43 protein-coding genes, 1 tRNA gene and 1 pseudogene (2 of these 45 running past the window's edge) are annotated in these 57,671 nt (G+C 69.0%); 33 read left to right on the forward strand and 12 right to left on the reverse strand.

Annotated elements, in window-relative coordinates:
* Positions 1-2,235 carry the 5' portion of a trifunctional transcriptional regulator/proline dehydrogenase/L-glutamate gamma-semialdehyde dehydrogenase gene (putA, locus tag GGQ96_RS06415; protein ID WP_184112754.1) on the reverse strand. The gene continues 1,386 nt to the left of window position 1, outside the view, so only the first 2,235 of its 3,621 coding nucleotides appear in the window; its start codon is at positions 2,233-2,235; the stop codon falls past the left edge of the window.
* Between the two features lie 99 nt (positions 2,236-2,334).
* On the opposite strand from putA, the gene GGQ96_RS06420 reads away from it, so the two are divergent.
* On the forward strand, positions 2,335-2,820 hold the full coding sequence (locus GGQ96_RS06420; protein WP_184112756.1) for an Lrp/AsnC family transcriptional regulator: 486 nt from the start codon (positions 2,335-2,337) through the stop codon (positions 2,818-2,820).
* A gap of 28 nt (positions 2,821-2,848) precedes the next feature.
* Here GGQ96_RS06420 and GGQ96_RS06425 read toward each other — a convergent pair whose 3' ends face one another.
* The 3 genes from GGQ96_RS06425 to GGQ96_RS06435 form a co-directional block, all read right to left on the reverse strand.
* Positions 2,849-5,152 (reverse strand): glycoside hydrolase family 3 C-terminal domain-containing protein, encoded by a 2,304-nt coding sequence (locus tag GGQ96_RS06425; RefSeq protein WP_184112758.1) that lies wholly within the window; start codon positions 5,150-5,152, stop codon positions 2,849-2,851.
* 153 nt (positions 5,153-5,305) lie between these two features.
* Positions 5,306-7,633 (reverse strand): glycoside hydrolase family 31 protein, encoded by a 2,328-nt coding sequence (locus GGQ96_RS06430; protein ID WP_184112760.1) that lies wholly within the window; start codon positions 7,631-7,633, stop codon positions 5,306-5,308.
* 104 nt (positions 7,634-7,737) lie between these two features.
* Complete coding sequence (locus GGQ96_RS06435; protein WP_184112762.1) at positions 7,738-8,565, reverse strand: formate/nitrite transporter family protein; 828 nt, start codon at positions 8,563-8,565, stop codon at positions 7,738-7,740.
* A 177-nt stretch (positions 8,566-8,742) separates the two neighbouring features.
* On the opposite strand from GGQ96_RS06435, the gene GGQ96_RS06440 reads away from it, so the two are divergent.
* Together GGQ96_RS06440 and GGQ96_RS06445 are read left to right on the forward strand one after the other, a co-directional pair.
* Positions 8,743-9,456 carry a bacteriorhodopsin gene (locus GGQ96_RS06440; RefSeq protein ID WP_184112771.1) on the forward strand — a complete coding sequence of 238 codons (714 nt, stop codon included), beginning with the start codon at positions 8,743-8,745 and terminating at the stop codon, positions 9,454-9,456.
* Positions 9,453-10,304 (forward strand): Brp/Blh family beta-carotene 15,15'-dioxygenase, encoded by an 852-nt coding sequence (locus GGQ96_RS06445; protein ID WP_184112773.1) that lies wholly within the window; start codon positions 9,453-9,455, stop codon positions 10,302-10,304. The genes GGQ96_RS06440 and GGQ96_RS06445 overlap by 4 nt, the downstream gene beginning before the upstream one ends.
* Here GGQ96_RS06445 and GGQ96_RS06450 read toward each other — a convergent pair.
* The 4 genes and pseudogenes from GGQ96_RS06450 to GGQ96_RS06465 form a co-directional block, all read right to left on the reverse strand.
* Positions 10,276-11,304: pseudogene (locus tag GGQ96_RS06450) on the reverse strand (glycoside hydrolase family 43 protein); the annotation flags it as partial. The gene GGQ96_RS06445 and the pseudogene GGQ96_RS06450 overlap by 29 nt on opposite strands.
* A 17-nt stretch (positions 11,305-11,321) precedes the next feature.
* Positions 11,322-12,344: an arabinan endo-1,5-alpha-L-arabinosidase gene (locus GGQ96_RS06455; protein WP_184112777.1), complete on the reverse strand. Its 1,023-nt coding sequence runs from the start codon at positions 12,342-12,344 to the stop codon at positions 11,322-11,324.
* A complete protein-coding gene (locus GGQ96_RS06460; protein WP_184112779.1) occupies positions 12,344-15,025 on the reverse strand; it encodes a TonB-dependent receptor in 2,682 nt (893 codons plus the stop codon). The genes GGQ96_RS06455 and GGQ96_RS06460 overlap by 1 nt, the downstream gene beginning before the upstream one ends.
* Before the next feature lie 166 nt (positions 15,026-15,191).
* Entirely contained in the window at positions 15,192-17,324 is a 2,133-nt protein-coding gene (locus tag GGQ96_RS06465; protein ID WP_246360210.1) for a TonB-dependent siderophore receptor, read from the reverse strand.
* Between the two features lie 256 nt (positions 17,325-17,580).
* On the opposite strand from GGQ96_RS06465, the gene GGQ96_RS06470 reads away from it, so the two are divergent.
* The gene (locus GGQ96_RS06470; RefSeq protein ID WP_184112781.1) at positions 17,581-19,191 is read left to right on the forward strand and encodes a hypothetical protein; all 1,611 of its coding nucleotides are present in this window, start codon (positions 17,581-17,583) and stop codon (positions 19,189-19,191) included.
* Positions 19,192-19,277: 86 nt separating this feature from the next.
* Positions 19,278-22,100, forward strand: a complete 2,823-nt coding sequence (locus GGQ96_RS06475) for a TonB-dependent receptor domain-containing protein (protein WP_184112783.1) — start codon at positions 19,278-19,280, stop codon at positions 22,098-22,100.
* Positions 22,101-22,158: 58 nt separating this feature from the next.
* Here GGQ96_RS06475 and GGQ96_RS06480 read toward each other — a convergent pair whose 3' ends face one another.
* Complete coding sequence (locus tag GGQ96_RS06480; protein WP_184112785.1) at positions 22,159-22,815, reverse strand: prolyl hydroxylase family protein; 657 nt, start codon at positions 22,813-22,815, stop codon at positions 22,159-22,161.
* A gap of 117 nt (positions 22,816-22,932) precedes the next feature.
* Here GGQ96_RS06480 and GGQ96_RS06485 point away from each other — a divergent pair, with 117 nt between their 5' ends.
* The 20 genes from GGQ96_RS06485 to GGQ96_RS06580 all read left to right on the forward strand — a co-directional run bounded on the left by GGQ96_RS06485 (position 22,933) and on the right by GGQ96_RS06580 (position 43,294).
* Positions 22,933-23,817 (forward strand): type II secretion system protein N, encoded by an 885-nt coding sequence (locus GGQ96_RS06485; protein WP_184112787.1) that lies wholly within the window; start codon positions 22,933-22,935, stop codon positions 23,815-23,817.
* Positions 23,814-26,072, forward strand: a complete 2,259-nt coding sequence (gspD, locus tag GGQ96_RS06490) for a type II secretion system secretin GspD (RefSeq protein WP_184112789.1) — start codon at positions 23,814-23,816, stop codon at positions 26,070-26,072. The genes GGQ96_RS06485 and gspD overlap by 4 nt, the downstream gene beginning before the upstream one ends.
* A gap of 116 nt (positions 26,073-26,188) precedes the next feature.
* A complete protein-coding gene (gene gspE, locus GGQ96_RS06495; RefSeq protein ID WP_184113207.1) occupies positions 26,189-27,706 on the forward strand; it encodes a type II secretion system ATPase GspE in 1,518 nt (505 codons plus the stop codon).
* 12 nt (positions 27,707-27,718) lie between these two features.
* Positions 27,719-28,942: a type II secretion system inner membrane protein GspF gene (gene gspF, locus GGQ96_RS06500; protein WP_184112791.1), complete on the forward strand. Its 1,224-nt coding sequence runs from the start codon at positions 27,719-27,721 to the stop codon at positions 28,940-28,942.
* Positions 28,943-28,950: 8 nt separating this feature from the next.
* A complete protein-coding gene (gene gspG, locus GGQ96_RS06505) occupies positions 28,951-29,391 on the forward strand; it encodes a type II secretion system major pseudopilin GspG (RefSeq protein WP_184112793.1) in 441 nt (146 codons plus the stop codon).
* 191 nt (positions 29,392-29,582) lie between these two features.
* On the forward strand, positions 29,583-30,038 hold the full coding sequence (locus GGQ96_RS06510; RefSeq protein ID WP_343058946.1) for a GspH/FimT family pseudopilin: 456 nt from the start codon (positions 29,583-29,585) through the stop codon (positions 30,036-30,038).
* The gene (gene gspI, locus GGQ96_RS06515) at positions 30,028-30,426 is read left to right on the forward strand and encodes a type II secretion system minor pseudopilin GspI (protein WP_184112796.1); all 399 of its coding nucleotides are present in this window, start codon (positions 30,028-30,030) and stop codon (positions 30,424-30,426) included. The genes GGQ96_RS06510 and gspI overlap by 11 nt, the downstream gene beginning before the upstream one ends.
* Positions 30,423-31,322 (forward strand): type II secretion system minor pseudopilin GspJ, encoded by a 900-nt coding sequence (gspJ, locus tag GGQ96_RS06520; RefSeq protein WP_184112798.1) that lies wholly within the window; start codon positions 30,423-30,425, stop codon positions 31,320-31,322. The genes gspI and gspJ overlap by 4 nt, the downstream gene beginning before the upstream one ends.
* Positions 31,315-32,292, forward strand: a complete 978-nt coding sequence (gene gspK / locus GGQ96_RS06525; RefSeq protein WP_343058947.1) for a type II secretion system minor pseudopilin GspK — start codon at positions 31,315-31,317, stop codon at positions 32,290-32,292. The genes gspJ and gspK overlap by 8 nt, the downstream gene beginning before the upstream one ends.
* Positions 32,289-33,362 (forward strand): type II secretion system protein GspL, encoded by a 1,074-nt coding sequence (gene gspL, locus GGQ96_RS06530; protein WP_343058948.1) that lies wholly within the window; start codon positions 32,289-32,291, stop codon positions 33,360-33,362. The genes gspK and gspL overlap by 4 nt, the downstream gene beginning before the upstream one ends.
* Positions 33,359-33,826, forward strand: coding sequence for a type II secretion system protein GspM (gspM, locus tag GGQ96_RS06535; protein WP_184112802.1), 468 nt, complete (start codon positions 33,359-33,361; stop codon positions 33,824-33,826). Before gspL ends, gspM begins: the two co-directional genes overlap by 4 nt.
* The gene (gene gspN, locus GGQ96_RS06540) at positions 33,823-34,548 is read left to right on the forward strand and encodes a type II secretion system protein N (RefSeq protein WP_184112810.1); all 726 of its coding nucleotides are present in this window, start codon (positions 33,823-33,825) and stop codon (positions 34,546-34,548) included. The genes gspM and gspN overlap by 4 nt, the downstream gene beginning before the upstream one ends.
* Positions 34,549-34,597: 49 nt before the next feature.
* A tRNA-His gene (locus GGQ96_RS06545) sits at positions 34,598-34,674 on the forward strand.
* A gap of 31 nt (positions 34,675-34,705) precedes the next feature.
* The gene (locus GGQ96_RS06550) at positions 34,706-35,758 is read left to right on the forward strand and encodes a Glu/Leu/Phe/Val family dehydrogenase (protein WP_184112812.1); all 1,053 of its coding nucleotides are present in this window, start codon (positions 34,706-34,708) and stop codon (positions 35,756-35,758) included.
* A gap of 87 nt (positions 35,759-35,845) precedes the next feature.
* Positions 35,846-36,319: a MarR family winged helix-turn-helix transcriptional regulator gene (locus GGQ96_RS06555; RefSeq protein WP_184112814.1), complete on the forward strand. Its 474-nt coding sequence runs from the start codon at positions 35,846-35,848 to the stop codon at positions 36,317-36,319.
* On the forward strand, positions 36,316-37,722 hold the full coding sequence (locus GGQ96_RS06560) for an efflux transporter outer membrane subunit (protein WP_184112816.1): 1,407 nt from the start codon (positions 36,316-36,318) through the stop codon (positions 37,720-37,722). Before GGQ96_RS06555 ends, GGQ96_RS06560 begins: the two co-directional genes overlap by 4 nt.
* Complete coding sequence (locus GGQ96_RS06565; protein WP_184112818.1) at positions 37,719-38,891, forward strand: HlyD/EmrA/EmrK family protein; 1,173 nt, start codon at positions 37,719-37,721, stop codon at positions 38,889-38,891. The genes GGQ96_RS06560 and GGQ96_RS06565 overlap by 4 nt, the downstream gene beginning before the upstream one ends.
* Positions 38,891-40,447, forward strand: a complete 1,557-nt coding sequence (locus GGQ96_RS06570) for a DHA2 family efflux MFS transporter permease subunit (RefSeq protein WP_184112820.1) — start codon at positions 38,891-38,893, stop codon at positions 40,445-40,447. The genes GGQ96_RS06565 and GGQ96_RS06570 overlap by 1 nt, the downstream gene beginning before the upstream one ends.
* Positions 40,448-40,810: 363 nt before the next feature.
* A complete protein-coding gene (locus tag GGQ96_RS06575; protein WP_184112822.1) occupies positions 40,811-41,371 on the forward strand; it encodes a radical SAM protein in 561 nt (186 codons plus the stop codon).
* 3 nt (positions 41,372-41,374) lie between these two features.
* The gene (locus tag GGQ96_RS06580; protein WP_184112824.1) at positions 41,375-43,294 is read left to right on the forward strand and encodes a TonB-dependent receptor domain-containing protein; all 1,920 of its coding nucleotides are present in this window, start codon (positions 41,375-41,377) and stop codon (positions 43,292-43,294) included.
* 12 nt (positions 43,295-43,306) lie between these two features.
* On the opposite strand, the gene GGQ96_RS06585 is transcribed toward GGQ96_RS06580, so the two are convergent.
* Positions 43,307-44,458 carry an MBL fold metallo-hydrolase gene (locus GGQ96_RS06585; protein WP_184113211.1) on the reverse strand — a complete coding sequence of 384 codons (1,152 nt, stop codon included), beginning with the start codon at positions 44,456-44,458 and terminating at the stop codon, positions 43,307-43,309.
* Between the two features lie 186 nt (positions 44,459-44,644).
* Here GGQ96_RS06585 and GGQ96_RS06590 point away from each other — a divergent pair, with 186 nt between their 5' ends.
* Complete coding sequence (locus tag GGQ96_RS06590) at positions 44,645-46,225, forward strand: amidase (RefSeq protein ID WP_184112825.1); 1,581 nt, start codon at positions 44,645-44,647, stop codon at positions 46,223-46,225.
* On the opposite strand, the gene GGQ96_RS06595 is transcribed toward GGQ96_RS06590, so the two are convergent.
* Entirely contained in the window at positions 46,215-46,679 is a 465-nt protein-coding gene (locus GGQ96_RS06595) for a DUF2721 domain-containing protein (protein ID WP_221239842.1), read from the reverse strand. The genes GGQ96_RS06590 and GGQ96_RS06595 overlap by 11 nt on opposite strands.
* 555 nt (positions 46,680-47,234) lie before the next feature.
* Between GGQ96_RS06595 and GGQ96_RS06600 the strand changes: the two genes are divergently transcribed.
* The 7 genes from GGQ96_RS06600 (at position 47,235) to GGQ96_RS06630 (ending at position 56,183) form a co-directional block, all read left to right on the forward strand.
* Entirely contained in the window at positions 47,235-50,039 is a 2,805-nt protein-coding gene (locus tag GGQ96_RS06600; protein WP_184112827.1) for a monovalent cation/H+ antiporter subunit A, read from the forward strand.
* Positions 50,036-50,383, forward strand: a complete 348-nt coding sequence (locus GGQ96_RS06605; RefSeq protein WP_184112829.1) for a Na+/H+ antiporter subunit C — start codon at positions 50,036-50,038, stop codon at positions 50,381-50,383. The genes GGQ96_RS06600 and GGQ96_RS06605 overlap by 4 nt, the downstream gene beginning before the upstream one ends.
* Entirely contained in the window at positions 50,380-51,900 is a 1,521-nt protein-coding gene (locus GGQ96_RS06610) for a monovalent cation/H+ antiporter subunit D (RefSeq protein WP_184112831.1), read from the forward strand. Before GGQ96_RS06605 ends, GGQ96_RS06610 begins: the two co-directional genes overlap by 4 nt.
* Positions 51,897-52,385, forward strand: a complete 489-nt coding sequence (locus GGQ96_RS06615) for a Na+/H+ antiporter subunit E (protein WP_184112833.1) — start codon at positions 51,897-51,899, stop codon at positions 52,383-52,385. Before GGQ96_RS06610 ends, GGQ96_RS06615 begins: the two co-directional genes overlap by 4 nt.
* A complete protein-coding gene (locus GGQ96_RS06620; RefSeq protein WP_184112835.1) occupies positions 52,382-52,651 on the forward strand; it encodes a K+/H+ antiporter subunit F in 270 nt (89 codons plus the stop codon). The genes GGQ96_RS06615 and GGQ96_RS06620 overlap by 4 nt, the downstream gene beginning before the upstream one ends.
* The gene (locus tag GGQ96_RS06625) at positions 52,648-53,061 is read left to right on the forward strand and encodes a Na+/H+ antiporter subunit G (protein WP_184112837.1); all 414 of its coding nucleotides are present in this window, start codon (positions 52,648-52,650) and stop codon (positions 53,059-53,061) included. Before GGQ96_RS06620 ends, GGQ96_RS06625 begins: the two co-directional genes overlap by 4 nt.
* Before the next feature lie 137 nt (positions 53,062-53,198).
* Entirely contained in the window at positions 53,199-56,183 is a 2,985-nt protein-coding gene (locus GGQ96_RS06630; RefSeq protein ID WP_246360213.1) for a TonB-dependent receptor plug domain-containing protein, read from the forward strand.
* A 102-nt stretch (positions 56,184-56,285) separates the two neighbouring features.
* Here the strand turns inward: GGQ96_RS06630 and GGQ96_RS06635 are convergent, their stop codons facing one another.
* Positions 56,286-57,671: the 3' portion of a TolC family protein gene (locus tag GGQ96_RS06635; RefSeq protein WP_246360214.1), read on the reverse strand. It continues 72 nt past the right edge of the window; the window shows 1,386 of its 1,458 coding nt (coding positions 73-1,458); its start codon lies off the right edge, out of view; its stop codon occupies positions 56,286-56,288.

Below are 57,671 nucleotides of genomic sequence, written 5' to 3' on the forward strand. Positions count from 1 at the left end.
CGCGCCGTCGCCGGGGACGAGGTGAAGCACATCGGCGGGAACGCCGGCGGCGTGGAGGATTGCGACCCCCTGCGCGGCGATCAGCGGCGTCTCCTCGGCCGGCTTGGCGAGCACGGCATTGCCCGCGACCAGCGCCGCCGCGACCTGGCCGATGAAGATCGCCACCGGGAAGTTCCAAGGGCTGATGCAGGTGACGACGCCCAGCGGCCGATGGCCTGCGCCCAGCGTCGCGCGAGCCTGGTCGGCATAATAGCGCAGGAAGTCGATCGCCTCGCGCACCTCGGCGATGGCGTTGGGCAGCGACTTGCCCGCCTCGCGGACGATCAGCGCCAACAGGCCCGGCATCCGCGCCTGCATCAGATCGGCGGCGCGGTCGAGAACCGCCGCGCGATCGGCGGGGGCCAGGGCGGCCCAGTTCGCCGCGGCGGCAGCGGCGTTGCGCGCCGCGCCCAGTGCGTCCGCGACGGACATCTCGTGGACCGTGCCCACGACATCGCGATGATCCGCCGGGTTGCGCACCGGCCGCGCCACGCCCTGGCTTCCCGCCTGCCACGACCCCGTCGCCTTCATCGCCGCGCCAAGCGAGGCCAGCGCGCCCTCGTCGCTCAGGTCGATACCAGCGGAGTTGACGCGGGTGCCATACAGGTCACGGGGCAAGGCGATGTTGGGATTCTTCTGCCCCGGCACCGCCATGGCGCGCACCGTCTCGACCGGGTCGGCGACCAGATCGGCGATCGAGACTTCAGGATCGGCGATGCGGTTGACGAAGGAGGAGTTGGCGCCATTTTCCAGCAGGCGGCGCACCAGATAGGCGAGCAATGTCTCGTGCGTGCCGACCGGCGCATAGATGCGGCACGGCCGGTCAAGCTTGTCCGCGCCGACCACCTCGTCGTACAGCGGCTCGCCCATGCCGTGCAGGCACTGGAACTCGTATTCGCCGATCGAGAAGTCGGAGCCGGCAAGTCGATAGATGGTCGCCAGCGTCTGCGCGTTGTGCGTGGCGAATTGCGGGAAGACCGCGTCGCGCGACCCCAGCAGCTTGCGGGCGCAGGCGATATAGGCGACGTCGGTGTGGATCTTGCGGGTATAGACCGGGAAGTCGGCGAGTCCGTCGACCTGCGCGCGCTTGATCTCCGCATCCCAATAGGCGCCCTTGACTAGCCGGACCATGATCCGCCGGTTGGAGCGGCGCGCCAGGTCGATGATCCAGTCGATCACGAAGGGGCAGCGCTTGCCATAGGCCTGGACGACGAAGCCGAGGCCGTTCCAGCCCGCCAGATCGGGATCGGTCGCCAGGCTTTCGAGCAGGTCGAGCGACAGTTCCAGCCGGTCGGCCTCCTCGGCATCGATGTTGAGGCCGATGTCATAGCGCTTGGCGAGCAGCGCCAGCGCCTTCACGCGCGGCAGCAGTTCGGCCATGACGCGCGCCGCCTGGGCGCGGACATAGCGCGGGTGGAGCGCCGACAGCTTGATGGAGATGCCAGGACCCGCATAGATGCCGCGCCCCGCCGACGCCTCGCCGATCGCGCGGACGGCGGTGTCGTAGTCCCGGTAATAGCGGTCGGCGTCGGCAGCGGTGGTCGCCGCCTCGCCAAGCATGTCGTAGCTGTAGCGGAAGCCGCGCGCCTCCAGCGGACGCGCGCGCTTCAGCGCCTCGCCGATCGTCTCGCCGGTGACGAACTGCTCGCCCATCATCCGCATCGCCATGTCCGAGCCGCGCCGGATCACCGGTTCGCCCGCGCGCGCGATCAGCCGGGTCAGCGCCGCGCCCAGCCCGCTATCGTTGACGCTGCCGGTCAGCTTGCCGGTCACGACCAGTCCCCAGGTCGCGGCGTTGACGAACAACGAGCGGCCATCGCCGACATGCGCGCGCCAGTCGCCGCCGGCGATCTTGTCGCGGATCAGCGCGTCACGAGTCGCGGTGTCGGGGATGCGGAGCAGCGCCTCGGCCAGGCACATCAGCGCCACGCCCTCCTGGCTGGACAGCGCATATTCCTGGACCAGCCCCTCGACCCCGGTGCCCTTGTGCTTGGCGCGCAACGCGGTGACCAAAGCGGTGGCGGTCGCCGCGGCGTCGCGGCGGATCGCATCGGGCAGCGTCGCGGCGTCGAGCAGGGGTGCGAGGCATTCGACCTCGCTGCGACGATAGGCGGCGGTGATCGCGCGTCGGCGCTCGTCCGGCTGGCGGATCGGGGGTGCGAAGTCGGTGAAGGCGGGGGCGGCGAACTGGGACATGGTCGGGCGATCCTCTCGCGCCCGCTATAATGATCATCGCGCTGGCGATCCGCCCATAGATGGGGCAAAATCGGGCCGAACGCACTTATCGGAGCGGGGATGACCGATCGAACGGATGCCAAAATCGCCCCCGCCGGTCCGATCGACATGTTCGATCGGCGGATTATCGAGGCGCTGCGGGCGGATGGCCGCCTGTCGGTCACCGAATTGGCGAAGCGGGTCGGCCTATCCAAGACGCCGTGCCAGGTGCGACTGCGCCGGCTGGTCGACCAAGGCTATATCCTGGGCTTTCGCGCGATCATCGATCCGGCGCGGCTGGGCCTCGACCATATCGCCTTCACCGAGGTGAAGCTGTCCGACACGCGCGAGGCGGCGCTGGAGGAGTTCCGCCGCGCGGTGCTGCGCATTCCCGAGGTCGAGGAATGTCATATGATCGCCAGCAGCTTCGACTATCTGCTGAAGGTGCGGACCGCCGACATCCGCCGCTATCGCGAGGTGCTGGGCGAGCGGATCTCGGCGTTGCCGCATGTCGCGAATACCTCCACCTTCGTGGCGATGGAGACGATCCGCGACGGCGGGATGTAGGGCGACGGCATCGGCCGCCGCCCTACATTCACTCTCCCGGATGGCGGAAGGTGGACTCGCCCAATTGCACCGTCACCGACTGGCCTGGGTCGCCCGCCGAATCCGCCAGTGTCACGGTGTAGCGGCCGGCCGCGACGTGCCAGCTGCGCGTGGCGGGGTCGAAGGTGGCGAGCAGCCGCGGGTCGATCGTCACCGCGGCGGTGTCGCGGGCGCCGGGAGCCAGGTCGAACTTGCGGAACGCGCCCAGCCGGCGCGGCGCTTCCCAACCCCGTCCGGCGACATAGACCTGCGCCACCGTCTTGCCCGCGACCGTGCCGCTGTTGGTGACGGTGAAGCGTGCCGCGATGCCGCGACCGCTGGGCTCGGCGGTGAGACCGCTGAGCGCAAAGCGCGAGTAGGACAGGCCATAGCCGAACGGGAAGAGCGGCTTGGCCCCGGTCTTCTCAAACCATTTATAGCCAACCGCCGCGCCGTCCTTGTCATAGTCGCTGACCGGATGCGAATCGCTGTCCAGCTTGGGATCGCCCTCCAGCACCGGCCGGGGCAGTTGCGCGACCGACGCGGGGAAGGTGACCGGCAGGCGCCCCGACGGATTGACCTCGCCGGTCAGCACGCGCGCGATCGCCTCGCCCCCCGACGTGCCGGGATACCAGGCCTCCAGCACCGCGCCGACCCTGGACAGCCACGGCATCACCACCGGCCCGCCCGTCTCCAGCACGACGACGGTGTTGCGGTTCGCCTTCGCCACCGCGTCGATCAACCTGTCCTGACCAGCCGGCAGGTTGAGGTCGGGCGCGTCGAGCGACTCGCCGGTCCATTGCTCGCCGAACACGATCACCATGTCCGCCTTGCGTGCGGCGGCCGCAGTGGCGGCGACGTCCTTGCCGTCGAGATAGGTGACCGTGGCACCGGTACGCGCCTGCAACGCCTTCATCGGCGAGGAGGGGTGGTAGAGCTTGGGACCGGGAAAGCCGCTGGCATGTTCGTCGGGCACGATCAGGCCGTTGGTCGGGCCACCATGCGGATAGACCTGGCTGGAGCCGCCGCCCGACAACACGCCGACATCGGCATGGCTGCCGACGATCAGGATCGAACGGACCGACTTGGCGATCGGCAGCAGGCCCGGCCGGTTCTTGAGCAGGACGATGCCTTCCTCCGCATCGGCGCGGGTGACGGCGGCGTGGCCGGCATAGTCGATCGTCGCGGATCGGTCGCCCTGCACCGGATGATCGAACAGGCCGTTGGCGAACATCGCGTACAGCACGCGGCGGGCCATGTCGTCGGCGCGGGCCTGGCTGACATGGCCATTGTTCACCGCCTCGCGCAGCGCGTCAGCGAAATAGGGTGAGCGGTCGAACGCCCAGCCGGACTGCTGGTCCAATCCGGCATTCGCCGCCTCGCTGGTCGAATGGGTCGCGCCCCAATCGCTCATCACATAGCCCTTGAAGCCCCAGTCCTGCTTCAGCACCTTGTTGAGCAGCCAGTCATTCTCGCAGGCATAGGCGCCGTTGACGCGGTTGTAGGAACACATCACCGATCCCGGCTGGCCGACCTCATTGGCGATTTCGAAGGCCAGCAGGTCCGATTGCCGCCCCGCCTGCTCGCCGATGCGGTGGTCCATGACCATCCGGTTCGTCTCTTGGTCGTTGAAGGCATAATGCTTCATCGTCGAGACGACATGCTGCGATTGGATGCCGCGGATCTCATGGCCGGTGATGATGCCGGCGAGCAGCGGGTCCTCGCCGCTATATTCGAAGTTGCGGCCGTTGCGCGGTTCGCGGATCAGGTTCATGCCGCCGGCCAATTGCACGTTGAAGCCCGACAGGAACGCCTCGTTGCCGATCATCGCGCCGCCCGCCTGCGCCAGCTCCGGGTTCCAGGTGGCGGCAGTCGCCAGACCCGAGGGCAGCGAAGTGCGCAGGCGCGGCGTCGGCCCGCGTTGGCTGGCGACCCCGACGCCGGCATCGGTCTGCCACTGGGCGGGGATCCCCAGGCGCGGGATGCCGGGCACGATGCCGGCGGAGCCGGGCAGGCCGTCCTTGGGGAACACCCAGTTCTTGGTCGCGGTGCGCAGCCAGTCGGCCTGGGTCGAGAAATAGCCGAACGTCAGTTGCAGCTTCTCCGCCAGCGTCATCTGCTTGAGCAGCAGGTCGGCGCGCTGTCCTGGCGACAGGGCGGCGTTCATCCAGGGCCGCTCCCTCGGGCCCTCGGTCGGGGCGGCGGCGGCCTGGGGCGCATTGTTGGTCGTCTGCGCGACGGCGATGCCGGCCGGCACGAGGGTGAGGATCGTGGCGGCGGACAGCAGCAGGCGCGAGAAGGTCGGACGGATCATCAAGGTCTCACAGTCGGATAGGGGCGGGCCGCAGGGCAGGGAGATGGTCAACCATCCTAGGCGATGCGTCGCGCGGGCATCAATCGGGAAAACCGGCGCTTGGCGAGCCGCCGCCGGACGTCGAACGGCGCCGGGCGGCGGCTCGCCTGGACCTTATTTCGCGCCCATCACCTGCACCAGCGACGCGGCATTCTGGCCGGTCGGCAGCTTGCCGTCGGCGGAGAGTCGACCGGCGCGGTCGTCCCAGCGCAGCGTCGCGCTGCTGCCGTTCTTGCCGCCCTTGTAGGCATTGCTCACGCCGTCATCGTCGTAGAGGGTGAAGTGCGCGTCGGCGCCCGGATAGACGCGGATGCTCTCCAGCGGCTGGCGCGTCGCGGTGCTGGATACGGCCGCACCCATCGGCACGATCGACCCGGCCCGCACGAACAGCGGGATGCGGTCGATCGGGGCGGCGACGGTCACGGTCTGGCCGCCACGATGCTTTTCGTTGGTCCAATAATCATACCAGTCCGCGCCGGCCGGCAGATAGACCGCGCGGCTGGTCTGGCCCTGTTCGGTGACCGGCGCGACCAGGAAGGCGGGGCCGAACATATATTCGTCGCCCATCGTCGCGACATTGGGGTCGTTGGGGAAGTCCATGAACAGCGCGCGCATGAACGGTGCGCCGCTGTCATAGGTATGCCGCCCCAGCGCATAGAGATAGGGCATCAGCGCATAGCGCAGCTTCAGGAAGCCGGCGAGCACCGGCTCGGCGGCCGTGCCATATTCCCACAAGGCCGTCCCCGGACGCTGGCCATGGATGCGCAGCGTCGGCGTGAACACGCTATAGGCGAACCAGCGGGTGAACAGCTCCGGATAGTCCGTATAATCCGGGGCCATGGCGGTCGCGCCGGCCGGATCGAGCAGCACCGGCTTCTCCGCCTTGGGGCCGCTCGGCCATTGCCAGCCGCCGATGTCGCTGCCCCAATAGGCCATGCCGGTCGCGGTGAAGCCCAGGCCGGCCGGCACCTGGCGGCGATAGGCCTCCCAGTTCGACTTGATGTCCGACGACCAGAACAGCGCGCCGTTGCGCTGCACGCCCAGATAGGCGGCGCGGGACAGGATCAGGTTGCGCAAGCCCGGCCGGTCGCGCGCCGATCCCTCCGCCACGCCATTGGTGTGCACCAGCGGGAAGAGGTTGTGATAGCGATCGCCCGAGCCGATCGCGTAGAAATTGCCGTCCGGCACTAGGTCGGGTTCGGTCTCGTCCAGCCAGAACCAATCGAAGCCCTGGCTTGCGATATTGTCGCGGATCCGCTCCCAGAACCAGGCGCGCGCCTCGGGATTGGTGCTGTCGATCAGCGCGCCGGCGCGGTCGCTGCGCACGGGCAGGCCATCGACCGTCTTGCCGTCCTTGTCCTTCAGCAGCCAGCCCTTGCTGTCGAGCAGGTTGAAATAGCGCGACTCCTTTTCGAACCGGGGCCAGACGCTGATGATCGAGCGCATCCCCATGGCCTTGAGCTGGTCGTTCATCCCCTTGGGGTCGGGGAAATAGGTCCGGTCGATGTCGAGCTGGCCCATCCGCGTCCAGTAGAACCAGTCGAGCACCATCACGTCGAGCGGCAGGTTGCGGCTGCGATAGCCCTGCGCGATGTCGAGCAGTTCCTTCTGGCTCTCGTAGCGCGCCTTGCTCTGGATCAGGCCGAATGCCGCCTTGGGCGGCAGCGGCGTGCGGCCGGTCAGGCGCGCATAGCCGGCATAGAGGTCGTCCGCCGTCGCGCCGGTGATGACGAAGAAGGAGACACGCTCGCCGACTTCGGACTGCCAATGCGTGGCGTTGCCCAGACCGGGCGACACGGTGGTCGCGGACGGATTGTCCCAGACGATGCCATAGCCCTTGTTGGTGACCATGAAGGGCACGCAAACCGTCTCGCCGGCCGGCGCATCGTAATTGTGGCGGCAATCGATGGTGCGGCCCTTCAGGTCGAGTTGCCCCTCCTGGTTCTGGCCCAGGCCGTAATAATGCTCGCCCGGCTGCACGGCGAAGCTGGCGCCGACGCGGAACGTCTTTTCGCCGTTCACGACATGCGGGGCCATTTCCCAGCCGGTCATCTCGGTGACGGTCGCCCCGCGCGCATCGGCGACGCGGATTGATACCGGGGGCAGGGCGGGCGCGAAATAGCGCTGCATCTGGGTCGGCGCCTTCGGCCATGCCTGCGCGTTCACGGTCAGCGTCATCGCGCCCGAGGCGAAGCTGTCGCCCGCCGCCTCGCTGCGATGGGTCCAGCCGGTGGCGTCGGGTTTCGCGTTCGGCCCTTCGCCCGGCGGCGCATCGACTTGCGTCCGATCGGTCGCGATCGTCACGCGGACGATGTTGGGCGCATAGGGCTCGATCGACACCAGGCTGCCGTGCCGGTCCAGCGTCGCCAGCGGTGCCGCCCAGGCCGGAGCCGCCATCACCAGCGCCAAAGCGGTCGCGGCTCCGGTCAGAATTGCTCGCATGTGCTTGTCATCCCCTCGATCTCTTCCACGGACCGATACCATAATGACGGCGGCAGGCGAGGGGGGAATAGTCGTATAAATAGGCCGGAGTCGATTGCGGGGGCTTATCGCGTCGGCACCTCCTCCTTGACCTGGGCATGGGCGAGCAGCGCGAACAGCCCGGTGCCGCCGATGATGTTGCCGAGCAGCGCCGGGCCGATAAAGCCAAACGCCACCCAGCCGACCGAGGCATCGCCATGCCAGAGCAGCAGGAACGCCTCGGTCGCGCCGGCGATAACATGCGCGAAGCCGCTGATCGAGATGGCATAGGTCACGGCGAAAACGATCCAGAAGCCGCTGCCTTCGGTCGCCGAGCGAATCCAGGCGATCGAGGCGATGAGGAGGCCGGCGGGGATCGCCTGCATCAGCGTCTCCAGCGGTGACCGCTCCAGCAGCGTGCGCGATACCGCGACCATCGCTTCCAGTGTCTCCATTGACTGGACATGGCCGTGGACGGCGAGGCCGGCGGCCGCCGCCGCGCCCAGCATGTTGCCAATCAGGACGATGCCCCACAGCCGGCCCAGCGCTCCCAGCCCCCGCCGGCTGGGTTTGCGCAAGACCGGCAGGACCGCGACCGCCGTGTGCTCGGTGAAGAGTTGCAACCGTCCGAGGATGACGATCAGGAATCCGAACGGATAGCCCAGGTGGACGACCGCATCGGCCCAGGGTGCGTCCGGCAGATAGTGGCGCAGCGCGCCGCTGACCCATAACGATGCCATGATCATCAATCCCGCCGCGAAGGCGGCCCAGAACAGCGAACTGGACGGGCGCTCCAATTCATCCTCGCCCTGTTCGATCACCGCGCCATAGACGACGCGCGCGGACGGCGCGCTTCGCTCGTCCGCCTCCTGACGTTCCTCATTCCGTTCCTGCGTGGTCCGTGTATCCGCCATGCCGTTCACTCCCGTGTCGGCGCGCAACGCATCAGCGCAGCATAAGGGGAGGTCCGCCGCGTAAATTCCTGAAAACATGCATCATGAACGATTATTCATGGAGATCATTGATCCTGATCCACGTTGGCGGATCGGAAGGATCGGCGTCGGGTCGTTCCCTTCGGAGGGACTAGGATCGTGGACCAGACGTTATTCCTGATCGGCTTCGCCATCATGGCCTTGGGATCGCTCGCCATCTACGCCAAGGGCAGCAAGGCGCCACCCGCGCGCCATCACACGTTGATGCATTCCAGCGTGCCGTTCATCGCCGCCACCGCCTATCTCGCCATGGCGTTCGGCATGGGGACGCTGGTGAGCCTGACCGGGTCGGTCACCTATCTGGCACGCTATGCCGACTGGTCGGTGACGACGCCGATCCTGCTCGCCGGGCTGGTGCTGCTCGCGTTTCACGAGCGCGGGCGGACGGGCGAGGTCGGCGGGTACCTGACTGCCATCATCGTGCTCGACGTGCTCATGATCGTCGCCGGGCTGGTCTCGTCGCTGGTCGAGGTGCCCGTGGTCAAATGGATCTGGTATCTGTGGTCCTGCGCGGCCTTCGCCGGCGTCCTCTACCTGCTCTGGGTGCCGCTCAAGGCGATCGCGAACGAGCGGGGCGGTGCGCTGGCCGCCGCCTATTCGAAGAACCTCGTCTTCCTGACCGTGATCTGGTTCCTCTATCCGATCGTCTTCCTGGTCGGGCCGGAGGGGCTGAAGATGATCTCCGACCCCGCCTCGGTCACGGCTATCCTGGTCATGGATGTGATCGCGAAGGTCGTCTATGCCTTCTATGCCGCCGCCAATCTGGACTCGGCCCTGGCCGGGGCGGAACCCGCCCGCAGCCCGCGCCGGTGACCCGCGCGGGCCCGGCCACCGGCTGGACCGGGCTGCTGCTGGCGGCGAGCGCGGCATCGGTCGCGCCCCTGCCGGTGCAACTCGGCTTCGCGGTCGTGGCGATCGGCGTCATCGGCATGGCCCATGGCGCAAGCGACCTGGCGATCGTCGCGCCGGGCCGGCGGCCGCTGTTCCTGGCCTGTTACCTGACCGCCGCCGGCGTGTGCCTGGTCTGGTGGCTATGCGATCCGGCCGCCGCCATGCCGATGTTCCTGCTCGCCTCGGCCCTGCATTTCGGACTGGAGGATGCGCCCGGCGGCGGTGTGGCCGAACGCGCGGTGCGGGGCATCGGGCTGGTCGCCGTGCCGGCGGTGCTGCATCCGGCCAGCCTTGCCATCCTGCTCGCCAGCGCCACCGGCAGCGCCGACCTGACGCCGACGATGGTCGAGACGATGCGTCCGCTCGGCGCGCTGGCCGGCGGCGCGATGCTGGCCATGGCCGCGTGGCGGCGCGATGGGCGGCTGATGGCGGGCACGTTCGCGCTGCTGCTGCCGCCGCCGCTGGTCGGCTTCTCGCTCGGCTTCCTGATCCTACACGCCCTGCCCCAGACACGGGTCCGGCAGGCGCGGATCGGGTGCCGCACGACGACCGACTATCTGCGCGCGGTCGCGCCGATCCTCGCCCTGGCGTTGGCGATGGCCGGGCTGTGTGCGCTGCTGCTGGTGCGCCGGCATGGCGGCGTCGAGATCCTGTTCGCCTGCATGGCGGCGCTCGCCGTGCCCCACCTGCTGGTGACGCCGTGGTTCGAGCCGGCGGCGTGGGCCGCCGTCCCGGTCAGGCGAGCGGTCCGTTGGCGACCGGCGGATTGAACAGCGGCACCCCGTCCGCCGTGTAGCGGATCGGCTGGACGCGGGTATGGCGGTTCGGGTCGAACAGTGGATCGCCCTTGATCGCTTCATAGTCGCGGGCGTGATAGACCAGCATGTCTCGTCCGCGCTCATCGACCGTGAAGCTGTTATGGCCGGGACCATAGATCTTGTGCGCGGGCGAACTCGTCATCACCGGCACCCGGCTTTTGCTCCAGGCGGCGGGGTCCATGATGTCGGCATCGTCGCGCGCGGTCAGCATCCCCATGCAATAGCGCGCATCGGTGGCGCTGGCCGAATAGGTCAGGAACAGCCGGCCGTTGCGCGCCAGCAGGGCAGGGGCCTCGTTGACCTTGTAGCCCCGAACTTCCCAGCCGAGGGTCGGCACGGACAGGCGCGCCGGCTTCGCCGCCAGCGTCAACGGGGTGGCCAGCGGGGCCAGATAGAGGTTGGAGTTGGTCTCGATGCCCGGCTCGCGTTGCGCCCAGGCGAGATAGCGGGTGCCGCGATGGACGAAGCTGGTCGAATCAAGGTTGAAGCTGTCCCAGGGCGTCTGCAACTCGCCCAGGACGGTCCAGCGCCCGGTCATCGGATCGGCGCCGTCGCACGTCACCGCATAGGTGCGGATGCGGAACACGTCCGCGCCGCCGCCGCTGGGCCCGGCGGCGAAATACATGATCCAGCGGCCATCGATGAGGTGCAGCTCCGGCGCCCAAAGAAAGCCCGACATCGGCCCGCTCGCCTGATGTCGCCACAGCACCGCTTCCCGCGCGGTCGTCAGCCCGGCGAGCGTGCGCGCGCGGCGCAGCACCAGCCGGTCATATTCGGGCACCGATCCGGTCATGTAATACCAGCCGTCGGTGTGGCGGAAGATTTGCGCATCGGCGCGTTGACGCACCAGCGGATTGACGATGCCGGCGGGTGCGCGGGTGCGGGCCAGCGCCGGTGCGGCGGCGGTCAGCGCCCCACCGGCCAGGACCAGGCGGCGTGTCGGATGGGTCATCAACGGTCTCTCCTGCGTCATCGTTCGGCGACGGGCCAGCCGTCCGCGCCCCAGCGCAAACGGGCGAGCCGCAACGTCGGCGCGCCTTTGGCCTCGCGGTCATAGGCGTGATAGACCAGATAGTCGGTCCCGTCCGCGTCGCGCATATGGCCGGCATGGCCGGGGCCGCGAAAGCGCTGCTTCTCCGGCAGGTCCGCCGCCAGCAACACCGTCCCGCCGCCCTGCATCATCGCGCTGCCATCCTTGCCCAGATAGGGGCCGGTAATCGCGCGGGACCGGCCGATGACCGTGTAATAGGTGCTGGCGTTGCCCTTGCAGCAATAGTCATAGGAGGCGACCAGCCAGTACCAGCCGCCATGATCGAATAGGAAAGGTGCTTCGACCGGCGCCGCCGCGCCCGCTGGAGCCGGCCGTCGCGCGATCGAAACCGGCGTTTCACCGGGCCGCAGGAGCTTGCCGGTGGCGCGATCGAGCGCGAACAGCTTCAGCCCGCTCCAGAAACTGCCCAACGCCAGCCACTGGCGGCCGTCGCGGTCGCGGATGAAAGCGGGATCGATCGCGTTGAAATCGTCGGACGGGTTCGACTGGACCACCGGGCCCTCGTCGCGCCAGCCATAATCGGGGCGGTCGGGATCGAGCGTCGGGCTGGTCAGCAGCCCGATCGCCGAGCGGTTCGAGCCGAAGGTCGAAACCGAATAATAGAGGCGATAGCGCCCGTCGACATAGGAGATGTCCGGCGCCCAGGCGTTGGTCGCGCCCGGGATCGCTCGACTGGCCCATTCCGGCAGCGCGGACAGGGGCGTGGGGGCCAGCCGCCAATGCACCCGGTCGGTCGAGACGCGGTGGGCGATGATCCGGCCGTCGCCTTCGCCCAGCCCGGTCGAGAACACATGATAGAGGCCGCCCTCGCGAATGATGACCGGATCGTGCGTGGGCGCGATATCGCCTTGAAGCGCGGGCATCGTCTGCGCCGTGGCGGCGGGGGCCGAGGCCCCGCCCGCCACGAGCAAGAGCGCCGCCAAGGCGCGCCGCCCGCGCATCAAAACTTCACCCGCGCGCCGATCTGGATCGTCCGGTCATAGGTGCGGGTGTCGCGCGGCGAGTCGTAGAACACGCCGGTGACCGAGTTCTTGCCCTTGAACCGGTCGTGGTAGACATCGTCCAGGATGTTGGTCGCGTCGAAGGTCAGGGTCAGCCACTCGGTCGGCGAATAGCTGCCCGAGAAGTCGAGCCGGCTGACCGGGTCGACCAGGATCGTGCTCGCCTGTACGCCGCCCGAATTGTAGCTGTCGACATAGCTCGACCGCCAGTTATAGGCGAGCCGCGCCGAGACGCCGTATTTCTCGTAGATGGCGACCGCGTTATAGGCCCAGTGCGAGACGTTGACGATGCGCTGCTTGCCGCCGTTGATCGGATCGTCGGTCTTGCCGTCCATGTACGTGCCGTTCAACTGCACGCCCAGGCCGCTAAGCGCGCCGGGCAGGAAGTCGAAGAATTGCTGGTACGCGACTTCGGCGCCAGCCAGATAGCCGTCCCCTGCATTGCGGGGTCGGTTGACCAGATAGGAGCCGCCGAAATTCTCCGGCTGCGAGTAGGTCTGGATATAGCCGGACAGGTCGCGATAGAAGCCGGCGGCGGTGATCGATGTACTGCGCGCCGGATACCATTCGATCGACGCGTCATAGGCGGTGGAGCGGATCGGCTGCAGGTCGGGATTACCGCCGCTGCCGGTGCCGATATATTGCTGCGTCCCCGTCGCGCCGCTCGGCACCAAGGTGATCAGCGGGTTGAGCTGCCCGAACTCCGGCCGCGTCACCGTCTTGCCGGCGGCGGCGCGGAGGAACAGCGTGTCCGTCAGGCCCAGCCGGGCGTTGATGCTGGGCAGGACGTTCAGATAGTTCTGCTTGCTCGACACGCCGTTGCCGTTGAGATCTTCGACGGTGTTGACCACGCGCGCGCCCGCCACGCCGTCCAGCACCATCCCGCCCAGGTCGAACCGATAACCGACCTGGCCGTAAAAGGCGTAGGTGTCCTCGCCGTTGAAGAAGGCGAGGTTGGGCTCATAGGCGCGCGGACCGGTCGGCTGTCCGAACAGCGCGCGGATCGTGTCCGTGTCGTTCAGCAGGATGCCGGTGTCGGCGGTGACGAACCGGTCGATGCCCAGCGCCCCCTTGACCAGCCCGCCGGGCGACAACGACGCGAAGCCCGGGATGGACGTCAGCGGCGCGCCCGCCGCGCTCGGGAAGCCGATCGGGATGGAGGCGGTCGCCTGCGAGCGGACGTTGCGATGCGTGTAGCGGGTGCCGATCTTCAGCGACTGGATCACCTCGCTGTCGGGCTTGATCGTCAGGTCGTTGCGCCATGCGATCTGCTCGCTGGTGTCCAGGCTGTTGTTATCGAACAGCGTCCGAATGGTGTAGATGCCGGGATCGGTCAGATCGACGCCGGTCAGCGCCACCTGAGGCGTGCCGCCGACATCGTAATTCACGTCCAGGCGCGGCACGTTGAACGAGGTGTCGAGGATCGCGTTGCGGTTCGGCACCTTGCTGTAGTTGTAGGTGACCTCGGTGTTGAGCACCGCCTGGCCCAGCGTCCACTTGCCGCCCACCACCGCCTGATAATTGTCGGTGCGGTTCAGATAGGCCTGCTTGCTGGTCAGCGTGTAGGCGTTGGTCGTCGTGCTGCTGGCGGCGAGCAGTGGAAATTCGGCATTGGCGACGACGTTCGACAGCGCCCCCGCCTTGGGCAGGCCGATGAAGAAATCGACCGCGATCTTGTTGTCGTAGCGGGTGAAGACGCCGTCCGCATAGAATTCGACATCGGCATTCGGCCGCCACTGGAACGAGGCGTTAAGCGCGGTGCGCCGCCGGTCGCCCGCGGTGTATAGGCCGCCCACCGTATCCGGCGTGGCGATCGGCGTACCCGAGGATACGAAGTCGAACGCGGTCTGATCCTGATAGAGCCGCTTGTTGTAGGAGGCCGCGACCAGCAGGCCCATCTCGCCGATGCCGGTGTCCCAGCGCTGGCTGATCAGGCCCGATCCAATGTATCCCCATTTTTTCGCCTGGTCGCTATAGACCGCGCGACCGCTGGCGGCCACCTGGCTGCCGGCGAAGTCGAACGGCCGGCGCAGGCGCACGTCGATCAGGCCGGCGACGCCGCCCTCGACCAGGTCGGGCGTGCTGGTCTTGTACACGTCAACGCCCGCGATCAGTTCGGCGGGAATGTCCTGGAGCGCAAAACCGCGGCCGACACCGGTGAACGCCTCGCGACCGTTGAGCACGGTCGCGACATTGGGGAGGCCGCGGATCAGCACCGTGCCGGCCTCGCCCGCGCCGCGCGTCACCTGCACGCCGGTCACCCGCTGAAGCGCGTCGGCGACCGTATTGTCCGGTAATTTGCCGATATCCTCGGCGACGATCGAGTCGACGATCTGACTGGCGTTGCGCTTAATCGACTGGGCGGACGCCAGGCTGGCGCGGACGCCGGTGACGATGATGTCGTCGGCATTGGCGTCGCTTTCGATCGGTGCCTGAGGGGCGGGCTGCGCCGCGTCGCTGGCCGGCGCCGCCTCCTGCGTGGCCGGCGTGGTGGCCTGGGTCGCGCTGGTCCGCGAGGCGGGGGTGCCGCTGGCATCCTGAGCCGCCGCCGCCTGTGCCGTGATCGCCAGGATCAGGATCGACGTCCCCCCGAACAGCCGGCCATATTGCGCCATACGCATCATTCCTCTCCCCTGATCTCTGTCCACGTCTTCTTATTTGTCGGACATGTAACAGGAAGAGTGGAGGACGCAACGCAGGCGTATATGCCTATCGAATTTAGGGAATCTTTCTGGCGCGACCTGTTGCCGATTTGCATCAGGCCGCGGCAGGTGGTGGCATCTGCCGCTACCAGGCGACGCGCGCGGACAGGCGCACGGTGCGCGGCGCCCCCGGATACACCCAAAGCGGGCTGTACGAACTCATCGCATAATGGACGTCGAACAGATTGTCCGCTTCCAGCCGCATGGTGAGGGCGGGGGTGACGCCGACCTCGCCGGCCAGCTTCACCTTGGTATAGGCGGGCAGGCGCAGGCCGCTCGTGTCGATCGCGCCGGCGCGATTGCCGACATAGGCCAGGCCGCCGCTCAGTGACCAGCTGGTGCCCCAGCCGGTCGGATAGCGTCCCACTGCGAACAGCGTGCCCGAATGCTTGGCGACGTTCAGGACGTCGGGCGTCGCGAAGCTTTTGTCGTCGGCGCGCGCATCGATATAGGCGTAATTGCCGACGAGCTGCCAATGCGGGATCAGCCGGAGCGAGGCGTCCAGTTCGACGCCCCGGCTGGTCAACTTGCCCAGGGGCGCATTGTAGCCGGGATCGACCGGGTCGTTGGTCAGGATGCCGCGCTTCTTGATGTCGAAGAAGGTCATGGCGGCATCGAAGCCGGTCCAGCGTCCGGCGACGCCCAGTTCGAACCCTACCGCCTGTTCGGGGCCGAAGGCGTCGCCCTGCGGGTTCTGCGCGGTCGGACGGCCGCTGCCGGAGTTGAGCAGGAAGGACTCGCCCCAATTGCCATGGAGCGCGATCGCGTCGCTCAGCCGATAGCGCGCGCCGAACCGGAACTTGACCGGCGCGCCCGTGGCTTGCGTGGTCAGGCCGGTCCGGTTGCGACGCAGCCGCTGGCGATAGGCGTCATAACGCACGCCGCCGGTCAGCGTCAGCCGGTCGGTCACGTCCCACATGTCCTGAACGTAGAGGGTGCCGACGACCCGCTTCTCGCGCTGGTCGATATTGGGCAGCACGGCGGGGCGGGGCTGGCCATAGACCGGCGCGAACACGTCGATCGCATAGGGACGCGCGGCGCTCGGCCGGAAGCGCGGCAGCCGCTCCAGATAATCCAGCGTATAACCCTTGATGCCCAGGCTGGGATGGTGGACGCCCGCCGCCTCGAACCGTCCCGCCAGCTCCAGGCGCGCCGACAGGTCGGTCGCCGAATAGTCGCGCTGGCGATGTTGCCGCCACAGGGTGCGGTTGTCGGCGGCCAGGAAGGACTGGTCGCTGGAGAAGCCGCGCAGGATGGCGAAGCGCCATGCGACGCCGCCGTTCAGCGACCATTCGCCGCCCAGATCGTGGCGGCCGGTCAGTTGCAGTCGGGTGTTGCGCGCCCGATGCCGGCCATCGCCGGGTTCGCCGACGAAGCGGTTGCGCGGCACAGCCAGCGCATCGCCCGCGATTGCCGGTACGCCCCGGTCGAACGCGGCGGCGAAGGCTGTATATTCCGCTAGGGCGGTGATGCTGGTGCGTGCGTCCGGCCGCCAGGTGAGCGAGGGGGAGACGGTGCGCCGCGACAGGCCGACAAAATCGCGGTAGCCGTCCGACTCCTCGGCCGCGACCACGATCCGGCCCGCGACCGTCCGCGACAGCGGGCCGGTCACGTCCAGTTCGCCACGCCGCGTGTCGAACGATCCGTAGAGCAGGCTCGCGTCGACCGCCGATGTGAAGCGCGGCGTCTTCGACACGATGTTGACGCGGCCGGCCGGGTCGATGTCGCCGAACACCGCGCCGGCCGGTCCCTTCAGCACCTCGATCCGCTCGACCGTCGCGGGATCGCGCGGCGGCGCGAGGCCGCGATTGGCCAGGAAGCCGTCTATGTAATATTCCGCGCCGCCGTCCGGCGTGCCCAGGAAGCCGCGGATCGCGAAATTGTCCAGGAAGCCGCCGCGGTTGTTCTGCTGGCTGATGCCGCTGAACAGCTCCAGCGCGTCCGACAGGCGGTAGGTGCCGTTAGCGACGAGCAGGTCGCGCTCCAGCGAGCGGCTGGATTGCGACATTCGGCGAGTGAGCAGGTCCGAGCCGAGGGTCGAATCCCGGCCGGATGCGGTGCCGAGCACGACGATATCGCCATGATCGTCCGCGTTCGCCACGGTGGCGTCACGAGTGGCGACTTCCTGCGCGGTGGCGATGCCGGGAAAGGCGACCGGCAGGAGCGGCAGGCACAGGGCGGCGATCCGTGCGGCGGCGCGGCGGCGGAACATGGTCATCGTAGCGTCAATCCCCCGGAAAGTCGGGCGCCTATAGCCAGACTATGGTTCATGTTACAACATGTCATCGAGCGGATGGCGAGGGCGCTGCTGTAACCGATCCGTCACGAACCAGTCACGATCCCGTCATCGGAATCGCATTTTCCCGTCATCTAAACGGCCTAACCGCAAGTCCGAGATCGGCAGGGGGACCCGCGTCGATCGCGGCATCGCCCAGGTGCCGACATAAAGACAACGATCGACGGAGTTCTTCGAGATGGCAAGCTTTTCGCGCTACACCCGCCTGCTGATGGCGGGTTCGGCCTGTGTCCTGCTCGCATCCTGCGGCGGCGCGGACAGCGTGGCGTCGCCCGGCGCCGGCGCGATCACCGTCATCAATCCGGCGACGCCCGCGCCGACCCCGACGCCTACCGCCACGCCGACCCCGACCGCGTTGACTGCCGCGCAATTCGCCGCGCAGACCACGGTGAACGGCATCACCATCACGTCGCAGGAGCAGCTCGACCTGGTCAATGCTGGCACCAACAACGCCGTCAGCGGCACGAATATCCTGAACGGCGTCTATCCGACCAACGCCACGCCGGTCGCCGCCAGCGACCCGACCCGCCTGGGCAGCTTCTTCACGCCCGCGAACTTCATCGGCGCGACCAGCGGCCCGAACGACAACAACTTCATTGGCTGGACCTGCAACTCGACCGCCGCCAATTTCGGCAGCGGCAGCGCGTCCTGCACCGCCGTGCCCAGCATCGGCTCGCCGGTGGCCGGATCGTGTCCGACCGGCACGATCGACGACGGCACCAATTCGTCGAGCAGCCCGACCTTCCGCTATTGCCGCCTGCCGCAGATCATCGACACCGACCTGTCGCTGCCCAAGATTGCCGGCGTCGTCTATCGCTTCCGTGGCCAGACCGAGGTCGGCAACGTGGCGACCGGTGCGACCGCGACGCTGACGATCGCGGCCGGCGTCGTGCTGGCGGCGGATTCGTCGGAGAGCACCAACGATCTGCTGCTGGTCAATCGCGGGTCGAAGATCAACGCGGTCGGCACCGCCGCCGCCCCGATCGTCTTCACCGCGCAGCAGAACCTGGCGTCGAACGGCGTGTCCGACGCGACTCAGGGCCTGTGGGGCGGCATCGTGCTGCTCGGCCGGGCGCCGACCGCGGTCTGCGCCGCCGGCACCGGCCCGAACAATGCGGAAGGCACCAGCTCGACCTGCCAGAACCCGATCGAGGGCGTGACCAATCGCTTCTACGGCGGCACCAACCAGGCCGACAGCAGCGGCACGATGCAGTTCGTGCAGATCCGCTACACCGGCATCGCGATCAGCGAAGGCAACGAGCTGCAGGGCCTGACCCTGGGCGGCGTCGGCTCGGGCACCACGCTGGACCATATCCAGAGCCACAATTCGGCCGATGACGGCGTCGAGATCTTCGGCGGCACCGCCAACATGAAGTACATGGTGATGACCGGCGCCGACGATGACGGCTTCGACATCGACAATGGCTATCGCGGCTTCATCCAGTTCATGATCACTGCGCAGAAGCCGCTGGGCGCGACCGCCGACAGCTTCTCGACCGAAATCGACTCGAACGGGGCCGAGGACCTGCTGCCGCGCACCTTCGCGCGTTACGCCAACTTCACCTTCATCCAGACCGCGACCGCGCCGGCGGCGATCCGCCTGCGTGGCGGTGCCGACATGGCCTTCGTCAACGGCATCGTGAAGACGCCGCAGGGCGTCGCCTGCGTCAACCTGGTGGCGGGCGAGGACAATGGCGGCCGCACCACCATCCGCGCCGCAAACTCGGCCTTGCAGGATGTCGGCCCGCCGACCTTCAACTCGGTCTATTTCGAGTGCCAGGGCCGCTGAGGCGCACCGCTCCTTGAGCGACGCGATGCCGGGGTGGCCTTGACCGCCCCGGCATCGTCCATTTTCCCCTGATCCGGACATCGGTCATGCTGCAGCGCCCCGCCTTCGCCTCGCTTCTCCTTCTCACCTCGCATTTCGTCGCCCCGGCGGCGCTCGCCCAGGTCGCGGGCGGCAGCCCGGCGGCGCAGTCCTCGCCGCCGGCCAGCACCACCGGGACCGAGGTCGACGCCCCCGCCGACGCTGCGCAAGGCCAGGCGCTGGCCCAGCCCGGCACGACCGCCGATCAGCAGGAGCCGGCGGTCGAGGTCTCGACGCCTGGCTATGACCCCGCCGCCGCCGAGGACATTGTCGTCGTCGGCCGCAACATCCCGAACACGATCCGCGCCACGCCGCAGGTCATCTCGGTCTTGTCCGCCGCCGACATCGCGCGCACGGGCGAGGGCGACATCGCCGGCGCGCTGACCCGCGTCACCGGCCTGTCGGTGGTCGGCAACGGCTTCGTCTATGTCCGCGGCCTCGGCGACCGCTATTCCTCGGCGCTGCTGAACGGGTCGCCGCTGCCCAGCCCGGAGCCGCTGCGCCGTTCGGTGCCGCTCGACATCTTCCCGACCACCATCGTCGGCTCGGCGCTGGTGCAGAAAACCTATTCCGCCAACTATCCGGGCGAGTTCGGCGGCGGCGTCATCAACCTGACGACCAAGGCGATCCCAGACAAGAGCTTCGTCTCGATGGGCGGCACCATCTCGGCGGATACGGTGACGACCAGCGAGCTGGGCTATACCTACAAGGGCGGCAAGCACGACTGGATCGGCTTCGACTCCGGCGAACGTCGCGTGCCGGGCTTCATCACCGATGCGCCCAACGGCAACGGCATCATCCCGACCGAACAGGTTGCGCAGCTCTCCAACGCGCGCACCACCCTGCTCCAGCGCAACAACCAGCTGCCCGCCAATGGCTCGGGCGAGGTCAGCTTCGGCATTGTCAAGGATGTCGGCAGCGACCGGGTGGGCGTGATCGGTTCGGCCAGCATCAGCAACACCTGGCGTACGCGCGACGCGACGCAGCAGGACACGATCTCGGCGACCGGCGCCTTGCGCAACGACTTCTCGACGCTCATCACCGACAATCGCGCGGTGGTGAACGCGCTGCTCGGCCTCGGCTACGAATTTGGCAAGAACACGGTCCGCCTGACCAACATCTATATCCACGACACGCTGAAGCAGGCGCGCGGCTCGGCCGCCACCGTCTACAACAACAGCAGCGGCGCGCCGATCTTCCAGCAGAACACCAACTGGTTCGAGCGTCAGCTGATCGAGTCGCAGCTGGTCGGCGAGTTCAAGCCGTTCGACCGGGTGCAGCTCGACGTGCGCGGCGCCTATGCGAATTCCAAGCGCCTGGCGCCGTACGAGCGGCAGTTCATCTACCTCTGCAACACGTCGCTCAACGTCACCGTCACCGAGGCGAATGCGTCCGAGGGCATCCAGTGCCCCGGCGTCTATCAGGCGACCAACGCCTTCGACCGGTTCGCGACGGTGGTGTTCAGTCGGCTGAACGAAAATCTCTACACGGCGCAGGCCGATGCCTCGTGGCGGCCCAATCTGGAGCGGCCGATGACGTTGTCGGCGGGCTATTACTTCCAGAAGAACGAGCGCAGTTCGACCCGTCTGCCCTTCGTGTTCCAGACCACGACCGGCGGCGCGATCCCGTTCCCCTGCAACCTGTTCCGCCCCGATTATCTCCTGTCGCCCGATGTGCTGAACGGCTGCCCGGTGGCCGCCAATCCGGCGCAGAACGCGGTGCAGCTGCGCTTCGACGCGGGGCAGAACGGCTCCTACGCCTATGACGCCAGCCTGTTGATCCATGCCGGCTACGCCCAGATCGAAGCGGAGGCGACCGATGGCCTGCGCGCCACGATCGGCCTGCGCTACGAGACGGCGAAGGAGCGGGTCGACCCGATCAACGCCACCGGCACACGGCTGAACAACGATTATTTCCTGCCGGCGGCGACGTTGACGTGGAATTTCGCCAGCGACATGCAGCTACGCGCCAGCGCGTCGAAGACGATCGCGCGTCCCCAATTTCGCGAACTGGCCCCTCAGGCGTTCCGCGACTTCGAGTCCGACCGACTGTTCTTCGGCAACCCGTTCCTGAAGGATTCCAAGCTCTATAATCTGGAAGCACGCTACGAATGGTTCTTCGCGCGCGACCAGCGCGCGACGCTGTCGGGCTTCTACAAGCGGATCGACAATCCGATCGAGCAGGTCGGCTTCTTTCCGACGCCCGATGCGCGGCTCCAGACGGGCTTCACCTATCTGCCCAAGGCGACCCTGTGGGGCGCGGAGGCCGAGGTGCAGAAATACGTGCCGCTGACGGCCCTTGGCGGTCTGTTCGAGACGCGACGGGCGGTGATCATCGCCAACTACACCTATACCCAGTCGAAGATCACCGCCGATGCGCAGTGCGTGCCGAGCGTCCTGGGCGTGCAGATCGCGCCCTGCGGCCCCGGCTTCGCCCCCGCCAATGTCCAGTTCCGCAACGGCGCGCCGCTGACCGGGCAGTCGGACCATCTGGTCAACGTCCAGCTTGGCGTCGAGGATACGGACAGCCTGTCGGCGGTGACCCTGTTGTTCAACTATGCCAGCAACCGCGTCACCAATCGGGGGCCCAGCTATCTGAGCGGCACCGGCTTCCAGCCTGACATCATCGAACGGCCGGGCATCCGGCTCGACCTCGTCGCGCGCCAGGGCGTGGAGGCGTTCGGCGGCCAGTTCGAGATCAAGGCCGAGGCGCGCAACCTGACCGGCACGCGCTATCAGGAGCGGCAGGATTTCGAGAATGGCAATACGGTCTTCATCAACCGCTATCGCCAGGGCCGCATCTTCACGCTGGGCGCGAGCGTGACCTTCTGATCGCGAAGGGGCGGCGGCGGTGGGCCGCGCCGCCCCTTCGCGACCGAGCTGGGATCGGTCACCCCCAGGGGCGTTCGCGAAACCACTTCGTGATCACGTACTTCACACCGGTTCGCACCTTCATGCCCTGGTGGAGCGTCGCGGGGTTCAGCGTGCCGTCGGGGCGGCGGTTGTTCCAGCAGACCAGCTTGCCGGTCTCCGGCTGGATGATCTTGTCGATCGCCTTGAACCGGGTCGCGCCGCCCGCCTCGGGTTCGTTGAGATAGACCATCACCGTCCACGTGCGGTTGCCGGCGACACCGCAATAGCGGTCGAAGTCGAGGCCATCGGGTTCGAAATAGTCGGTATGGCCCTTAAACTCCTGACCCACCGCATAGCGCTGCCCCTGGAGCGGTTCGCCATAGACGCCGTCCAGCCCGGTGAGCGCGGCGATCCGCGCCTCGGTCTCCTGCACCACCGGATCATCGGCGGCGAGGTCGCCGGTCTCGCTGGTGCGATAGGCGGCGTGACCATTGCCGTCGGCCAGCGTCGAGGGGCGGCGCACCGCATCGATCCGGGCGACCAGCTCGGCGCACAGCGCCGGCGGCAGGAAGGCGCGGCGGACGAACAAGGTCAGCTTGCCGCCCGGGATTTTCTGCACCTGGCCCTGGGAAAGGATATGATCGGTGATGGCCATGGCATCCAGTCCATTGCCGAGCGGTGGAAGCAGTGTCATGGCATCATCTTCTGCCGAACATTGGGTCGGTCACGCCAGCGGATTTTTGTTTCCGATGTTTGACGCCGAGACGTAACATGGCATGGTTAAGCCCCAAGCCGGCGGGATGGGAATAGGATGCGATTGAAGCTCGACGCGCGGGCGCGCCGCTGGCTGCGGCGAATACCCGTCGTCAACGTCTATTCGGTGGCCGAGCTGGTGCTGATGGGTGCGCTGGCGGTCCAGTGCGCGCGCTTCGTCTGGATCGTCGCGACCCCGGTCGGACCGGTTGGCGACTGGCGACCAGCGGGCGTGACGCTGCCCGGCTCGCCAGCCGCGATCTTGGCCCAATTCGATCCTTTCTTCCGCCTCAATGCGCCCCAGGCGGGCCCCGCGACGGTGACGCCGCTGCAACTGACGCTGTTCGGCATCCGGCTGGACGAGGCGACGGGGCGCGGCTCGGCGATCGTCGCCGGCGCGGACGGCGTGCAGAAGAGCGTCGCGGTGGGCGAGGAGGTGCAGCCCGGCGTCACGCTGAAATCGGTGGCCTTCGACCATGTCACGCTCGATCGTGGCGGCACCGCCGAGGACCTGTTCCTCGATCAGTCCGACGCGCCGCCCGCAGGCGGTGCGGCCCAGCCGTCGGCCGAGGTCGGATCGCGCGCCGCGGGTGCGATACCGACGCTGGGCGGCGGCCCGGCCCTGGCAGGTGCTGGGGCCGGCGCGGGGGCGGGCGTTTCGGTCGGCCAGCTCCGTCAGGAAATCGGCTTCATCCCGCGCATCGACAGCGGCCGGGTCAGCGGCCTGGTCGTCCGGCCCCAGGGCAGCGGCGCGGCGTTCCGCCAGGCCGGGCTGCGCGAGGGCGACGTCGTCACCGCGATCGGCGGGCGCGCTGTCAACGGACCGGGCGATCTCGACCGGATCGCCACCGATTATGCCGGGGGCGGCAGCGTCCCCATCACCGTCGAGCGCGGTCAGCAGACGCTGGCGCTCGCCATCACGATAGCGGCCCCTTCCAAATGAAGCTTTCGCATCTCCTCGCCTTCACCGCGCTGCCGCTGACCGCCCTGGCGGCCGCGCCCATCGCGGCGCAAACCACGCTGAACGTGCGCGACGCCGACATCCGCGCGTTCATCGCCGACGCCGCACGCGTGACCGGCCGCACCTTCATCATCGACAACCGGGTGAACGGCAAGGTCACGGTGGTGACCGACCGGCCATTGTCCCGCTCCGAATATTTCGAAATTTTTCTGTCGACGCTGCGCGCCAACGGGCTGGTCGCGGTGCCGACCGGCAATGGCAGCTTCCGCATCCAGCCGATCGACAATGCCGCGTCGCAGCCGACCCGCGTCGGATCGGCGGGCGCTGCGCGGAACAGCTTCGTGACCGAGATCGTCCGGCTGCGCTCGGTCGATGCGCAGAGCGCGGCCGAGACGGTGCGTCCGCTGGTTTCCCCGCAGGGCTCGGTGACCGCCAACCGCGCCGGCAACAGCCTGGTCGTGGTCGATTTCGGCGACAATATCCGCCGCATCCGCGAGGTGCTGCGCCGCATCGACACCGATAATGCCGCGACCCGCGTCGTCACGCTCCAGAATGCCGGCGCGCGTGAGATCGCGACCGCGCTTCAGACGCTCGCCGGCGGCGGCAGCGGTGCTGCGAGCCAGGGCACGGGGCAGGGCGGCGGCAGCGCGGCGGCGGGCGGCAGCAGCGGCACCGTGTCGGTCGTATCGGTCGACAGCAGCAATTCCGTCGTCATCCGTGGCGATCCGGCGACCGTCGCCCGCCTTGCCGCGGTTGCCGCCGATCTCGACCGCAAGGCCAGGAGCGGCACCGAGATCCGCGTCGTCTTCCTGGAGAATGCCGATGCCGAGCAGCTGTTGCCCGTGCTCCAGCGGCTGGTCGGGCAGACGCCCGACCCGGTGCAGGAGACGACGCTGTCGCGCGGCTCGTTCCAGACCACCAACGGAACGACGGGCACGTCGAGCGGCACGATCGCGCCGCAGATCATCCAGCCGAGCCAGACGAGCGGCAGTGGCGGCGGCGGCAACGCCACGCCGAACGGACAGCAGGCGGCGGTGTCGACGCAGGGCGGCCGGACGGCGGCGGTGGTCACCCGCTTCGCCGGGGCGAACGCGATCGTCATCGCCGCGCCGGCCGATATCCAGCGGCAGTTGTCCGAGGTGGTGCGCCAGCTCGACACGCGGCGCGAACAGGTGCTGATCGAGGCGATCATCGCCGAGGTGTCCGACGCCACGGTCAACCGGCTGGGCGCGCAGTTCCTTCTGGGCAATCTGTCGGGCGGGGCGTTCGCGGCCTCGACGTTCAGCAATTCCGCGCCCAACATCCTCCAGATCGCCGGGGCGATCGGCGCACGCTCGCTGGCGACGCAGACGACCGTAATCAACGGCAACAATACGACCACCACGACCGACAACACCATCTCCAACCAGCTCGCGCAGTCGGCGATCAGCTCGCTGCTCGGCACATCGGGCGGGTTCGCGGGCTGGGGCGGCCGGGTCGGCGACACCATCTTCGGCGCGATCATCAATGCGGTGAAGAGCGATAACACCTCGAACCTGCTCCAGGTGCCGCACCTGATCACGCTCGACAATCAGCAGGCGCACAGCCTGGTGGGTCAGGAGATTCCGGTCACCACCGGCCAGGCGCTGTCCAACGACTTCAACAACACCTTCCGCACGGTGCAGCGCCAGAATGTCGGCATCCAGCTCGACGTGAAACCGCAGGTCAATGCCGGCGGCTCGCTCAAGCTGTTCGTGCGGCTGGAGGTCAGCTCGATCGCCGGACCGGTGTCGAGCAACAACAGCGAGCTGATCCTCAACAAGCGCGCCTTCGAGAACGTCTTCACGCCCGACGACGGGCAGATCACGGTGATCGGCGGCCTGCTCGACGATGCGGAGCGGCGGACGATCGAGAAGATCCCGGTGCTGGGCGACATCCCGCTCGTCGGCAATCTGTTCAAGAGCCGCGCGCGCAGCCGCACCAAGAGCAACCTGATGGTCTTCATCCGCCCGACCATCCTGCGCACCGCCGAGGACAGCCGGCGCGTGACCGAGCAGCGCTACGGCTATCTGCGCGCGCTGCAGGGCTATGCGCAGCCGGGCGTCGAGCCCTCGATCGACCAGTTGGTGCGCGACTATATGAACGCCGCGCCGCCGATCCCGCGCGCGCCGATGCCGGGTAACATCGAGGACCCGAACATCGCGGTGCCGATCCAGACCCAGCCGTCGATGGCGATCCGGCCGAAGGGGAAGCGATGATCCGCGACCGCGACGATCCGGCCCCGCTGCCGATGGGGGCGATGGCGGAGCCGCCGCCCCTGGTGGCGGCCGATGTCGCGCTGCCGGTCGAGACCCCGGCCGAGGCGATCGCGCCGATGCCGCAGATCACCATCCCCTATGCCTTCGCGCGCAAGTTCGGCGTGGTGGTGCAGCATAGCGATGTCGACTCGCATTTGACCGTGGCGCTGCGCGAAGGGGCCGATCCCAAGGCGCTGATCGAGGTGCGGCGGCATCTGGGCCGGGCGTTCGACGTTGCAATCGTCGAGCCGGCGGCGTTCGACCGGCTGCTCTCGGACAATTACGCGATGACCGGCCACGCGACGGCGCTGGCGGCGGTGGGGATGGGCGACGAGCTGGACGCGCTGGCCGGCGACCTGCCGACCGCCGAGGACCTGCTAGACACCGCCGACGACGCGCCTGCCATCCGGTTGATCAACGGCATCATCGCCGACGCCACGCGCAACGGCGTGTCCGATATCCATGTCGAGCCCTACGAGACCGGGTTGGTCGTCAGGATGCGGATCGACGGCGTGTTGCGTGAGACGATGCGGATGCCGCCGCATGTCGCGCCGGTGGTGGTCAGCCGCATCAAGGTGATGGCGCGGCTCGACATCGCCGAGCGGCGCGTGCCGCAGGATGGGCGCATGGGGCTGACCCTGGGCGGCAAGCTGCTCGACGTGCGCGTCTCGACCCTGCCCAGCCGCGCGGGCGAGCGGGTGGTGCTGCGTATCCTGGACAAGGAGAATGCGGGCATCGACCTGGACGCGCTCGGCATGACCCCGGCGATGCTCGGCCTGTTGCGCGGCGCGCTGGCGGAGCCGAACGGCATCATCCTGGTCACCGGCCCGACCGGTTCGGGCAAGACCACCAGCCTCTATGCGGCGCTACGTCTGCTCAACGATGGCAGCCGCAACATCCTGACCGTTGAGGACCCGGTCGAATATGCGGTCGAGGGCGTCGGACAGACCCAGGTCAACGCCAAGGTGGGCCTGACCTTCGCCGCCGGCTTGCGCGCGATCCTGCGCCAGGACCCGGACGTGGTGATGGTCGGCGAAATCCGCGACCGCGAGACGGCCGAGATCGCGGTGCAGGCGTCGCTGACCGGCCATCTGGTGCTGTCGACCGTCCATACCAACGACGCGGTCGGCGCGATAACGCGGATGCGCGACATGAAGGTGGAGCCGTTCCTGCTCGCCTCGACGCTGCGCGCGGTGATCGCGCAGCGGCTGGTGCGGCGGCTGTGCCCGAGCTGCCGACGCCCCGTGCCGGCGCGCGACACGGTCGCGCCGATGCTGGGCATCGCGGGTGACGCGATCGTCTATCAGGCGGTTGGCTGCGACCAGTGCGGCCACACCGGCTATCGCGGTCGCACCGGCGTCTACGAGGCGGTGCGCGTCGACGAGACGATCCGTCGCCTGATCAACGAGGGCGGCGACGAACAGGCGATCGCTGACCATGCCTTCCGTCGGTCGTCCGACCTGGCGAGCGCGGCGCGCGAGCTGGTGCTGGCCGGCCAGACCACGCCCGAGGAAGCGATCCGCGTCTCCCGCCGCGACGTGACCGATGTCGCGCCCGCGATCGAGGACGCCGTTCCCGCCGAGGCCGCGCGATGACGATGCCGGCGCATGGCTGATTTCGACTATGTCGCGATTGATACGCGCGGCGCGGAGAAGCGCGGCCATGTCGCCGCCGCCGACCTGGATGCGGCGCGCCGGGTGCTCGACCGGCAGAAGCTCTACGTCGTGCGGATCGAGCCGGGCGCGCCGCCGGCGGTCCGTGCGCGTCCCTTGTTCGGGCTGCAACTGGGTCGGGCGCGCATGTCCGGCAAGCAGCTGACATTGTTCACCCGCCAGCTCGCGACGCTCAACCGCGTCTCGCCGCTGGAGGAAAGTCTGCGCACCATCACCCGCCAGACCGAGCAGGACAGCGTCCGCGGAATCGTCTCCACCGTCCATGCCGGCGTGGTCGAGGGGCGGCGGCTGGCCGATTCGATGGCGCGCGAGCCGAAGAGCTTTCCGCCGCTCTACCGCGCGATGGTGGCGGCGGGGGAGAGTTCGGGCACGCTGCCGACGATCCTCGACCGGTTGGCGGCGTTGCTGGAGCGCCAGGCGGAAATCCGTGGCAAGCTGATCACCGCGCTCGCCTATCCGACGATCCTGGCGCTGGTGGCGCTGGGCGTCGTCACCGCGCTGATGATGTTCGTGGTGCCGCAGGTGGTGGAGCAGTTCGACACGGTCGGGCAGGAGCTGCCGCTGCTGACCCGCATGGTGATCGCGTTGTCGGACGTGCTGGTCGCGGGCTGGTGGATCATGCTGCTGGTCGTAGCCGGCCTCGGCCTGGCTGGCTGGCGCGCGCTCAAGGAGCCAGGGATCCGGCTGGCCTTCGACAGCTGGCTGCTGCGTCTCCCGCTGCTCGGCCGGTTGCTGCGCGACCTTCATGCGGCGCGGATGGCGCGCACCCTGGGGACGATGGTCGCCAGCCGCCTGCCGCTGCTCGAAGGGCTGACGCTGACCGCCGGCACGATCCACAACCGGCGGCTGCGTGTCGCCTCCGACGATATCGTCGAGGCGATCCGGGGCGGCGGCAGCCTTTCCGCCGCGATGCGTCGGGCAGGCGTCTTCCCGCCGCTCCTCACCTATCTGGCGGCGAGCGGCGAGGCGGCGGGCCGGCTGGACGAGATGCTGGAGCGCGCGGCGGATTATCTGGAGCGCGAGTTCGACCGGTTCACCGCGACCGCCCTCTCGCTGCTGGAGCCGGCGATCATCGTCATCATGGGCGGCATCGTCGCGACGATCGTGCTATCGATCCTGCTGCCGATCCTGCAACTCAACACATTGGCCGGGCAATGAGGATGTTCATGCGTATCGAACCAAAGAAGCGTCAGCCGAGACGCAACGGCTTCACCCTTGTGGAGCTGATGGTGGTGATCGTCATCATCGGCCTGCTGGCCACCATCGTCGCGCTCAACGTGCTGCCATCGGGCGACACCGCGCGCATCCAGAAGGCCAAGGCCGATATCGCCAATGTCGAGAACGGCCTCGAACTCTATCGCCTGCAGATGGGCAGCTATCCCACCACGACGCAGGGGCTGGCGGCGCTGACCAGCGCGCCGGCGGGCGTCGACGCGTCGCGCTACCAGCAGGGCGGCTATATCAAGCGCCTGCCGCAGGACCCGTGGAACCGGCCCTATCTCTATGCCTCGCCGGGCCAGCATGGCGAGGCGGATGTCTGGACCTACGGCGCCGACGGCAAGGAAGGCGGCGAGGGGATCAATGCCGACATCGGCAGCTGGCAGTAAGCCGGACCTTTGTGAAACCGGAGATTTTCCTACCACTACGCTCCACCCCGGCGGAGGCCGGGGTCCAGTTGCGGAGCGATGGCGACGGTGAACTAACGTCTCCCAACTGGATCCCAGCCGTCGCCGGGATGGTCCCGGGGCCTGGGCAGCGGACACGAACGAAATCTTCCGGCGAACACGGTTTCACGCCGGTGAGGCGTTCCGCTGAACACGGCTTCACGCTGGTCGAACTGATGATCGTCGTCACCATCATCGGCCTGTCCGCGGCGGTCGTGGCGTTCGTCATGCCCGATCCGCGCGGCCGCGTGCTGGACGAGGGGTTGCGGCTCGCCGCGCGGACCAAGGCGGCGCGCAACCTGGCGATCGTCCAGTCGCAGCCGATCAGCCTGTGGGTGACGAGCGGCGGCTATGGTTTCGACCGGCGGGTTGCGGGCGCCTGGACGCCCGTCGCCGACAAGCCGCTGCGCGTCGAACGCTGGGCGGACGGAACGCGCGCTTCGCTGGTGGAGGGGCAGGGGCGGCTGCGCGTTACCTTCGATCCGACCGGGGTCGCGGATCGCAATGCCGATATCCGCCTGAGCCGCGACGGCAACGACGCCCTGGTTCGGATCGGCGCGGATGGCGAGGTGCGCGCCGATGCCCAGTGACCGACCGGCCGAGCGCGGCTTCACGCTCATCGAGATCATGGTCGCGCTGGCGGTGTTCAGCCTCGCGGCGCTCGCGCTCGTCCGGCTGGAGGGCGCGACGGTGCGCGGAGTGGCGCTGATCGACGAGACGCTGGCGGCGCAGATGGTCGCGCATAATGTCGCGCTCGATGCCTATACCGATGCGCAGCCGCCCGAGCCCGGCCGCGCCGAGGGCGGCGAGGTCAATGGCGGCCGCAACTGGCGCTGGACGCGGCAGATCACGCCGCTGGGCGACCGGCAGGTGGTGCGGATCGACGTGGTGGTGCAAAATGTCCGGGGTCAGGTGCTCGGCCGGATGACGATGATCCGGCCGCCCAGTCCCGCCGCCGCAGTGGCGGTCGCGACATGACGGGCGCGGAGCAGGCGGGTCGGTCGCAAGGCCCCGGTCTCGATCATCACGCCCCACCCCGGCGGAGGCCGGGGCCCAGTTGCGGAGCGACAGCGATAGCGCATCAGCGTCGCCCAACTGGATCCCGGCCCTCGCCGGGATGGTATGGTGGACGTGGTGAAGCTTGTCGGTCCGCCGGCTTCACGCCCGCAAGGCGTTCCGCCGAACACGGCTTCACTCTGGTCGAGGTGATGATCGCGTTGCTGATCTTCGCCATGATCGCCTCGGCGGGCGTCGCGATCCTGTCGTTCAGCATCCGGGCGCAGGCGGCGACGGGGGCGCGGCTCGACGACCAGGCGGCATTGGCGCGTACCGTCTCCGCATTGACCGCCGACCTGGCCCAGACCACCCCGCGCGGCGCCCGCGACGAGGCTGGACGGCTGCGCCCGGCCTTTGTCGGCGAGCCTGGCGAGCTGCTGTTCACGCGGGGCGGCTGGACCAATCTGGATGCCGCCGCCCGGCCCAATCTGCAGAAGGTGCTGTGGCGGCTGTCGGGCCAGACGCTGGTGCGGATCGGCTATCCCGAGGTCGACGGCGCGCAGCCGCTGGCGCAGACGCCGATGCTCGACCGGGTGACCGGCATGACCATCCGCTATCGCTATGCCGGCGCGTGGAGCGACCGCTGGGACGGGGCGGGCGGAATCGCCTTGCCCCAGGCGCTGGAGTTGCGCCTGACCCGCGCCGACGGCACGCATTGGCGGATGATGGCGCTGGTCGGCACCGGGTTCGGGCCCGGCGGCGTTCGCGCGCCGGGCCCCAAAGGCAGCACGTCGGAGGGCGCTCCGAGCACGCCACCCTCGCTGCCGCGGGGACAGCCCGTGCCCGAAGCGCCCTTGGGAGGCCAGGCTGGTGTCTGAGCGTCATGGCGAACGCGGCGCGGCGCTGCTCACCGTGCTGATGCTGGTCGCGGTGGTGGCGGTCATGGCGGGTGCGGCGCTGGAGAAGCTGCGCCTGTCGACGCGGCTCGCCGCCAACGCCGCCGCCGCAGACCAGGCGCGCGCCTATGCGGTGGCGGCGGAGGCGATGGCGACGGTGCGGCTGGGCGATCTGCTGACCAGGAGCGAGGGACGCGTGACGCTGCTTGGCGATTGGAGCGACCGGCCGTTCCCGCTGCCGCTGCCTGGCGGCGGGCTGGCCGTGGCGCGCGTCGTGGATGGCGGCAATTGTTTCAACCTCAATGGGCTGGCCACCTCGGCCGGTGCGCCCGGCCTCTACCAGACCGCCGGATTGCAGCGCATCCAGTTCGCGCGGCTGATGCGGCTGCTCGGCATTTCGGGCCAGTCCGCCGACCAGATCGCGGCCAGCGCCGCCGACTGGATCGACAGCGACCAGGACCAGCAGCCCGGCGGCGCGGAAGATCCTTTCTACACCGGGCAGCAAACCGGTTATCGCACCGCCGGCACGCTGATGGCCGACGTCAGCGAGCTGCGCGCGGTGGCGGGGATGACGCCGGACATCTATGCGCGGCTGAAGCCGTGGGTCTGCGCGCTGCCGGTGGCGGAGCCGAGCCGGATCAACGTCAACACGCTGCTGCCGGAACAGGCGCCGCTGCTCGCCATGCTGGCGCCCGACGGCACCCAGTCCGTCGACTCGGTCCGCGCGCTGCTGCTGCGCCGCCCGCCCCAGGGCTGGTCGGACGCGCTAGACCTGTGGAAAGGGGCGACGACGCCCAGCGACGCGGCGGCGCAGACGGCGGCGACCACCGCTTGGTTCCGAATGACGGTGGACGTGACGGTGCCGGGCGCGCAACTACAGGAACGTGCGTTGATCGACGCATCGAGGCTGCCAGTGCGCCTCGTCGCGCGACAATGGGGGGAAGATACGTGACGACCTTGTTATTCCTGCCCAGCGGCGAGGCCGGCTTCCGCTGGATGCGGTTCGGCGACGCCGGGCTGATGGCCCGGGGGGACGGCGTGCCGCTGGAGCCGGACCCGATCGTCGCGGTCGCGCCGGCCGAAGCGGTGACCCTTCACTGGGCCGAACTGCCCGCCCGCTCGCCCGCGCAGGCGGTGGCGGCGGCGCGCCTGCTGGCGGCGGAGGCGAGCGCGGCGCCGCCGGGCGAACTCCATGTCGCGGTGGGCGACGAGGGCGGCGGCGAACGTCCGATCGGCGTGGTCGCCATGGAGACGATGCGCGCCTGGCTGAACCAGCTCGCCGCCGCCGGGGTCGACCCGGTCGCGCTGGTGCCGGCACCGATGCTCCTGCCGCGCCCCGACGAGGGCTATGTCCGCGCCGAACTGGCGGGTCAGGCGGTGGTGCGTGGCCGGACCAGCGGGTTCGCCGACGAGGCACGGCTGACCGAGCTAGTGACCGGTGGCGAGCCGCCCGCGACGGTCGAGCGCCAGGTGCTGGATGCAGCGCTGTTCGACGCCACCGCCGCCCCCGCGCTCGATCTGCGCCAGGGCACGTTCGCGCGGCGACGCGCCTTCACGATCGACTGGCGGCTGGTGCGGCGGCTGGCGGCGCTGGGCGCGGCGATCCTGGGGGTCAGCTTCGCCATATCGCTGGTCCGCGTCGCCAAGTATAGCTTCGCCGCGGATCGACTGGAGGCGCAGGCCGATGCGCTCGCCGCCACCGCCCTGCCGCGCGGCGAGACGGTGACCGATCCCGACCGGCAGCTCGCCGAGCGGTCGGGCCGGGTGATCGGGCCCGGCCTGGGCTTCACCACCACCACCGCGGCGGCCTTTGCCGCGATCCGCAGCGTGCCGGGGAGCGAAGTGACGGGCATGGATTTCACGGCCAATGGCGATCTGCGGCTGTCGGTCGCGGTCGAGCGCGAGGCGCTGGCGACCGACCTGAAGCGGGCGCTGGAACGCGCCGGCTTCGCGGTGCAGGCCAGCGTCTTCCAGTCCGCTAATGGTCGGATCACCGGCGAACTGACGGTGAGTGGCCGATGAGCGCGCTTCGACACTGGTTCCAGGGCCGCTCCAAGCGCGAGCAGAGGCTGTTGCTGGTCATGGTCGCGCTAGCGGTCGTGACGATCCTGTGGGGGTTGGTGATCCGCCCGCTGTCGGACGTGATGGCCGGCGCGCGCGAGCGTCACGCGGCGGCGGTGATCCGGCTGGGTGAGACGCGCGCGGTGGTCGATGCGCTGGGCGCGGCGCGCAAGGTGCCGCCTTTGACCGGATCGCTGGCGGACGTGATCCGCGCACAGGCGGAGACGGCAGGCTTTCCGCTCGCCAGCCTGGAGCCGGAAGGAGACGGCGTGCGCGTATCGATCACCTCGGCGCGGGCGGCGGCGCTGACGGCCTGGCTGGCGCGGCTGGAGCGGGCGGGGATCGTCGTCGAGGGCGCGACGCTGAGCGACAATGGCGACCGCACCGTTTCGGCGCGGCTGTTGCTGCGGGGGCGGGCGGCATGAGGCGGATTCGCCTGACCACCGGGCCGGCGGCGCTCTTCGGCGCGATGATGCTGGTCGCGCTGATCGTCTTCCTGCCGATGCGCGCGGTGCTGGGCTGGGCCGCGGCCGGTCGGCAGGGTCTGGTGGCGCGTGAGGTCGAAGGCAGCGTGTGGGACGCCCGATTACGCGATGCCAGCATCGGGCAATTGCCGATCGGCGATGTCGATGCGCGCCTGTCGCCGCTGGGGCTGCTGACCGGCCGCGCGGTGCTGCTGCTGGAGCGCGAGGGCGCGGCCGGTATTCCGCCGCTGTCGGCCCGCGCCTTTGTCAGCCGGCATGGCATGGGGGTCGAGAACGTGACCGCGCGGATCGGCGCGGGCGCGCTGTTCCAGCCTTTGCCGGTCGCCTTTCTCGACCTGGCCGACGTCACCATCCGCTTCCGCGACGACCAGTGCAGCGAGGCGCAGGGCCGCGTCACCGCGACGCTGGCGGGCGACGTGGCGGGCGTCGGCCTGCCACCCTCGGTCAGCGGCGATGCGCGCTGCGATGCCGGCGCGCTGCTCCTGCCGCTCACCGGTGCGGCGGGCACCGAGGGCATCACCCTGCGAATCACCGGCGATGGCCGATACCGGGCGGAATTGGTGATGCAGGGCGGCGACCCGGCCACGATCGCACGGTTGCAAGCCGCCGGTTTCGTCGCTGGACCACGCGGTTATCAACTTTCTGTCGAGGGACGCTTCTGATCCGCTTGACGGGCCGGCGATCACCCCTTATCGGCCCAACTCCTTCGCGGCGACCGTAGTTCAATTGGTTAGAGCGCCGGCTTGTGATGCCGGAAGTTGCGGGTTCAAGTCCCGTCGGTCGCCCCACTTTCTTCCAGACATCGCTGAGAGGCTGCTCATGACCAGCAATTGGGGTTTTCCCGATTTCGACGACCATGAGGGCATCCATCTCTTTACCGACCCGGCTTCGGGGCTGAAGGCGGTCGTCGCGATCCATTCCACCAAGCTGGGCCCTGCGGCGGGCGGCGTTCGCTTCTGGCATTACGCCGATAGCGACCGGGCGATCACCGACGCGCTGCGCCTGTCGCGCGGCATGAGCTTCAAGAACGCGATGGCGGGGCTGGAGCTCGGCGGCGGCAAGGGTGTCGTGCTGGCGCCGGAGCCGGGCGCGGTCATCACCACCGAACAGCTGGAGGCGTTCGGCCGTGCGGTCGAATCGCTCGGCGGCCGTTATGTGACCGCCGAGGATGTCGGCATGTCCGAAGCGCGGATGAAGGTGATCGCCGGCCAGACGCGCTATGTCTCCGGCCTGCCCGTCGCCAGCGGCGCGGCGGGCGGCGATCCTGGCCCTTATACGGCGCACGGCGTCTATCTGGGGGTGGTCGCGGCGGCGAAGCGCGGGCTGGGCGCGACCGACATGAAGGGCGTGCGCGTCGCGGTGCAGGGACTGGGCTCGGTCGGCGGGGGCCTGGCCCGTCTGCTGGCGCGTGATGGCGCGGTGCTGACGCTGGCCGATGTGGATGCCGCGCGCGCCGAGGCGATGGCGGCGGAGCTGGGCGCGACCGTGGTGCCGGCCGAGTCGATCCTGACCCAGGATGTCGATCTCGTCAGCCCCAATGCGTTGGGCGCGGTGCTGACCGAGACGAGCATCTCGCAAATCCGCGCCAAGGTGATCGCGGGCGGCGCGAACAACCAGCTGGCGGTCCGCGAGGATGGCCAGCGCGTCCATGATCGTGGCATCCTCTACGCGCCGGATTACGTCATCAACGCCGGCGGCATCATCAATGTCGGCCTGGAATATCTGGGCCATGGCGACGAGGCCGAGGTGATGGCGCGCATCGCCCGCATCCCCGAGCGGCTGGAGCAGGTCTGGACCGAGAGCGCGGCAAGCGGCGCCCCGGCGTCCGAGGTTGCCGACCGGATCGCCCGAGGGCTGATCGGCCGCGCTTGATCCGGTCGATCTGAACCGTCAGGATTTCGTCCAATCCTGACGGGAAAGATAATTGACTGCCGAGGCAACCTTTGCCACGGCAACCGCATGAACCTGTACGATGATGATGAGTCGTTTCGGCCGAACAACTCGATCGGCTATCTGATCCGGCGCATCCATGTGATGGGCGCGCAGCTGATCGAGCCGATCTTCGCGCGCGAGGGGATCACCGGCACGCAATGGTCGTCGCTGGCGATGATCCTGCTGACCGAGGCCAATACCTGCGTCGCGCTGGCGCGGGACATGGGCTATGACAAGGGCGCGATGACCCGCGTCGTCGACCAGCTCGAGGAGCGCGGTCTGCTGCGCCGCGCGCGCGACGAAGGCGACCGGCGCCAGATCAACCTGACGCTGACCGACGAGGGGCGCGCCATCGCGCTGCGTTGCAAGCGCCAGGTGCAGCTTTGCTGGAACGCGGCGCTCGCCGACTGGGACCGCGAGGAGCTCGACCGGCTGATCGGCGGGTTGCAGCGGCTGAAGACGACGTTCGAGACCGCGGTGAATGAGGGAGGCTGCGCATGAGCCGCGCGTTCCGGTCCGCCGGCCTGCTGGCCGTTCTGCTCGCCGGCTGTGCCGCGCCCGCGACGCATCAGGCGGTGACGCCGGTCATGCCGGCGCAGATGGGGCTGGCGGGCGGCCCGGCGCCCTATATCGATCAGGCCTGGTGGCGCGGCTTCGGCGACTCGCAGCTCGACCGGATCGTCGCCGACGCGACCGGCGGCAACCCTTCGCTCGCCACCGCGCTGGCCCGGTTGCGCCAGGCGCAGGCGGGGTTGGAGCGTCAGCAGGCCGAGCGCAACCTGGACGTCAGCGCCGATGTCTCGCCCCAGGTGCAGCGCCTGTCGGGTCGCTACATCATCCCGCCGCCCTATGGCGGCACCGTCCGCTTCGTCGGCACGGGTGTCGCCAATCTCGGCTATAATCTCGACCTGTTCGGCCGGCAGCAGGCGGCGATCCTGGAAGCGCGGCAGAGCGCCCAGGCCGCGCGCTACGACGTGGCGGCGGCGCGGCTGGCGATCGCGGGATCGGTGGTCCAGACCTATCTCGACCTGGTCCGCGCGGATGCGCAGGCGGCGATCGCGCGCGCGACCATCGCCGAGCGGGAACGCTCGCTCAGGCTGGTCGAGGCGCAGGTTCGCAACCAGCTGGCCAGCAAGGTCCAGTCGACGGCGGCCGCCACGCTGCTCGCCCAGGCGCGCGAGGCGCTGACCGCGGCGGATGGGGCGCGGGTGCTGGCGGTCAACGCGCTGGCGGCGCTGGCGGGGCGGGGCGGCGACTATGCCGCCGGCATCGGCCCCACCGCCGCCCGGCTCGACGCCGGCCTGCCGGTGCCGGGCGTGCTGCCTGCGGACCTGCTCGCCCGCCGGCCCGACATCGCGGCCGCGCAGGCGCGGATCGCGGCGGCGGCGGCCGGACAGCAGGTCGCGCGCCGGGCCTATTACCCGAACGTCAACCTCACCGCATTGGCCGGGCTCCAGGCGATCGGGCTCGGCAATCTCTTCTCGCTCGATGCCGGCACCGTCGGGGGCGGCGCCGCGATCCATCTGCCGATCTTCGAAGGCGGGCGGCTGCGCGCCGGGCTGGAGAGCGCGACCGCGCAGGTGGATCTCGCCAATGCCGCTTATAACGAGCGGGTGGTCGGCGCGGTCCGTGAGGCGGCCGACGCGCTGGCGCTCTCCACCAACCTCCAGGCCCAACGCCAGCGCGCCGAGCAGGTGGTTCGCGGTTTCGCCGAGACCGGCCGGCTCAATGCCGTCCGTGTGTCCAGCGGCCTCAATTCGCAACTCGACCTGGTCGACAATGACGTGCGCCTGCTCGACGCCCGCCTGACCGCCACCAATCTCGCCGCCGAAGCGGCCCGCCAGCGCGTGGCGCTGGTGATGGCGCTGGGCGGCGGCTTCTCTGCCGAAAGTGTCCAGCCATGACCGATGCCCGCACCGAAGCGTCCGATCAGACCGCATCTCCCCCCCGGGGCAATCCACGCGGGCGGCGCACGGGGCTGCTGATCCTGGGGGCGATCGTCCTGATCGGCCTGATCGTCTGGGCGGTGTTCCATTTCCTGCTCGCCAAGCCGGAGGAGGAGACCGACGACGCCTATGTCGCGGGCGACGTGGTGGCGATCACCGCGCGCGATCCGGGGCAGGTGACCGCGATCCATGCCGACAACACCCAGATGGTGAAGGCCGGCCAGCCGCTGATCGACCTGGACCCGGCGACCGCCGATGTCGGTCTCGCCTCCGCCCAGGCCGAGCTGGCGCGCGCGGTTCGCGCGACCCGCGCCACCTTCTCCCGCCTGTCGGAGACCGGGGCGCAGGTGGTGCAGGCGCGGGCCGAACTGGCGCGGGCGAGCGACGATTATCGCCGCCGCCGGGGCGCGGCCGCCGAGGGCGCGATCTCGGGCGAGGAGCTGGCCCATGCCGCCGATGCGGTGAAGGTCGCGCGCGCCAATCTGCAACTGGCGCTCAGCCAGCAGACCCAGTCGCGCACCGCCGTGCAGGGGACGGACGTCAACACCAACCCGGCGGTGCTGGCCGCCGCCGCCGCCTATCGCCGCGCGGCGATCACGGCGGGGCATATGCACATCACCGCGCCGATCGACGGCGTCGTCGCCCAGCGCACGGTGCAGCTCGGCCAGCAGGTCGCGGCGGGGACGCCGATGATGGCGGTGGTGCCGCTCGACCGTCTGTGGGTCGACGCCAATTTCCGCGAGACGCAGCTCAAGGACCTGCGCATCGGCCAGCCGGCGACCGTGGTCAGCGACGTGTACGGCGATGACGTGGTCTATCACGGCAAGGTGATCGGCGTGGGTGCCGGCAGCGGCAACGCCTTCGCCCTGCTGCCGCCGCAGAATGCCAGCGGCAACTGGATCAAGATCGTCCAGCGTGTCCCGGTCCGCATCCAGCTCGATCCCCGCGAGCTGCGCGCCAATCCCTTGCGGGTCGGCCTGTCGGTGGCCGCCACGGTCGATACTGCGAGCAAGTCCGGCCAGCGGCTGGGCCTGCCGGCGGCGCAGGCTTACGGCGCGACCTCGCCGGATGCCAACGACCCGGCGGTGGAGGCGCGCATCCGCCAGATCATCGCGGCGAACCGCTGATGGCCGGCCCGGCCCCGGCGGCGGGCGAAGGGGGGCCGCCCCCGCTCGCCGGCGGCAAGCTGGCGGTGATCGCCATCGCGCTGGCGGTCGGCACCTTCATGCAGGTGCTCGATTCGACCATCGCCAACGTGTCGCTGCCGACGATCGCCGGCAATCTGGGCGTGTCGAGCGACAATTCGACCTGGGTGATCACCGCCTTCGCCGTGGCGAACGGCATCGGCGTGCCGCTGACCGGCTTCCTGATGGGGCGGTTCGGGGTGGTGCGGACCTTCTGCCTGTCGGTGCTGCTGTTCACCATCGCCTCCTTCCTATGCGGCATCGCCTGGAACCTGTCGTCCTTGATCTTCTTCCGCGTGCTGCAAGGCGCGGTGTCGGGGCCGATGATGCCGGGCAGCCAGGCGCTGCTGATCTCGATCTTCGCGGCCGAACGGCGCTCGACGGCGCTCGGCATCTGGTCGATGACGACGCTGGTCGCGCCGATCATGGGACCGATCCTGGGCGGATACATCTCCGACAATTACCATTGGAGCTGGATCTTCCTGATCAACGTGCCCTTCGGCCTTGCCTGCGCTTCGGTGTGCTGGCGCGGACTGAAGGACCGGGAGACGCCGACGCGCAAACTGCCGATCGACAAGGTCGGGCTGTTCCTGCTGGTGCTGTGGGTCGGCTCGCTGCAGTGCATGCTCGATCTGGGCAAGAACGACGACTGGTTCCAGTCGCCGCGGATCGTCGTGTTCGGCGTCGTCGCACTGGTCGGCGCGATCGCCTGGATCATCTGGGAGATGACGGACGCCAATCCGATCGTCGACCTGTCGCTGTTCAAGAGCCGCAACTTCACCATCGGCGCGATCGCTTTCTGTCTGGGCTATGCGGTGTTCTTCGCCAATACGCTGCTGCTGCCGCTGTGGCTCCAGACCCAGATCGGCTACACCGCCACCTGGGCGGGACTGGTCGCGGCGCCAAGCGGCGTGGTGGCGGTGCTGCTGACCCCGTTCGTCGCGCGGATGTCGGGCAAGATCGATGCGCGCTGGCTGGCGACCGTGGCGTTCCTGTCCTTCGCCGCCTCCTATTGGATGCGATCGCTACTGACCGCCAATGCCAGTTTCGGGCAGATCATGCTGCCGGTGCTGGTGCAGGGTGTCGCGATGAGCACCTTCTTCCTGGCGATGCTGACCATCTCGCTCGACCGCATCCCGCCGCAGCGCCTGCCGTCCGCGACGGGCCTGTCGAACTTCACCCGCATCGTCGCCGGATCGTTCGCCGCGTCGATCATCACCACCGCCTGGGATCGGCGTGAGGCGCTGCACCAGAGCCGGCTGGCCGAGGCGATCGGGCAGGGCGTGCCGTGGCAGATGGCGCGCGACGGCCTGGCGAAGCTCGGCCTCAACGAAACTCAGGCGGCCGCCGCCGTGACGCGGCAGATGGTCGGCCAGGCCTATCTGCTCGCCTCGACCGACCTGTTCCGCCTGTCGGCCTGGCTGTGCGCGGTGATGATCCCGATCGTCTGGTTCACCCGCCGCCCGAACGCGCCGACCGGCCCGATCGCGGCGGATTGAGGCGCACGCAGGCCCCCCACGCCCGGACGAGTCGTCGGGCGTGGGGGTGTGTTGTCGGAGGGCGGCGTCGGTAATCGCATCCGGCCGAGTCGATCGGCCCGCCCCCGTCCTGCTTTGCGGCCAGTTGTGCGCCACACCATATAAGACGTCCGTACCGATTATTATTAGGTCAAGTTGCCGTCGCGACTGGTGAAAATTCCGGGCTGGCAATTTCCGCTTTCAAGGGCGACTGCTATTTACACAACGCCCACACTCAACTAATCTGGGTCATGTCGCGGAGTAGGTGTGGGCTGTGATGCTCGATACCGCAGTGGGTTATTATGATGAAAATCGTGATAAACTTGGCTGTGCTCGACAGGCTTATTGCAGGCCTATGATGTCCTTCACCCGCGCGGCGCGCTGGCGGGCACGACGGTGATGATCCGCCTTCACATCCATCCCGACAACACGGACTCGCTCTTCGCGCTGGCGGAGCGGATCAGCGGGGATTTCGATCCAGGCTTCTTCACCGTCTATCTCAAGGAGGTCGGCTCTTATGGCGGCCGGCGCGACGGCGGCTATGCGGTCTATGGCGAGCAGGACCTGCGGCTGGACGAGGTCAAGCACAGGCTGGCGGCCCTGTTGCCCGGCTTCGCGCGCCCGGACCAGCCGGGGCAGGTGGCGGTCTGCTATGCCGGCAAGGCGAATGCCTTCACGATCCGGGCGGATGGCAGCATCGGCAAATGCACCCTGGCGCTGAACAGTGATTATAATCGGGTCGGACAGTTGAACCCGGACGGGACGCTCACGCTCGACGCGCCAAAGTTCGGAGCCTGGCTGCACGGGCTGTCGACCATGGACCCTGCCGATCTCGGCTGCCCCGCCCACCGGGTCGCGCAACAGGCGAAGCGCACGGCAAGGCCGCGGCTTGCCATGGCGGGCTGACCGATGGTCGCATTCCGCGCGACGGTCGCCGCCCTGTTCGCGGTCGGGGGCTGGGCGCCATGCTGGGGCCAGACGACGACGGACAATGCCGTGCGCTCGGCCGAGGATGCCTTCGGCACGATCGTCGGCGACGAGTCGCTGGGCCTCTACGGCACCGACAGCGTACGCGGCTTTTCGCCGGCGGTCGCCGGCAACAACCGGATCGAGGGACTTTATGTCGATCTGCTCGCCCCACCCACCGGCCGGATCCGGTCGGGGATCACCATCCGCGTCGGCCCCGCCGCGCAGGGCTATCCCTTTCCCGCCCCGACCGGTATCGTCGACTATAGCATGAAGGGGCGTTCGACGACCCGGTCGCTGTCGACCGACGTCTACGTCGACTCCTACGATTCCTATGGTTATGCGCTCAATGCCGAGCTTCCGGTGTCGTCGCTGTCGCTCACCAATGCGCTGGGCTTCGGCGCATCGCGGATCAGCGATGGCTATGGCGGTCGGGGCCGGAGCCTGACCTATGGAGGCGTGTCGCGCGCCGCCCTGTCCGACCAGACCGAGGTGGCCGCCTTTCTGGGCGGCCGCCAGACCTTCGGCGAGACCGCCCTGCCGATCTATGTCGCCGATGGCGAGGGGGCGTTTCCCAGGGCGCCCCGGGGACCGTTCCTGGGGCCGGACTGGGCCACCAAGAGCAGCTACAACAGCCTGGCCGGCGTGATGATGCGCAGCAGCCGGGGCGGCTGGACGCTGAGGGGCGGCCTGTTCCGCTCGGAAACCGGCGACAGTCGCTCGTTCCAGAACCTGGTGGTCCAGAACGGCCCGCGAGGCTTCCAACGCCTGCTGATCGCCTTTCCGCGCGCGCGGGCGTCCAGCGTCAGCGGCGAGGCGCGCCTGTCCCGCGCGTTTCGAACGGGGGCGTTCGACCAGCGCATCACCCTGATGGTCCGGGGCCGATCCAATGGCAGCCGCTTCGGCGGCGAGCAGGACATCGATCTCGGCGCAGTCGCCTCGATGGCCACCCGGATCGTCGCACCGCCTGTCCCCCTGGCCTATGGTCCGCAATCCAGCAGCGCCATCCGGCAATGGACGTTCGGGGTGGACTATTCCGTCAAGGTCGGGGAGCGGGGCGAACTGGCACTGGGCGTGCAGCGCGCGGCCTATACCCAGACCCTCCGTCCGGCCGATGCGCCGGGCAGCCAGCTGTCGGAGGGGATATGGCTGCCATCGATCAGCGCGGGCGTGGCGCTCACCGATCACCTCAGCCTCTATGCGAGCGTCGTCCGCGGCCTGGAGGACGGCGGTAGCGCGCCCGGTTTCGCCGCCAATGGCAACCAGGTGCTGCCCGCCTTCCGCACGCGCCAATGGGATGCGGGTGTCCGCTGGAGGCCGGGGGCCGGCACCACCGTGATCCTGGGCTATTTCGACATCCGCAAGCCTTATCTCACCTTCGACGCCGCCAACGTCTATCGGCAGATCGGGGACGAGCATCATCAGGGGGTGGAAGCGAGCGTCACCGCGCAGGTCGGCCCCCGCCTGGTGATCGTCGCCGGTGGCCTGGTCGGCGCGCCCCGGGTGGAGGATATCCCCGCCGCGCCGGGGGGGATCGGTGCGCGCCCGGTCGGCCAGCCCGATGTGCAACTGCAACTGAATGCGGATTACAGCATCCCGGGGATCGACGGCCTGTCGGTCAATGCCGGCCTCAGCCGCTATAGTTCGCAGGCGGCGTCGGTCGACAACCGGATCTTCATCGACGGCTACACGACAATGGACATGGGTCTGCGTTTCCGGGGGCGGGTCGGACGGACGCCCTATACGCTGCGCCTGACCGGCTCCAATATCGCGGACGCCTATCGAAACCTGCCGGTCGGCGACAATGTCTACATCCCGCTGGGACGCCGCAACATCGGACTGGACCTCATACTGGACATCTAGGGGGACGGCCGGTCAGCGCAGCACGCGCACCTCCGGCGTGTCGAGGCAGCGCGACAGGGCGGCGGGCGCGGCCGCCGCCGCTTCGGCCGGTGTCGTGCCGCCCAGGGGCGGGATCGTGACAGGTCGACCGATTCGGACGGGCGCAAAGCCGCGGTCGGTGATTCCCGAGCAGTGCATCGCGGCGGCCAGCAGTCGCGGCGGGGTGCGATACGCTTCGTAGGACAGCCGGAACGTGCCCCAATGGATCGGGATGGCGGTCTGCGCGCCAAGCCGGTCGAATACCGACACGGCGTGAAGCGGGCCGATATGCGCGCCCGACGCCATCTGCCCAGGCGAGAAGCGAAACGCGCCGATCGGGATCAGCGCCAGCCGGATCGGACCCAGCCGCCGGGCTTCGCGTGGCCATTCGCCATCGCCAAAGCCGGTATCGCCCGCGAAGAACAGGTTGCCGCCTGGCAGGGTCACGACGAAGCTCGACCAGAGCCCGCGGTTGCGGTCGGCGAACCAGCGGCTGCCCCAATGATGGTTGCGCGTCACGGTGACGGCGACGCCGGGGCGCTGAGCGACGGGCACGCTGCGGCCCCAGTCGGCCGCCACAGCCTCGATCCCGCGCGACCGCAGGATGGCGTCATTGCCCAGGCTGGTGACGATCTGCGGATGGTCCCGATCCCACAGCCGCTTGAGCGTCGCGATATCGAGATGGTCGTAATGGTTGTGGCTGATCAGAATCAGATCGATCCTCGGCAGGTCGGCGAGTGCGATGCCGGGGTCCGCCACGCGCTTCGGGCCAAAGTCCCATGGTCCCGCGCGTTCAGCCCAAACCGGATCGGTCAGGATGGAGAGGCCGGGCAACTGCACCAGCACGCTGGCATGGCCGATCCAGGTCGCGCGCATCGGCACCGGGCGGCCGGGCGTCAGCGGCGCGAGCTCCGCCATGCGCGCCGGCCGTACCGGCACCCGGTCGGGCCAGGCGGGCCGGTCGTCGCTTCCGGTCAGAGACCGCCAGAAGAAACCCGCGCGACTGCCACCGCCAGGCGTACGGCCGGTATCCGCATCGCCATCCGGATTGGCGAAACGCGCGCCGTCGAAATGCCCATCGACGGGTCCGCGATAATAGATTCGGTCGAGAAAATGGGGGACGACCGCCGCCGCCAGCGCCAGCATGATGAGAAGAAGGAACAGGAGCGCGCCGAGGCGTCGGAACGGAAAGGCCAAGCGCGAAGCCTCATGCCGGAAAGGATCGGGGAAGCGGTCAACGCCGATCAGCCAATCGGGTTCATCCCCTGTGCTGAAGTGGCTTTCCGCAACGTCTTGTCTCGGTTAGCTTTCCGTCCTCAACGGGGGAAATCCATGCGTCCTGTGCCATCCATCGCGTTGCTGCTCGCCACCCTGCCGGCCATGCCCGCCGCCGCCCGCGACGTGGCGGTGGAGGAACGGTCGATCGGCGACCTCCAGGCGATGATGGCGCGGGGGCAGGCGACCAGCCTCGACCTCGTCCGGGCCTATGAAGCGCGGATCGGCCGGATGGACCGCAAGGGGCCGATGTTGCGCTCGGTGGTCGCAATCAACCCGGAGGCCGAGGCGCAGGCGCGCGCGCTCGATGCCGAGCGGCGGGCGGGGCGGGTGCGCGGGCCGCTGCACGGCGTGCCGATCCTGATCAAGGACAATATCGAGACCGCCGATCCGATGCCGACCACGGCCGGCAGCCTTGCGCTCGCCGCCAATGTCACGCGCCGCGACGCGCCGGTGGTGGCGCGGCTGCGGGCGGCGGGGGCGGTGATCCTGGGCAAGACCAATCTGTCCGAATGGGCGAATATCCGCTCCACCCGGTCGATGAGCGGGTGGAGCGCGGTCGGCGGGCTGGTCCGCAATCCCTATGCGCTGGACCGCACCGCCTGCGGCTCCTCGTCCGGGTCGGGCGCGGCGGTCGCGGCCAGCTTCGCGGGCGCGGCCGTCGGGACGGAGACGGACGGATCGGTCGTCTGTCCCTCCTCGGTCAATGGTCTGGTCGGCCTCAAGCCGACGATCGGGCTGGTCAGCCGCACCCATGTCGTGCCGATCAGTCATTCGCAGGACACGCCGGGACCGATGGCGCGCAGCGTCCGCGATGTGGCGGTGATGTTGGGCGCGATGGTCGGGGCCGATCCCGCCGACCCCGCCACCGCCGGCGCGGTGACGCGCGACTATGCCGCCGGCCTGTCGACCAGCGCGTTGTCGGGGCTGCGCATCGGCGTGATCCGGCCGCCCCTGTCGCCGGCGCTCGCCGCTCGCTACCAGGCCGCGCTCGACGTGATGAAGCAGGCGGGCGCGGTGTTGGTCGAGGTCGAGCAGCCGAAGCTGGAGGGCATCGGCGCGGCCGAGCTGCTGGTGCTCCAGACCGAGCTGAAGGCCGATCTCGACGCCTATCTGGCGACGACGACGCCCGCCGTGACGACGCGGACGCTGGACCAGGTCATCGCCTTCAACCGCGCACATGCCTCGCAGGAAATGCCCTATTTCGATCAGGAGACGTTCGAGGCGGCGGCCGCCACCAAAGGGCTGGACGATCCGGCCTATCGCGCCGCCCGGGCCCGGTCGTTGCGCCAGGCCGGGGCGGAGGGGATCGACGCGATGCTGCGCACGGCGCGCGCGACCGTGCTGGTCGAGCCGACCTATGACGCGGCCTGGCTCAGCGATCCGGTGCACGGCGACCAATATGGCGGCCCCTCCGCCTCCGAACTGCCGGCGATCGCCGGCTATCCGCATTTGACCGTGCCGATGGGCGCGGTGCGGGGCCTGCCGGTCGGCCTGTCCTTCATCGCCGGGCGGCTGGGCGAGGCGGCGGTGCTGGGCGCCGGCTATGCCTATGAGCAGCGCAGCCGGATGCGCGCCGCCCCGACCTATGCGGCGACGGTGGCGGCGGGATCGGGCGTGGACGGCGTCACTCGCTGACCAGGTCGAGCAGGTCCTTGCGCACATGGATCGCCTGCAGCGACACGCGCACCTCCATCATGAAATAGGCGAGCGACGCGATCAGCAGCAGCATCGCGACGATGAACAGCAACGCCACCAGCGTGGCGAGATGCAGGTGCGCCAGCGTCGCGACGAACAGCAGCGCGACGACCAGGCTGGTCATCACCGCGCTCGACACCGCCAGGAACAGCGAGGCGTTGATGATCGTGATCCGCCGGTCGAGCAGCCGCAATTCCCAGACCAGCCGGCTGCGATCGCCGTCGCCACGCTGGTGGATTTCCTGTTCCAGCGCCCGCACCCGGTCGACCACGCGGCTGAGCCGGCCGGCGAGCACGTTGAGCAACTGGCCGATCGCCGTCAGCATGAAGATCGGCGACAATGCCAGGGTGATGGTCTGGGCGACGGTGGTGATGCCGGGCAGGGTGGGGATCATGCGGGTCCTGATGGGCGAAGATGAACGCCCCGCCTAGCTGCCACGCCAACGCGCGGAGGGATAGGCCGGATCGACATCGCGCGCGTGTCGCCGTGGCCCTGAGCGAGGGATCGTCGCGCGCATGGTCCGATCGACGCGATCCGTCCCACCGCGCCAGTGGCGGGACCTTCGCCGAAGTCGACGCGCACTGCCACGCGCCTTCGCCGCGACCTTCGCCCGAAAGGTTCGCCGTCTTGGGCGACAGCGGGATTTTGTGGAGGCCTGGCGTGCGTCGGGGTGGTCCGCAACGCTCCGCGAGGCTTCCGCCGCGTACGGGGTGGATCGGGTCGTCGGGGGTGGAAGAGTGTGGAAACGGTCGCCATGCGGGTTGTGGAGGGTCCGCCGCCTGTGTCATAGTTCGCCCGGGTGTTCACGGCGCTGCCGCGGGCAGGTTCTGTCGCTGGTCGGGCCGCCAGCGGGGAACCCCCATGCCCGGAGCATCGGCTTGCCCGATCGTACTTTCCTGCCCCCCGCCCGCCGTTCCGCCGCCTCCGTGATTCGACAGGGGGATGCGCGTTGGCGCTGCTGATCCTGATCGGCCTGCCGTTCGCCGCGGTCCTGCTGCTGATGATCGCCCGCCGCGCCGGGCGGCGCGTGCACATGCTGATCGCGGGCGCGTGCAGCGCGGCCGGCTTGGCCGTGCTCCTGAGCCAGGCGGAGCCGAGCCTCTCGGGCCGCACGCCCATGATACGTATTCCCTGGATGCCGACGGCGGGTGTGGATATCAGCCTGTGGCTGGATCCGCTGGCGCTGCTCTTCGCGGGGCTGATCCTGGGAATCGGACTGCTGGTGATCGTCTATGCGGACGGCTATCTGGGCAAAGACGAGCCGACCGCGCGTTTCCTGTCCTACCTGATGCTGTTCCAGGGAGCGATGCTGGGCATCGCGCTGTCCGGCAACGTCGTGCTGATGCTGATCTTTTGGGAAATGACGAGCCTCGCTTCGTTCCTGCTGATCGGCTTCTGGCGCACACGGGTCGAGGCGCGGCGGGGCGCGCGCATGGCGCTGACCATCACCGGCGGCGGCGGGCTGGCGCTGGTCGGTGGGCTGGTGCTGCTGGCCAAGGTCGCGGGCAGCTACGATCTGGCGACCATCCTGTCGCGCGGCGGGTTGGTGCAGGCCTCGCCGCTCTATCCCGTGATCCTGATCCTGATCCTGCTCGGCGCCTTCACCAAGTCGGCGCAAATCCCGTTCCACGCCTGGTTGCCCCGCGCCATGGCCGCGCCCACCCCGGTCAGCGCCTATCTCCACTCGGCGACGATGGTGAAGGCGGGTGTGTTCCTGCTCGCGCGGCTCTGGCCGGTGCTGGCGGGGACCGACTGGTGGTTCCTGACCGTCGCCCCGGTCGGGCTGGCGACGATGATCTTCGGTGCGGGCGTCGCGCTGTTCCGCCACGACCTGAAGGCGATCCTGGCCTATTCGACGGTCAGCCAATTGGGGCTGATGGTGATGCTGCTCGGCTTCGGCACGGGCGCGGCGGTGGCGGCGGCGCTGTTCCACCTGCTGAATCATGCGGCGTTCAAGGCGGCCTTGTTCATGCACGCCGGCATCATCGAACATGAAACAGGGACACGCGACATCCGGCGGCTGGGCAGGCTCGCCACGATCATGCCGCTGACGGCGACGCTGGGGGTGCTGGCCGCCGCGGCGATGGCGGGGGTGCCGCCGCTGGGCGGATTCATCTCTAAGGAAATGATGCTGGAGGCAAGCGTGCGGACCGGGTCGCTGCTGGTGCCGGCGCTGGCGACGATCGCGGCGACGCTGTCCGCGGCTTATGCGCTGCGCTACGCGGTGGTGCTGCATATCGGCCGGGCACCGATCGGGCGGGTGATGGGGACCGCGCCGCATGATCCGCCCGCGCGGCTGCTCGCGCCACCCGCGATCCTGGCGACGATCGCCCTCGCGCTCGGCCTGGCACCGATGACGCTGGCCGGGCCACTAGTCGAGGCCGCCACGGCGACGGCGACCGGCGGCGCGCGGCTCGGCCTGCACCTGGCATTGTGGCATGGGATTGGTCCGGCACTAATCTTGAGCCTGAGCGCGGTGGCCGCAGCGATCCTGCTGCTGTGGCGCCAGGAGGCGCTCGCGCCGCTGGCCGCGCGCTTGCCGTCGTTCGATGCCCGGCGGCTGTTCGATGGGGCCATGACCGCCACCGTCCAGGGGGCGCGCCGCCTGTCGCACCTCATCCATGTCGCGTCGCTGCAACGTTCCCTGGCCGTGCTGTTCCTGGTGGCGCTGGTGCTGGGCGGCGAGGCGGCCGGGCGGTTCGGCTTCGCCGCCGGCCCGCGCGCGACGACGCCGGCCTCGCCGGTCGCGATCATGGTCTGGATGCTGCTGGTCGTGGCGACGCTGGCGGTGGTCGCCGTCGAGCGGCATCGCTATCTGGCGCTGGTCTTCATGGGCGTCATCGGGCTGGTCATGGCGCTGGCCTTCCTCCACCTCTCCGCGCCCGACCTGGCGCTGACCCAGATCGCGGTCGAGGTGGTGACGATCCTGTTGATGCTGCTGGCGCTGCACCTGCTGCCCGGCCGCCCGCCACGCCTGTCGAGCCTGCCCCGCCGGGTGCGCGACGGGGCGATCGCGGCAGCGGGCGGGATCGGTGCCGGCTGGCTCGCCTGGGCGGTCATGACCCGGCCCGCGCGCGAGGGCATCGCCCGCTTCCATTGGGCGAACAGCCATGCGCTGGGCGGCGGGGCGAACGTCGTCAACGTCACCCTGGTCGACTTTCGCGGGTTCGACACGCTGGGCGAGATCAGCGTCCTGGCGATCGCCGGCCTGACCATCTTCGCGCTGCTCGAACCCGCCGCGGGCGGCATCGCCGGGCGGCGGCTGCGCGAATGGCGATCGGCGGATCGTTTCTCACCGGACCGTCACCCGATGATGTTCGCGGTGGCGACGCGGCTCCTCCTGCCACTGGCGTTGCTGGTCGCCCTCCACCTCTTCCTGCGCGGGCATGACCAGCCGGGCGGCGGCTTTGTCGCGGCCCTGGTCGTGTCGATCGCGATCCTGCTGCAATATCTGGCGTCCGGTTTCGACTGGACGGATGCGCGGCGGCGGATCGGCGAGCACGGGCTGATCGGGCTGGGGCTGGCGATCGCGCTTGCGACGGGGCTGGGCGCGTTGGCGTTCGGCGCGCCGTTCCTGACGAGCAGCGTCGGCCACGTCCACCTGCCGCTGATCGGCGCGGTCGAGTTGACGAGCGCGATGCTGTTCGATCTGGGCGTCGCCTGCGTCGTGCTGGGTTCGGTGACGATGGCGCTCGCTCAACTGGCGCATGTCGCACAGCGCGCCGCCCGGCCGGACGGGGAGGATCCGCGGTGAGCCTGGAGCTGCTGGTCGCCTCCGCCATCGCGGTGCTGGTCGCCGCCGGCCTCTATCTGGCGCTGAGGGGGCGAACGTTCCAGCTCGTGCTGGGGCTGACCCTGGTGTCTTACGCGGTCAACCTGTTCTTGTTCGCGACCGGGCGGTTGGTGGTCGAGCGCCCGCCCCTCTGGGCCAAAGGCGTGACCGATCATGCCGATCCTTTGCCCCAGGCACTGGTCCTGACCGCGATCGTCATCAGCTTCGCCATGACCGCGTTGACCGTCATCCTGAGCCTGCGCGGTTTCCTGGAAATCGGATCGGACCAGGTCGACGGCCTGGCCGAGCCGGGGGAGGGGGCATGACGGCGGCGGATCAACTGATGATCGCGCCGATCGTCCTGCCCGCGATCACCGCCTCCGCCACGCTGCTCATGCGACGACGCCTCCGCACTGCGCGCGCCGTGTCACTGGGCGGCTGCGTCGCGATGCTGGCGGCGGCCATCGGCCTGTTCGCGATGGCACAGGACGGTTCGATCCGCGGCTATGCGTTGGGGGCCTGGCCCGCGCCGTTCGGCATCGTGCTGATGCTCGACCGGCTGGCGACGACGATGCTGCTGCTGACGGAGGTGCTGGCGAGCGTGGTGCTGGCCCATGCGGCCGTCACCGGCGCGGACCGGCGAGGATGGCATTTCCATGCGCTTTTCCATTTTCAGCTGATGGGGTTGAACGGCGCGTTCCTGACCGGCGACCTGTTCAACCTGTTCGTCTTCTTCGAGGTGATGCTGATCGCCTCCTACGGCCTGATGCTGCATGGCCAGGGCGCGTCGCGGCTTCGCGCGGGCCTGGCCTATGTCGTCGTCAACATCGTCGGGTCAGCGCTGTTCCTGATCGCGCTGGGGCTTCTATATGGCCTGACCGGCACACTCAACATGGCGGATCTGGCGGTCCGGGTGGCGGCGCTGGGACCGGCCGAACAGGGGCTGCTTCGCGTGGCTGGTCTGTTGCTGATGACGGTCTTCGCGCTGAAGGCGGCGGTGGCGCCGCTTCACCTCTGGCTGCCGCGCACCTATGCCGCGACCATGCCCGTCATCGCCGCGCTGTTTGCGATCATGACCAAGGTCGGCGTCTATGCGATGATCCGGACGGTGCCGCTGATCTTCGGGGCGGGGGCAGGGGCGGCCGCCTGGGTGCCTGGGCCCTATCTGCTGCCGGCCGCGATCCTGGGGGCGGTGCTGGGCTTTGTCGGGGTGCTGGCGGCGCGGGGGCTGCGCGAACAGGCGGCGTTCGCGGTGCTCGCCTCGACCGGCACGCTGCTGATGCCGGTATCGCTATGGCGCGAGGCGACGCTGGCCGCCGCACTTTACTACCTGGTCCAGGCGGTGCTGGCCGGGGCGGCGCTGTTCCTGATCGTCGACGCGACGATGCGGCGGCGGGGTTCCTATGCCGATGCGATCGTGCCGAGCCCACGCTTCGTCGGGCAGGATGCCGCGGGGCTTCTCTACCTGGCCGGGGGCCTCGCGGCGGTGGGACTGCCGCCGCTCGCCGGCTTCGTCGGCAAGGTGTTGATCCTCGACGTCAGCTATGCGGTGGCGGGATGGCCGTCGATCTGGACGACGATCCTCGGCACCACGCTGCTCGGCGTGATCGGTTTCGCGCGCAGCGGCTCGACGCTGTTCTGGAAAGCCGCGCCATCCGGAACGGCGGCGGTTGAGGGGCCCCGCCGGTCGCTCGCCGACTTCGTCGCGCCCATCGTGCTGCTCGCGCTGCTGGCGTGGCTCACCCTGGCAGCCGGATGGGTGACGGCGCAGACCCGTGCCGCCGCAGCGCAGATCATGGCGCCCGACCGTTATGTCGCCGCAATCCTGGGCGCTGGGCGATGAGGCGCCTGATGCCGCACCCTGGATTGTCGGCGCTGCTGCTGATTGTCTGGCTTCTGCTGGCCAACGGCATCACGGCCGGAAGCGTCGGCCTCGGCGCGGTCTTCGCGCTGGTCCTGCCGAAGGTCACGCAGCCATTCTGGCCCGATCGGCCGCGGCTACGCATCGGCCGCGCCTGGCTGGGCTATATCGCAATCGTGCTGTTCGACATCCTCGTCGCCAATATCCAGGTCGCTCGGCTGGTCCTGTTCCGCCGCAACCGCGACCTGCGCACGCGCTGGCTGGTGGTGCCGGTCGACCTGGACACGCCGGAAGCGATCACGGTGCTGGCGGGCACGATCAGTCTGACGCCTGGCACCGTTTCGTCCGATCTCTCGGCGGACAGCCGGTCTCTGCTGGTCCATGCGCTCGATGTCACCGACGAAGCCGCCGAGGTGGCGCGGATCAAGTCCCGCTACGAAGCTCGACTGAAACGGATGTTCGCATGATCGCCCTTGCGCTTCCCCTGGCCCTGGGCTGTGTCGGCGTGGCGATGCTGCTGACGCTGTGGCGGCTGGTGCGCGGGCCGTCGCTCGCCGACCGGATCGTGGCGCTTGACACGATGGTCGTCGACGCCATCGCACTGATCGTGCTGATCGGCATGACCAGCGGCACCGACAGCGGATTCGAAGCCGCCTTGCTGCTCGCGATGGTGGGGTTCGTCGGGACGGTCGCCTATTGCAAGTTCATCCTGCGCGGGGACATCGTCGAATGAGCCCGGCCGCCGATACCGTCGTCGGCCTGCTGGTGCTGATCGGCGCGGGCTTCGTGCTGGTCGGCAGCTGGGGGCTGGTCCGCCTGCCGTCGGTGATGGAGCGGCTGCACGCGCCGACCAAGGCGACGACGTTGGGCGTCGGCGCGCTGCTGCTGGCCTCGATGATCGATGGCCGCACGCGATACGGAAACTGGACGGCGCATGAGCTGCTGGTCACGCTGTTCTTGTTCGTCACCGCGCCGGTCGCAGCGAACATGATCGCCAAGGTCCATCTGCACCGCACCAGGACCGTTGCCGGTGGCGAAGCGGATGGCATCGCCGGGCCGCCGCCGCGGCCGGACGACGAAGGTGACTGGGCGACGTTCGCGGAGCCGCGGCGGAACTGCCCCGGCACCCCTCCCGATCCCTGACGTTTTAGCAAAGCTTTGCAACGCCGGTTGACACTCTGTCCGACACGGCTAGTTATCGATGGTAACGTTACCGTCAGCGAGGCGGACGTTGGATAACGAAGAACGACCGCAATGGTCGCGAGACAGGGAGTGGATGGATGAAAGCAGTGCTGAAGGGCCGTGTCGCATCGTTGCGCGCCGGCGCGGCGGGCTTGGCGATGGCGATGGCCGGCCTATTTCCGGCGGACGCGCAGGCGCAGCTCCCCCAGACCGAACAGCCCGGCGGGACGGCGACCGCGCAGGCCGACGCCAGTGCCCCGACCGGGGCCGAGGACCCCGCGCAGGCGGTCGACAAGGACATCGTCGTCACCGGATCGCGCATCACCACCAGCGGCTTCACCGCGCCGACCCCGACCACCGTGCTCGACGCGAACGCCATCGCCGCCAACGCCCAGCCCAACATCTTCACCACGATCGCGCAACTGCCCTCGCTGCAGGGGTCCAGCGGCACCAGCGTCAACACCTTCAGCACCTCCAGCGGCGCGCAGGGGCTCAGTTCCTTCTCGCTCCGCGGCGTCGGCGCGATCCGCACCCTGACCCTGCTCGACGGGCAGCGCGTGGTCGGCGCGAACGTCACCGGCGTGCCCGACATCAGCCAGTTTCCGCAGCTCCTGATCAAGCGGGTCGACATCGTCAATGGCGGCGCGTCCGCGTCCTACGGATCGGACGCAGTCGGCGGCGTGGTCAACTTCATCACGGACACGCGGTTCAAGGGGGTCAAGGGCAATGTCCAGGGCGGCATCACCGACTATGGCGACAACGAACAGGTGCTGGTCCAGCTCGCTGCGGGCGCCAGCCTGCTCGACGACCGGCTGCACGTGATCGGCAGCACCGAATATGCCCGCGACCAGGGTGTCGGCGGCGGCGATTTCGGCATCGGCCTGGCCGGCGGACGCGACTGGTTCAAGCAGACCACACTAGTCAATCGCAACGTCACCAATGACGGTTCGCCGCAATATGTGATCCGCGACTTCGCCCAGTCGATCGGCTTCGGCAAATATGGCCTGATCACCGCCGGGCCGTTGCAGGGCATCGCCTTCGACGAGTCGGGCAAGCCGTTCCAGTTCCAATATGGCTCGAACGGCGTGCCGTCGCGCAACGCCTCGGGCGCGGTGATCGGCTGTTTCGCCGGCTTCTGCCAGGGTGGCGACCTGTCGGGCAATGTCGATGCCGGGCGTTCGCTGCTGTCTGGGCTGGAGCGGCTGAACAGCTATGGCCGGGTCGGCTTCGACTTCGCGCCGGACAACGAAGTCTATGTCACCGCCAATATCGCGCGGGTGCGCACCAACAACCAGCCCGTCGGCGGCCAGAACCGTCCGAACCTGACCATCCAGTGCGCCAACCCCTACGTGCCGGCGCTGGTCAAGGCGGCGTGCGCCGATGCGGGCATCACCAGCTTCCAGTTCGGCACCAGCAACGCCGCGCTCGGCAACAGTCAGGTCCATACCGACCGCCGCCAATATCGCTTCGTGGTCGGCACCAAGGGGCGCACCCCGGTGTTCGGCACCGACTGGAGCTACGACATCTATGTCGAGCATGGCACCAACCGCACCAGGATCGATGTCGACAACATCCTGTTGTCGCGCCGCTTCAACCAGGCGATCAACGCGACCACGCTGAACGGCGCGATCGTCTGCGCCGACGCGGCCGCGCGAGCCAGCGGATGCCAGCCGCTCAACGTCTTCGGCGGCAACCCCTCCCAGGCCGCGCTCGATTACCTGATGCCGCAAAACGGACCGCGCCAGCGTACGCGACAGACCCAGGACGTCGCCAGCCTCAACTTTTCGGGCTCGCCCTTCCAATCCTGGGCGGGACCGGTGTCGATCGCGTTCGGCGGCGAGTTCCGGCACGAGTTCTACCGCGTCACCGCCGACCCGTACGGCGCCGGGATCGCGGCGTCGCCGTACAATGCCGAATATCCGTTCGACCCGGTGCTGCTGCCGGCAGGCAACAACTGGTATGCCGGCAATTACAAGAACGGCACCGGCGGCTACAGCGTCAAGGAGGCCTTCGTCGAAGCCGATGTGCCGCTCCTGAACAGCGACTCCACCGGCCGGGCGAGCATCAACGGCGCGGCGCGCATCACCGACTACAGCACGTCCGGCACCGTCTGGGCCTGGAAGCTTGGCGGGACCTGGGATACGCCGATCGACGGCCTGCGCCTGCGCGGCGTGACCTCGCGCGACGTGCGCGCGCCCAATCTGTCGGAACTGTTCGCCGCGCCGGTCACGACGACCTTGCCCAATTTCTTCGATCCGTTCCGCAACGTCAACGTACTGGCGATCCAGAACACGATCGGCAACACCGGCCTGAAGCCGGAGATCGCCCGCAACACCACCGCCGGCTTCGCCTTTTCGGGATCACGCTGGCTGCCGGGCTTCAGCCTGTCGGTCGACTATTACAAGATCAAGATCGACGACGTGATCTCCAGCCTGGGCGCGACCGACATCGTCGACCTCTGCTATCGCGGCATCCTTCCGGAGACGTGCGGCGCGTTCAACCTGAACAACGCCAACGGCCCGAACTTCATCAACGTGCAGGCGTTCAACCTGGCCTCGATCGACACCGACGGCTTCGACATCGAGGCGAGCTACCGCTGGCGGCGGCCTCTGGGCCTGCCGGGAACGCTGACACTGCGCGCGCTGGCGACGCATGTCCGCAAGTTCGTGACCGATACCGGCCTCGCGGGCACGATCCCCAACGATACGGCCGGCGTCAACATCGGCAATACGCCCGACTGGAAGTGGCTGGCGGTGCAGAGCTACGAGACCGACACCTTCTCGCTGCTGGTGCAGGAGCGCTGGTTCAGCGACGGCGTGCTGGGGACGCAATATGTGCAATGCTCCGCCGGCAATTGCCCGGAATCGACCCAGCAGCGTCCGACCATCGACCAGAATTTCGTGCCGGGCGCCTTCTACATGGATATCGGCGGCACCTATAATGTGACCAGCGCGGTCACCGCCTATGTCAAGGTCGACAATCTGTTCAACCGCGATCCGGCCAAGTCGCCCTATTTCGTCAACCCGGCGCTCTACGACGTACTGGGCCGCACCTATCGCCTGGGCGTCCGCTTCTCCTTCTGAGCAGGGCGTGGCTCCGGGCGGTGGGGCGACGACAATCCGCTCGGCTGTCGAACGCCGCCCCTTGCCGGGGGGATCGAACCGAGCCGCCGTGTCCTCGCGCGCTCAAGGCTCCAGCCCAAGGGCGACGCGATCGGCGGTGGCCGCGGCGAGTTCGGCGCGGGCGGCGGCGATCCGCGCCTGGGCGTCGATCAGCCGTACCCGCGCGTCGTTGGCCGTCTCTTCGCGCTGGTTGACCAGGAAGAAGTCGCTCGACCCCAATTCGAACCGTCGGCGCTCGGCCGCCGCCAGCCGTTCGGCGAGTTGGCGCTCCTGTTCCGCGATCGCGGCCAGCTTTTCCGCCGCGGCGACGCCGATGGTGATCCCCTCCACCTCCACCGCGATCTGGTCGCGCAGGAAGCGCTGGCGCGCCGCCAATGCATCCATCTCCGCGCGCGCCTCGACGATCTTGCCCTTGGCGGCCCGGTTCTGGAGCGGCAGCGAGAAGCGGAACCCGACCGCCGCCTCCAGCGGGGTGCGCGAGGGGCCGCCCAGGCCGATCGGACCGACATCCTTGCCCAGCTCGCCGCGCAGGTCGAGCCGGGGGCGAAGGTCGTTCTGCGCCAGCGCGAGCCGTGCCGATCCCTGGTCGATCCGCGCCAGCAGCATCTGCAGGTCGGGGCGTTGCCGCTCGAAATCGGCGCGCGCCGCCGCCGCCACGCCGGCCAGGGCACTGGCATCGGCCGGCAGGCGCTCGGGCCCGACCCGCACCGGCTCGCCGGCCGCGTCGCGATAGAAGAGCGACAGGGCATTGGCCGCCGCCCGGAAGTCCCCCTCGGCCCGCACCACCAGCGCACGGCGGCGGACGAGATTCTGGTCGTTCTCGGCCAGCAGTATGTCGGGACGCGCGCCGAGCTGGACCTGGCGCGCCAGGCCGCCGCGCCGGCTCTCGGACAAGTCGAGCAGGTCGCGATAGGCGCGCAGCCGCAGGCCCGCCGCGACCCAATTCTGATAGGCGTCGATCGCGCGCCGCTGCACGCCGATCGCCACCGCCTGGCGTTCGAACTGGGCGATGTCGATATCGGCCGAGGCCAGGGTGCGGCGGGTCCGACGCTCGTCGACCAGCCGGTCGCGCAGCAGCGAATAGAGCGCGCCGACCTTCACCTCGCCCAGCCGATTGGTGTAGTTCTCGTCCTCGTAGACGGGAAAGTCGCCTCGGCTGACCCGGTAGCCGCCATAGACATAGCCGCCATTGCCGGTCAGCGGGCGGGTGGCGCGCGCGGCGGCGACGGTGCCGTCATAATAACCCAGCGCCCGCGAGCGGCCATCGGCCTCGAACACCGTGTCGAACGCGCCATCGGCGGTGACGGCGCGTCCCTCGGCGGCGCGGACCTTGGCCAGCGCCTCGATGATCTGCGGCGCGGCGCGGGCCGAGGCCTGCAGCACCGCGTCCAGCGTGAGCGGGGCGGAGTCCGTGTCGGGCGTCGGCACGGGTGCCGGGTTGGCCGTGAT

Origin of the sequence: Sphingomonas abaci (genome assembly GCF_014199625.1) — a bacterium.
GTDB classification, from domain to species: domain Bacteria; phylum Pseudomonadota; class Alphaproteobacteria; order Sphingomonadales; family Sphingomonadaceae; genus Sphingomonas; species Sphingomonas abaci.

Bases quoted from the DNA above. Each gene is read 5' to 3' on its own strand.
- GGQ96_RS06420 (WP_184112756.1), top strand. From the start codon at position 2,335: ATGACCGATCGAACGGATGCCAAAATCGCCCCCGCCGGTCCGATCGAC.
- GGQ96_RS06425 (WP_184112758.1), bottom strand. From the start codon at position 5,152: ATGATCCGTCCGACCTTCTCGCGCCTGCTGCTGTCCGCCGCCACGATC.
- GGQ96_RS06430 (WP_184112760.1), bottom strand. From the start codon at position 7,633: ATGCGAGCAATTCTGACCGGAGCCGCGACCGCTTTGGCGCTGGTGATG.
- GGQ96_RS06435 (WP_184112762.1), bottom strand. From the start codon at position 8,565: ATGGCGGATACACGGACCACGCAGGAACGGAATGAGGAACGTCAGGAG.
- GGQ96_RS06455 (WP_184112777.1), bottom strand. From the start codon at position 12,344: ATGCGCGGGCGGCGCGCCTTGGCGGCGCTCTTGCTCGTGGCGGGCGGG.
- GGQ96_RS06460 (WP_184112779.1), bottom strand. From the start codon at position 15,025: ATGCGTATGGCGCAATATGGCCGGCTGTTCGGGGGGACGTCGATCCTG.
- GGQ96_RS06465 (WP_246360210.1), bottom strand. From the start codon at position 17,324: ATGACCATGTTCCGCCGCCGCGCCGCCGCACGGATCGCCGCCCTGTGC.
- GGQ96_RS06470 (WP_184112781.1), top strand. From the start codon at position 17,581: ATGGCAAGCTTTTCGCGCTACACCCGCCTGCTGATGGCGGGTTCGGCC.
- GGQ96_RS06475 (WP_184112783.1), top strand. From the start codon at position 19,278: ATGCTGCAGCGCCCCGCCTTCGCCTCGCTTCTCCTTCTCACCTCGCAT.
- GGQ96_RS06480 (WP_184112785.1), bottom strand. From the start codon at position 22,815: ATGACACTGCTTCCACCGCTCGGCAATGGACTGGATGCCATGGCCATC.
- GGQ96_RS06485 (WP_184112787.1), top strand. From the start codon at position 22,933: ATGCGATTGAAGCTCGACGCGCGGGCGCGCCGCTGGCTGCGGCGAATA.
- gspD (WP_184112789.1), top strand. From the start codon at position 23,814: ATGAAGCTTTCGCATCTCCTCGCCTTCACCGCGCTGCCGCTGACCGCC.
- gspE (WP_184113207.1), top strand. From the start codon at position 26,189: ATGCCGCAGATCACCATCCCCTATGCCTTCGCGCGCAAGTTCGGCGTG.
- gspF (WP_184112791.1), top strand. From the start codon at position 27,719: ATGGCTGATTTCGACTATGTCGCGATTGATACGCGCGGCGCGGAGAAG.
- gspG (WP_184112793.1), top strand. From the start codon at position 28,951: ATGCGTATCGAACCAAAGAAGCGTCAGCCGAGACGCAACGGCTTCACC.
- gspI (WP_184112796.1), top strand. From the start codon at position 30,028: ATGCCCAGTGACCGACCGGCCGAGCGCGGCTTCACGCTCATCGAGATC.
- gspJ (WP_184112798.1), top strand. From the start codon at position 30,423: ATGACGGGCGCGGAGCAGGCGGGTCGGTCGCAAGGCCCCGGTCTCGAT.
- gspM (WP_184112802.1), top strand. From the start codon at position 33,359: ATGAGCGCGCTTCGACACTGGTTCCAGGGCCGCTCCAAGCGCGAGCAG.
- gspN (WP_184112810.1), top strand. From the start codon at position 33,823: ATGAGGCGGATTCGCCTGACCACCGGGCCGGCGGCGCTCTTCGGCGCG.
- GGQ96_RS06550 (WP_184112812.1), top strand. From the start codon at position 34,706: ATGACCAGCAATTGGGGTTTTCCCGATTTCGACGACCATGAGGGCATC.
- GGQ96_RS06555 (WP_184112814.1), top strand. From the start codon at position 35,846: ATGAACCTGTACGATGATGATGAGTCGTTTCGGCCGAACAACTCGATC.
- GGQ96_RS06560 (WP_184112816.1), top strand. From the start codon at position 36,316: ATGAGCCGCGCGTTCCGGTCCGCCGGCCTGCTGGCCGTTCTGCTCGCC.
- GGQ96_RS06565 (WP_184112818.1), top strand. From the start codon at position 37,719: ATGACCGATGCCCGCACCGAAGCGTCCGATCAGACCGCATCTCCCCCC.
- GGQ96_RS06570 (WP_184112820.1), top strand. From the start codon at position 38,891: ATGGCCGGCCCGGCCCCGGCGGCGGGCGAAGGGGGGCCGCCCCCGCTC.
- GGQ96_RS06580 (WP_184112824.1), top strand. From the start codon at position 41,375: ATGGTCGCATTCCGCGCGACGGTCGCCGCCCTGTTCGCGGTCGGGGGC.
- GGQ96_RS06585 (WP_184113211.1), bottom strand. From the start codon at position 44,458: ATGCTGGCGCTGGCGGCGGCGGTCGTCCCCCATTTTCTCGACCGAATC.
- GGQ96_RS06590 (WP_184112825.1), top strand. From the start codon at position 44,645: ATGCGTCCTGTGCCATCCATCGCGTTGCTGCTCGCCACCCTGCCGGCC.
- GGQ96_RS06595 (WP_221239842.1), bottom strand. From the start codon at position 46,679: ATGATCCCCACCCTGCCCGGCATCACCACCGTCGCCCAGACCATCACC.
- GGQ96_RS06610 (WP_184112831.1), top strand. From the start codon at position 50,380: ATGACGGCGGCGGATCAACTGATGATCGCGCCGATCGTCCTGCCCGCG.
- GGQ96_RS06615 (WP_184112833.1), top strand. From the start codon at position 51,897: ATGAGGCGCCTGATGCCGCACCCTGGATTGTCGGCGCTGCTGCTGATT.
- GGQ96_RS06620 (WP_184112835.1), top strand. From the start codon at position 52,382: ATGATCGCCCTTGCGCTTCCCCTGGCCCTGGGCTGTGTCGGCGTGGCG.
- GGQ96_RS06625 (WP_184112837.1), top strand. From the start codon at position 52,648: ATGAGCCCGGCCGCCGATACCGTCGTCGGCCTGCTGGTGCTGATCGGC.
- GGQ96_RS06630 (WP_246360213.1), top strand. From the start codon at position 53,199: ATGAAAGCAGTGCTGAAGGGCCGTGTCGCATCGTTGCGCGCCGGCGCG.